Origin of the sequence: Rhodovulum sulfidophilum DSM 1374, from assembly GCF_001633165.1 — a bacterium.
Lineage (GTDB): Bacteria > Pseudomonadota > Alphaproteobacteria > Rhodobacterales > Rhodobacteraceae > Rhodovulum > Rhodovulum sulfidophilum.
This window is the reverse complement of sequence record NZ_CP015418.1, coordinates 4,031,702-4,086,692: the sequence shown is the minus strand read 5'-3', so window position 1 is coordinate 4,086,692 and position 54,991 is coordinate 4,031,702. Positions and strand designations below refer to the sequence as shown.

The following is a 54,991-nucleotide window of genomic DNA, read 5'->3' as shown; positions in this document are numbered from 1 at the left end:
CCCCATCTAGAGATACCCCATCGAAGCCCACGATGGAGGACTCCATGAAGACCATCCTGACCACCGCCAGCGCACTGGCCCTGCTGGCCGCACCCGCGCTTGCCGCGACCGACACCACGGAAGATCAGGCGACCGCCGTGTCGCCTGCCTCCGCCCCGGATTGCTTCGCGCCGATCAATGGCACCAATGCCTTCCAGCGCAGCAACGCGCCGGGCTGCGTCTATTACACCGCCCCCACCGGCAATGACCGTGACCCCGCCGCGTCCGACGATGGCGAAGGTTCCGGCGAAGGCGAGGGCGAGGGCGGCGAAAGCTCCGACACCTGAGCATCGGTGCCCCGCCCCGCGCGGGCGGGCATCCCATGCCCAGACCCGGAGGACACCATGCCCCGCATCCCCAAAATCCCAGACCTTCCTGCAACTTACGGCTTCGGCACCTGGCGCGATGCGCTGCTTGGCCTGTTCATCGGCCTTGCCTTCATCGGCTCGGCCGGGGGCGGGCTCATGCTGGCCCGGATCGCGAAGGCCAGCCTCTGATGGCCGCGATCCTCGCCATTGCCCCGCAGATCGCCGACCGGCTTGCCGCCGAGGCTGCCGCCGCCCGCGCGCAAGCCAATACCGCCCGCGTCGCCGCGAAATCAAGCGTGCGGGACGGCAAGCCGCTGCTCGCCCGCGCCGCCTTCGCCCGGGCCGAGCGGCTGCAGGGCCGTGCCGTCACCCTCGGCGCCCTGGCCGCGCAGGCCCGGGCAGGGGGTGCCGCATGAGCATCATGGATATGAGCGTCTCACGCCCCTTGCTGCGCTGGCATGGCGGCAAATGGCGCATCGCGCCATGGATCGTCGCCCAATTCCCCCCGCATGAGTGCTATGTCGAGCCCTTCGGAGGCGGTGCTTCGGTACTGCTGCGCAAGCCGCGCGCCAAACTCGATGTCTACAATGATCTCGACGGCGCAGTGGTCGCCTTGTTCCGCGTCCTGCGCGATGCCCCCGACGAGTTGATCCGCCGGGTCGAATTGATGCCTTTCGCCCGCGCCGAGTTCGACGCCGCACAGGATTTGTCTCAGGGCCCGAAAGACGAGATCGATCTCAGCCTGCGGCTGCTCCTGCGTTCGCATATGGGCTTTTCCAACGCCGGGGCTTGCGGTCGCGGCGGGCACCAGAAAACCGGATTTCGCGCCCGCGGTCTGCGCACGGGAACGACCCCACCGGAAAACTGGCGATGCTTTCCGCCGGTTCTGCGCGAGGTGGCTGAGCGGCTCCGTGGCGTCGTGATCGAACGCCGGCCGGCGCTAGACGTGATCGCGGCGCAGGACGGGCCGTCGACGCTCTTCTATCTCGATCCGCCCTATCTGCCCGAAACCCGCGATGCCGGGGCCGACTACACCCACGAAATGTCCGAAACCGACCATGACGACCTGCTGGCGATGCTTGGCGCACTGCAGGGCGCGGTGGTCCTGTCGGGCTATGCCTCGCCCCGCTACGACCGTGCGCTTGCGGACTGGCACCGGATCGAGCGGTCGGCTTTTGCTGACGGCGCACGGCCGAGGACCGAGGTTTTGTGGATGAACTTCGATCCCGCACTGCCGCTCTTCGGAGGGCTGAAATGACATCTCTCCTCCGCATCCTGATCGGCTGCGAGACCTCGGGCGTGATGCGCCGGGCCTTCGCCGCGCGCGGGCACGATGTCTGGTCCTGCGACCTGCTTCCGGCCGAGGATGCCACCAACCGGCACATGATCTGCGATATCCGCGAGGTGCTTCACCTCGGCTGGGATCTGCTCGCGGTAATGCATCCGCCCTGCACCCGGCTCTGCAATTCGGGCGTGCGCTGGCTGCATGTGCCGCCGACCAACGCCCCGGCCGAGGCGCACCCGGACGAACGCGCCGCCTGGCCGGACCTGCCCGAGGACACCCGCCGCGCGATCATGTGGCGGTTGCTCGACGAGGGCGCCGCGTTGTTCTCGGCCTGCTGGCGCGCCCCGATCCCGCGTGTGGCGGTCGAGAACCCGGTGATGCACCGGCACGGGCGCGCGCGGCTGCCGGCCGATCTGCCGAAGCCGCAGATCGTCCAGCCCTGGTGGTTCGGCGAGCCGGTCTTCAAGGCGACCGGGCTCTATCTGCGCGGGCTCGCGCCGCTGAGCGCCACCAACCGGCTGACCCCGCCCGCGCCCGGCACCGAGGCGCACAAGCGCTGGAGCGCGGTCCACCGGGCCCCGCCCGGACCCGACCGCTGGAAGATCAGATCCCGCACCTTCGAGGGTCTCGCCGCTGCTGCGGCGGACCAATGGGGCGGGCAAGCAGGAAAGGAGGCCGCGTGATGGCCGAGACCCAATGGCCCCGCGAAATCTGGGCCGCCCAATCCGATCCGGATGATGCAGATGGCAGGCACGTCTTTTCGGTGCATGCGACCATCCCGCGATTTGAGGGCGACAGCGAACGCGATTGCGCGTTTCACCGCTATGTCGACGACGACATCGTCGACAGTGCGGATCGCTATTGCCTGGAAATGCTGACTGCGCTGCGCGCCCGGGCCGAAGCCGCCGAGGCCGAATGCGACCGGCTCCGCGCCGAGGTCGACCAACTGCGGGAGGGCGCAAGGCGGTATCGGTGGCTGCGCAGCCGCGATCTGGAAACGATCCATGCCGGGGGCGTCTTCGCGGGCAAAACGCCTGAAAACATCGCCTTGAACCAGGAGGATCTCGACCGGGCCATTGATATCGCCAGTCACCATGAGGATCGAAGCGATGGCTGAGACCTTCATCCGCAGCTTAGGCCGGTTCAATGCCGAGGTCACCCCGGCCGAGGCCCGGCTGATCATCCGCGATGACTGCAAGGACGTGATCCGGCTCTTCGGCCGCGACCTGATCCGCAGCGCGTTGCTGGGCGGCAGCTGGGCGCCGGACATCGAGCGCGCGCTGCGCTGGGGGCTCGACCGGATCGAGGCCGAGCTCGGCGAGGATCTGCGCTACCGCGCGGGCGTGATGGCCGCCGTCAAGCTCTGCTGGCGGCTGCGCCTGGCCAACGATCCGCGCCGCGCGGAGCGGCTTCTGCTGGGCGATCCGGAGGCCGGGCAACCGCCAGCCGAGCCCCGGATCTGCCCCGCCTGCGGCGAGCTGGTGACCGAGGGGCAGGGATGCGGCGGCGGTATCTGCCGGGCCTCGGACGCCTTTCCGAAGCCGGTCGAAGACCCCGCCGACAAGGCTTTCCGCGACGCCATCGCCGAGTTGGTCGATTGCGCCATGAAGGAAGGAAAACCCGATGTCTGACATCCACCAGCTACCGCCCCTCGATCTGCACATGCCAGCGCAGCGTGGATACTGCGACATTGGGGCCGTCGCGGCAGTACGAGCCGAGCCGGGAGGACGCCATGACGGCTGAGAAGCGGGCCCTGAACTACCTGAGGGCCCTTGAGGCCGAAGGGCGGGTTGTCAAACGGGTGGTGATCGAGGGAAGACGAATCGAGTTCGAGCTTGAAACGGAGCAGGAAGTCCTTTCCGAGTTCGATAGGGTGGATATGCGGTATGACGAAGCGAGAGCTTCCTAAATATGTGTACCGGCAGCGAAATGGTCTGTATTTTCAGCGCCGTGGGTGGCCGTCGCAAAAGATCGGGTCGGACTTCGGCAGCCCGGAGTTCTGGGCCGAATACGCTGCTATCCTGAAAGGAGAGGGGCAGGCCAAGGTTCTGCGCAGGAACTTTTCCGCTCTTATCCGCAGTTACCACCAGTCGCCGCGTTACCGGAACCTGAAGCCCCGCACGGCGCTGGACTATGACAAGTTCACGGCGTTCATCGACGAACGGTTCGGCCCGCTGAACCCGGCAAACCTCCGGCGTCGGGATGTGATACGCCTGCGCGATGAGAACGCAGGGAAACCCTATTTCGCGAACTACGCGGTGAAGGTGATCCGCATTCTGATGGAGCATAGCATCGATCTTGGCTGGCGCACCGATAACCCAGCCAAGGGGGTGTCGTTGCTGAAGGCGGATGCGGATCCGCGCCTGCCATGGCCGCAAAGCCTGATCGACGCTTTTCGTGCTGCCGTGCCGCTGGGGGCGCGCGAGCGCCTGCTGATGGAGCTGTGCCTCGGAACCGGCCAGCGCATCGGCGATGTGCTGGAAATGCAATGGGGCGATATCCAGGATGGGGGCATCACGGTCAAACAGAACAAGACCGGCAAGCGGCTTTGGGTGCCTATTGTGCCTTCGCTTCAGGAGGCGCTGGACAGGGCGCCGCGCCGGTCGCTGTTCATGCTGACGAACCAAAGCGGAACCAGCCGCTGGTCCTATCGCGGAGCATCGCAGGCCATTCGCAAGATCCGGGAAGATATCGGGGCGCTGGACTTCGACATCCACAGTTGGCGGTACAATGCCGCGTGCGAACTGGTCGAGGCTGGATGCACTGACGAGCTGGTGGCCGCGGTCACGGGTCAAAGCCCCAAGATGGTCGCGCACTACACGCAGCAGATCCGGCAGCGCGTGCGCGCCATAGAGGCCCAGGCTCGCCGGAAGAAGCCCTCAACGGGCGAGGGCCTTGCCACGAAAAGGCGAACAGAACAAAAACGGAATGTTTAGACGCTTGCTTAGACACCGCTTCGCGCAGGAGCGCGGAGACCCGCTAAGTACTTGAAAGTAAATGGAGGCGAGTAGGAGAATCGAACTCCTGTACACGGATTTGCAATCCGCTGCGTAACCACTCCGCCAACTCGCCAAATCAGCGGCCTAGCGTCTAGCATTCGGAAACTCCCAACACAAGTCTCAAGATTCGCGTTTGGGGCAGGCCCGTACCTGGGCACTTTGCGGTGATACGAGGAGGGTACTTTCGGGTATTCGGCCCGACGTCGTGGTACTCGACGGACCTCGCGTCCCGTCGCCGCCCTGGCCTGCCAACCGGACGCCTCCGATAACTGCCCCGGTGTAAGGTCTCGGAGGGCGGCCGCATTTTCCGCTGCGGGCTAAGCGGGATCGGCCCGGGCCTTGCGTGCCGTTCTGGTCCTTTGAACCGGCGCCCTCGCGCAGGCGGGTGTCATCATGTCGGGCCGGGTCGGCGATGATCTGGCGGCGGGTGATGGCGCTCTGCGGGGCAATGGAAATGTGGCTGGTGTCGCCGAAGGTCGGGAGCGTGCGGTTGACCGGTTTGCTGCCATCCGCGTGGCTTTTCGCTTTGGAATATCCGACCGTCCATCGTGCATTCATGTTCTTCCGCGCCATGTTCGCCAGCGCGATTGTCCAGATTTCCGGTGTGGTCCCGCCCGCCTTGATGGCGTTCTCTGGCCCATTCCCGCGGTCCGGGTTGCGCTGGCCGGGGGCCGCAGAACCGCCTCCAGCCGAGCCGGTCTCCGACCGTGCGCCCGGTCGCTTCTGGAATTATCTGGGCTGCCGACGGGGCGTTCCGGAAATGGTCTGAAATGCTTGAAATCCAGCGTGGCATTCGAGCGGCGCGCGGATCGTCCCCGCGCCGGGAACTTCGTCGGCCGGTCTTTGATGCTTCGGAAATCCAGTTCTTTGTTCTGGAGAGCGTTCCGCCACAGGACCGGCAAAGCACGCGGCCAGTGGATGGCCCAGTGGATCGCGAGGGCCGCCGATCAGCAGGTGTCTGTCGGAGATGCCCATATGCAGAGGCCGGTTCCGGTCGCGTTTCGAGCGCTCGCCGGCCGATGCGGATAGGCCCGCCGCGCCGGTTTACTTGCCCCGCAAGATCCTGCATTTTCGGCCCATGCGCGCTGCGAGACGATAAGATGATCTCCGATCCCGACCCCGATTTCGATCTTGGCGAGTTCCTGCCCTATCTGCTCAACCAGGCCGCCCAGGAAACCAGCGCGGGCTTTCACGCGATCTACCGGGCGGAATACGGGATGCTGCGGACCGAATGGCGGGTCATGGTGCATCTGGGGCGCTATGGCGAGATGTCGGCCTCCGAGATCGGGCGGTTGTCGATGACCCACAAGGCCAAGATCTCGCGCGCGGTGCGGGCGCTGGAAGAAAAGCGCTTTCTGCATCGCAGCCCGGATGCCGACGACCGGCGCGCGGAGATCCTGTCCTTGACGCCCGAGGGGCATGCGGCGCTGGCGCGCCTGTCAGCAAGGGCGCGCGCCTATGGTGCCGATATCGAGGCGCGCTTCACCGACGAAGAGCGCGCATTGCTGAAGTCCTTCCTGAGGCGGCTCGCGACCGAGACGGCCTGACCCGCGCCGATCTGCGGTTTGCATCGTCCGCGCAAAGGACTATTCACGGGAAAACCACTCAATCCGGCAGGGCCCATGTCCGTTTCGATGCTGTCCACCTTCGTCAAGCCGATGCATCCCGAGGGGCGCCGTTTCGTCGCCATCGCTGCGGGGCTGACCGTTCTTTTCTTCCTGATCTGGCCCCCCCTGGGCTGGATCGGGCTCGGCCTGACGGTCTGGGTCTACTATTTCTTCCGCGACCCCGAGCGGGTGACGCCGGCCCGGCCCGGGCTGATGGTCTCGCCCGCCGACGGCATCGTGTCGCTGCTGGAGCCCGCCGTGCCGCCGGCCGAGCTGGGCCTGGGCGATGCGCCGATGACGCGGGTCTCGGTCTTCATGTCGGTCTTCAACTGCCATGTGAACCGGCTGCCCGCGGCGGGCCGGGTGACGGCGGTCGCCTACCGGCCCGGCAAGTTCCTGAACGCCTCGCTCGACAAGGCCTCGGAAGACAACGAGCGCAACGGGCTTGCTGTCGAGCTGGCCGACGGGCGCCGCTATGGCGTGGTGCAGATCGCCGGGCTGGTCGCGCGGCGCATCCTGTGCTGGACTGCCGAGGGCCAGAGCCTCGCCACCGGCGAGCGTTTCGGGCTGATCCGTTTCGGTTCGCGGCTCGATATCTATCTTCCCGAGGGGGTCGAGCCGCTGGTCGCGATCGGCCAGACCATGGTGGCGGGTGAGACCGTCATCGCCGATCTCGGGGCCTGAGCGCGAGGGACAGACGATGAAGAAGTTCATCCGCCGCGATCCGCAGCACCGCGACCAGGTGCCGTTCCTGCAGCTGCTGCCCAATCTGGTGACGTTGTCGGGGATGTGTCTCGGGCTGACCTCGATCCGTTTCTCGATGGACGGGCGCTATGACGGGGCGGCGCTGCTCTTGCTGCTGGCGGCGCTGATGGACGGGCTCGACGGGCTGCTGGCGCGGCGGCTCAATGCGACCTCGAATTTCGGGGCAGAGCTCGATTCGCTGTCGGATTTCCTCTGCTTCGGCGTCGCGCCGGGGCTGCTGATCTATCGGTTCTTTCTCGAACCCTCGAACAATTTCGGCTGGATCTTCGTTCTGGTCTTTGCCGCCGCCTGCTGTCTGCGGCTGGCGCGCTTCAACGTGATGCGCGACGAGAACGCGGCCGAGACCAGCCACCATTTCCTCGGCGTACCCGCGCCCGCGGCCGCGATGCTGGGTCTGTTGCCGCTGTTCGTGTCGCTGGCGGGCGTCGTCGATCTGCGGCCGGTGCCGCATCTGGTGGCGTTCTGGCTGGGCTTTGTCGGCGTGCTGATGATCTCGCGGCTGCGGACCTTCTCGCCGAAGGCGATGCGTATTCCGCGCGCGCTGGTCGGGCTGATGATGTTTGCCACCGTGGTCGCGGTGGGGCTGATGTTCACCCGGATCTGGCTGCTGCTGACGGCGCTCGACCTGATCTATCTGGCCATGCTCGGGCATGCCGCGCTGCAGGCCCGGCGTCCGGGCGCCGAGTAACACGGCAGAACTTGCGCTCAGGCGGGGTCTGACCCGGAAACAGGCGGTTTGCCGCCAAGCCTGCGCGTTTTCTTCCACATGATGCAAGATCCCTGCGGGCGCGGCCGAGCGGCCGTGCATTGCCCTCTTTTCTCCGGGCTTGAAAGTTGATAGAAACGCTCAGGTACGAGGTGTAGCCCACCGTACCGATATAACAGACACTTGTCAGGCCCCAGCTTGTTGCCCGGTCCCCTGCCTCTCAAGACAGTACCCCGCGATGAGACTGCCTTTGTCCAGATACCAGCCCGTTCCGACCCGTCAGGGCCGGAGCCGGGGCGATGCCTGCCGGATCCCGGGACGGTCCTGCGGTCGCACCCGAACGCGGTGGGGCCGGGGCAGGGGCCTTGCTGCAGAAACCGCAACCGAATGGAGGGACAGGATGGAGCGACCGAGCGTGCGCAGGACCGGGATGACGGCAGCCCGGAGGGTCTGGCAATGACCCTTCTCCAGACCATCCGCCACAGCACTGGCGAGACCACCCAGCACGATGCCCGCATCCTGACCGGCGGCGGCAATACCGCGGTGATCGTGCTCGACGGCGTGGCCTATACGCTGCGGATCACCCGCTCGGGCAAGCTGATCCTGACCAAATAGGCGGGGGGCGGCGGCCGGACCTGTCGGTCGCCGCGCCCGCCCGGTCCGATGCCAGGTCCGACAGCGCGCCGCAGCGGGCGCTTCGGGGTGTCATGACGGTCGGGCAGGGCGATGCCGCATCGCAGCATTGTCACTTTACATATTCGTAAGCCGGGCATAACGCTGGGGACATTCGGGCCCCCTATATCGGGGACAAGATCCTTTCCGGAGCCGTCCCGATGCCCCGATGCCCCGCCCCTCTGCAGGGGCCGACGCGGCCGCGGGACTGGCGCCATCCAGTCCGCAGAAGGAGCCGCGTCATGGCCGACACCCCTCACGAAATCGAGCAATCCGTTCCGTTGTTCTGGCCGATGGCCGCGGTCTTGGGCTGGCAGGAGGCCGGGTATCAGGCGATGGCCGACGGGCTTCGCTTCGTGCAGGAAGCCGCCGAGATCTCGGCCCCGCCAGAGCCTTCCTGGGCCACCCCGAACGAGGTCCTGCTCGATCTCGACACCATGCGGTTGCGCGATTTCGGCGGCAGCGGTAGCGGGCTTCCGGTGATCATTGACGCGCCCTATGCGGGCCATTCCGCCACCATCGCCGATTTCGCCCCGGGGCAAAGCCTGGTGGCCACGCTTCTGGCGGCCGGGCTCGGCCGGGTGCTGGTCACCGACTGGAAATCGGCCGGCCCCGAGATGCGCGACTTCGACATCGACAAGTATCTGGCCGAGATCAACGTCGCCATCGACGAGGTCGGCGGGCGCGCGATTCTGGTCGGGCTGTGTCAGGGCGGCTGGATGTCGGCGATGGTCGCCGCCCGCTTTCCTTCCAAGGTGGCGGCGCTGGTGCTGGCGGGGTCGCCCATCGACACCGATGCGGGCGACGGGCCGATCCGCCGGATGGCGCATGAGACGCCGCTTTCGGCCTATCGGGACATGGTGGCCTCCCATCACGGCCGGATGTCGGGCAGCCTGATGCTGACCGGCTGGAAGAACATGCATGCGGAAAAGCAGTATCTGGGCAAGTTCCTCGATCTTTACGCCCATATCGAGGACCGCAACTATATCGAGCGGACCGAGACCTTCGAGCGCTGGTACGAAAACCCGCTGGATCTGCCGGGGCGGTATTACCTTCAGGCCATCGACCTGCTGTTCAAGCAGAACCTCTTCGCCAAGGGCGAATTCCTGGGCCTCGGACGGCGGTTGTCGCTGAAGGACGTGACCTGCCCGGCCTATCTGCTGGCGGGCGACTCCGATGACATCACCACCCGGGAACAGGTCTTTGCCGCCGAGGATCTGCTGGGCACGCCCAAGGCGCAGATCCGCAAGCTGCTCGCCAAGGGCGGGCATATCGGGCTGTTCATGGGGCGGCACACATTGGCGGATGTCTGGCCCGGCATCGCGCAATGGATCGCGGAACAGGGAGGCAAGTGATGGACGGACAGGACCAGCCAGAGGGGGAGAAGCTGCCCCCTACCGACCCGCAGCAGGGGCTGAGCACGGCCGAGGCACAGGCCAGGCTTGGCCGCTTCGGCGCGAATACCCTGGCCGAGGAACACCGAAGCCTGTTCAAACGGATCTTCGGGTATTTCTGGGGGCCGATCCCCTGGCTGATCGAGATCGCGGCGATCCTGTCGCTGATCCTGTCCGACTGGGCCGATTTCGGCGTGATCCTCGCCATGCTTCTGGTCAATGCGGGCGTCGGCTTCTTCGAGGAGAACAAGGCCGACTCGGCCATCGCCCTGCTCAAGCAGAAGCTTGCCCCCGCCGCCCGGGTTCTGCGTGACGGCCGCTGGCAGGAGATCGCGGCCAAGGACCTGGTGCCGGGCGATCTGGTGCGGCTCGAGATCGGCAACATCATCCCGGCCGATCTGCGCCTGACCGAGGGGCAGTATCTCTCGGCCGACGAGGCGGCACTGACCGGCGAGTCGCTGCCGGTCGACAAGGCGGTCGGCGACATCGCCTATTCGGGCTCGGTCGTGCGCCTGGGCGAGATGGTGGGCGAGGTCACCGCGACCGGCATGAACACCTATTTCGGCCGCACCGCGGCGCTGGTGCAGGGCCCCGAGCGCAAGTCGCATTTCCAGCAGGCGGTGATGCGGATCGGGAATTTCCTGATCGTCAGCGCGCTGGTGCTGGTCTCGATCATCCTGGTCGTCTCGATCTGGCGCGAGAACCCGCTTTGGGAGACGGTGCAATTCGCCCTGATCCTGACGGTCGCCGCCATTCCGGTGGCGCTGCCGACGGTGCTGTCGGTGACGATGGCGGTGGGCGCCGAGCGGCTGGCCCGGATGAAGGCCATCGTCTCGCGGCTGGTTTCGATCGAGGAGATGGCGGGCGTCGATGTGCTCTGTTCCGACAAGACCGGCACGCTGACCCTGAACCAGCTGACGGTCGAAACCCCGCGTCCCGCGGCGGGCGCCACCCGGGACGATCTGCTGCTGGCCGCGGCTCTGGCCTGCAACGCCAATGCGCCCGACGCCATCGACCAGGCGGTGCTGGCCGCCGCCGACGGGATCGAGGCGCGGCGCGACTACAAGCTCGGGACCTTCACGCCCTTCGATCCGGTCTCGAAACGGACATTGGCCGAGGCCCGGCGCGGCGACGAGACCTGGCGCTTTGCCAAGGGCGCGCCGCAGGTGATCCTTGATCTTGCCGGGCTCGAAGGGGCCGCGCGGACCGCGCTCGAGGACGAGGTCGACACCCTGGCCGCCCAGGGGTTCCGCGCCATCGGTGCGGCCCGGGCCGAGGGTGAGGGGGCATGGCAGTTCCTCGGGCTGATCCCGATCTTCGATCCGCCCCGTCCCGATGCGGCCGAGACCATCGCGAAGGCCGGCGAGATGGGCGTTACCGTCAAGATGATCACCGGCGATCACGAGGCCATCGCCCGCCAGATCGCGGGGCAGCTCGGGCTCGGGCAGGCGATGTACCCGGCGGGCCAGCTCCTGGAGGGCGATCCGGCCGAGGTCGAGGCGCGGGTGCGCGCGGCCGACGGCTTTGCCCGGGTTCTGCCCGAACACAAGTTCCGCATCGTCGAGGTGCTGCAGCAGGGCGGCAGCATCGTCGCGATGACCGGCGACGGGGTGAATGACGCCCCCGCCCTGAAGCGTGCCGATGCCGGGATCGCGGTCAGCGGGGCGACCGATGCGGCCCGCGCCGCGGCCGATCTGGTGCTGACCGGAACGGGCCTTTCGATCATCACCGAGGCCATCGCCGAGGCCCGCCGCATCTTCGAGCGGATGACGAGCTATGCCACCTTCCGCATCGCCGAGACGATCCGGGTGCTGCTGTTCATGTCGCTGGCGATCCTTGCCTATGACGTCTACCCGGTCACCGCGATCATGATCGTGCTGCTGGCGGTGCTGAACGACTTCCCGATCATGATGATCGCCTTCGACAATGTCGCGGTGTCGCCGAAACCCGTCCGCTGGGACATGCGCCGGGTCATCACCATCGCCTCGACGCTGGGGGTGATGGGCGTGGCCGAGACCTTCCTGCTGTTCTGGTATGTCGACAGCGTCCTGCATCTGCCGCGCGAGACGATCCAGACGCTGATCTTCCTGAAACTGCTCGTTTCGGGGCATATGACGCTTTACGTCACCCGCAACCAGGACTGGTTCTGGACCCGGCCCTGGCCCAACTGGAAGCTTTTCTGCACGACAGAGGCGACCCAGGTGATCGGGACGCTGATCGCGGTCTATGGCGTTCTCGTCACGCCCATCGGCTGGACCGCCGCACTTCTGGTCTGGGCCTATTGCCTGGTCTGGCTGCCCATCGAGGGCGCCATCGCCATGGGCATTCGCCGACTTTACGCGGCCCGTTTGCAGGGCTGAGCCGGCCGGTGAGGGCCGGGACAGACGGCCCTGCCCCTCGCTTTGGTCCTTGCCGGTGAGGGGGCTCAAGCGGGGGCGGCTTGCAGGGGCCCATGCGGCTCCCGGCGGAGACGGCGCCCGGTATCCGGGCGGGACCCGATCGTGGCTGGCGTGGCATTGCCGCATGGCGCGGCATCTTCGGGCTGGACAGGTCGGGGCGAGAGGACTTGTCAAACCGGCCCGGAATTGGTCTGAGCTGGAGGGGACAAACAGGGAAGGAGACGGCTGTGACGGAACGACGTGCAGGCGCGGGATATGTGTCGAAGGCCGGGCTCGAGGTTGCGGCAGATCTGGCGGCCTTCGTCGAGGAGGCGGCGCTGCCCGAGACCGGGATCTCGCCCGACAGGTTCTGGACCGGCTTCGCGGAGCTTCTGCACGACCTGACGCCGAAGAACCGTGCGCTTCTGGAAACGCGCGAGAAGCTGCAGCTTCAGATCGATGCCTGGCATCAGGCCCGCCGCGGCGCGCCGCACGATCACGAGGCCTACAAGGCGTTTCTGGAAGAGATCGGCTATCTGCGGCCCGAGGGCGAGGATTTCGAGATCGAGACCGCGGGGCTCGACCCCGAGATCGCCTCGGTGCCCGGGCCGCAGCTGGTGGTGCCGATCACCAATGCGCGCTATGCGCTGAACGCGGCCAATGCGCGCTGGGGCAGCCTGTACGACGCGCTTTACGGAACCGATGCGATGGGCGGCCCCGCGCCTGCGGGCGGGTATGACCGCGGCCGCGGTGCCCGGGTGGTGGCGCGCGCCCGGGTCTTTCTCGACGAGGCCTTCCCGGTCGCGGGCACCAGCCATGCCGATGCCCGGCGCTACCACGTCCAGGGCGGCGCGCTGTTGATCGATGACCATCCGCTTGAGGATCCGTCGAAATTCGCGGGCTATCGCGGCCATCCGCGTGCTCCCGAAGCGGTTTTGCTGAAGAACAACAACCTGCATGTCGAGCTGGTCTTCGACCGCACCCATCCGGTGGGCGCCCGCGATCAGGCGGGGCTGGCCGATATCCGGCTGGAAAGCGCGGTTTCGGCGATCATGGATTGCGAGGATTCGGTGGCCTGCGTCGATGCCGCCGACAAGATCGTCGCCTATCGCAACTGGCTGGGGCTGATGCGGGGCGAACTGTCCACCGACTTCGTCAAGGGTGGCGAACGCGTGACCCGGGCGCTGTCGCCCGATCTCGACTTTGTCGCCCCCGACGGCACGCCCTGCACGGTCAAGGGCCGGGCGCTGATGCTGGTGCGCAATGTCGGCCATCTGATGACCAATCCCGCGATCCGCGACGGCGCGGGCCAGGAGGTGTTCGAGGGGCTGATGGACGCGGCCATCACCGCGCTGATCGCCATCCACGACCTGAAGAAGACCGAGGGCGCGCGGAACTCGGTCGCGGGCTCGATCTATGTGGTCAAGCCCAAGATGCACGGCCCCGAAGAGGTCGCCTTCGCCGACGAGACCTTCACCCGGGTCGAAGAGCTGTTGGGCCTGCCGCGCTATACCGTCAAGCTCGGCATCATGGACGAGGAGCGCCGGACCTCGGTCAATCTCAAGGACTGCATCCGCGCGGCGAAGCACCGGGTGGCCTTCATCAATACGGGCTTTCTCGACCGCACCGGCGACGAGATCCATACCTCGATGGAGGCCGGGCCCTTCAGCCGCAAGGAGTTCATCAAGCGCAAGTCCTGGATCACCGCCTACGAGAATCTCAATGTCGATATCGGGCTGGAATGCGGCCTGTCCGGCAAGGCCCAGATCGGCAAGGGCATGTGGGCGATGCCCGACAGGATGGCGGCGATGCTGTCGGCCAAGATCGAGCATCCGAAGGCCGGCGCCACCTGCGCCTGGGTGCCGTCGCCCACGGCCGCGACGCTGCATGCTCTGCATTATCACCAGGTCAATGTCTTCGCGGTCCAGGCCGGGCTGAAGGCGGGCGGGCGCCGCGCCCATGTCGACGGCATTCTAGACATTCCGCTTGCGGCCTTCCGCAAATGGAGCCGTGCGCAGATCCTGCGCGAGGTCGAGAACAACGCGCAGGGCATTCTCGGCTATGTCGTGCGCTGGATCGACCAGGGCGTGGGTTGTTCCAAGGTGCCCGACATCAACGATATCGGTCTGATGGAAGATCGCGCCACCTGCCGGATCTCGGCCCAGCATATCGCCAACTGGCTGCATCATGGCGTGGTGAGCGAAGACGAGGTGGCCCAGGTGATGCGCCGCATGGCCGAGGTGGTCGACCGCCAGAATGCGGATGATCCGGCCTATCTGCCGATGGCGCCGGATTTCGACGGCGTGGCCTTCCGCGCCGCCTGCGATCTGGTCTTCGAGGGCCGCAGGCAGCCTTCGGGCTATACCGAGCCGGTGCTGCATGCCCGGCGGCTGGAGCGCAAGGCCGAGCTTGCGGCGGAAGGCTGAGGCCCATCCGCGACGCCGCGCCTGATCGGGCGCGGCCGGTCATGGCCGGAGCTCCTGTTGAACACCGCGTTACCCGCGCAGGTGATCCCCCGCCTGTCGCGGTGGGGCAGAAGATTTCCCGAAATTCAAACGGCACATAGCCGGTCTCGGGCAAAACGCCCAGACGGACGGTGGGAGGCGCCATGGCGCCTCCCTGAACTCGTTAAGAACAGGCTTTGATTCTGGTGGCCCCAGAGGTAACGGCCGAATGTTACAGAAAGATTGCCGGTGCCCGGGTGACGCCGGGTCGAAACGCAGGCCGGGCTGCGCTGTTTCGAACGGCGCTGTCACCGGGCAGGGCCGGGCGGGGTGCGCGCCCCGCCCGAACCGAGAGGGTCAGACCACCCGGTCGACGACGGCCTGCAGCCGGGCCAGCGTGGCGTCGGTGTCGACCAGCTTGTCGAGCCCGAAGAGCCCGATCCGGAAGGTGCGGAAATCGGACCCCTCGCCGACCTGGAGCGGCGTGCCCGAGGCGATCTGCATGCCCTCGGCGCGGAACCGGGCGCCCGACTGGATCTCGGGGTCGTCGGTATAGCAGACCACGACGCCCGGCGCGGCAAAGCCCGGCGCGGCGACCGAGGCGAAGCCGCGCGCGGCCAGCATCTCGCGCACCTTCCGGCCCAGCTCGGCCTGTGCCTGCCTCGCGGCCTCGAAGCCCATCGTCCGGGTCTCGGCCATGGCGTCGCGCAGCCCGATCAGCGCATCGGTCGGCATGGTGGCATGATAGGCATGCCCGCCATCCTCATAGGCCTTCATGATCGCGCGCCATTTCTTCAGGTCCATGGCGAAGGAATTCGAGACGGTATCGGCCAGCCGCTCGGCGGCGCGGGCCGACAGCATCACCATCCCGGCCGAGGGCGAGGCCGACCAGCCTTTCTGCGGGGCCGAGATCAGCACGTCGACGCCGGTTGCCTGCATGTCGACCCAGATGCAGCCTGAGGCGATGCAATCCAGCACCATCAGCGCGCCGACCTCATGCGCGGCCGCCGCCATCGCGGCGATATAGTTGTCGGGCAGGATGATCCCGGCCGAGGTCTCGACATGGGGCGCGAAGACCACATCGGGGCGGGTCTCGCGGATCTTGGCGGTCACGTCCTCGATCGGTGCAGGCGCGAACGGCGCCTTGGCCGCATTGCCGGCGGGGCGGGCCATCAGCACGGTGGTTTCCCCGGCGAAGTCGCCCGCCTCGAAAATCTGGGTCCAGCGATAGGAGAACCAGCCGTTGCGGACGATCAGCGCGCGGCGCCCGGTGGCGAACTGGCGCGCCACGGCCTCCATCGCGAAGGTGCCGCCGCCCGGCACCAGGGCCACTTCGGCCGCGCCATAGACCTCGCGCAGCATCTCCGAGATGTCGCGCATGGCGGTCTGGAACTTGGCCGACATGTGGTTCAGCGAGCGGTCGGTGAAAACGACGGAAAACTCGCTCAGACCGTCGGGATCGACATCGGGACGCAGGCCGGGCATCGGGCAGGACTCCTCTTATAATTTCGGCTCAGACCTAGGCGCTTGACCGTCGGGATGCCAGCGAAAATCGGGCCTTTGCCCCGGCGCTATCGTCCCTCCCGCATCGGCCCGCGCGCGCCGCCGACCCGGCCGCGCCCGGGCCGGATCTCGTCGCGGACATCGCCCGGATGCCGGGCGCTTCGACCTCGGGAAGAGAGCCCTTGCCCGACGGAGCCCACGACCCCGGCGCCCCGCCGAGGCGCGGTCATGGAGGTGATCATGCGGATGGCCCGTGCATTGTCCGGTCGCTGTCGCCCGGCCGCGCGACTTTGCCCCCGTCGAGCCCGTGCTCGGCCCGGTCGCGATGGCCAGATGGATCAGGTCGGTCATGTTGCCCGGGCCGAGCTTGCGCTTGATCTGCGAGCCGGTCTCGTCGGTGATGCAGAGCATCTCGGCGCGCGACCGCAGATCGTTGCCCCAGCCCGGTGGCTGCGCGGGTCCGCGGCTGCCGCAGGGGAGACCAAGACCGCGAGTTTGTGCCAAGGGTGGATCTTGCCCGTTCCAGCATCCGAACCGGTCCGAGCACCTCTTCTATGGGCAAAGTTCTGGGCGGGAAGCCGCACGGCCCCACCTCCAGCGCCTCGACCGCGAAGACGGTCTGTTCGTCCATGGTGAAGACCGGGGGCCGGGCCTCCGGCGCGCGGGCCAGTTACGGCACGATCATGGCAAGCCCGCCAGTCCCGGGGCAGGGCGAGGTCGCACAGGATCCGCCCGGGGGGGGGATGGCCGGTTTCGGCCACCCGGCAGGCAGCGCGGTCGGCGCGCGCCATGTGGATATTGTCATGGCCGAGCCTACGCAGAAGCTGCCCGAGGCCGATAGGTAACCGTTATGAGGCACCGGATGGCCGTCGGCGATCACGCCGCGGGCGTCATCCGGCTGGCTCCGGTTCGGATTGCGGCGAGGTGTTCCGTGTCAATGGCAGGATCGCCGAAAGCCGGGTGCCGCCGCCCGGGCGGCGCCCCAGTTCGAGCGTTCCGCCGAGCGCGCCCACTCGGTCGCGCATCGCCGTGAGCCCGCGGCCCTCGACCGCGCGGGCGGGCAGGCCAACGCCGTCATCCTCGACCGTGAGACACAGGATCTCGGCCTGCCCCGGCAGGTCCTGCGATTGCACCTCGACCCGAAGCCTGTCCGGCTTTCCGTGACGCAGGGCGTTGGTCACGCCCTCCTGCAGGACGCGATAGGCGGTCAGATCGACGATCGTCTCGGTCTCGGGCAGGTGTTCGGGCAGGTCGATCGTCCAGTCGAGATCGCCATGGGTGCTGCGGAAACCGTCGAGCATGTCGCCGAGCGCCTCGGCCAGCGGCAACTGGCTTGCCGTCATCGGGCGGAGCGTGGTCAGCAGGCGGGTATTGGCGGTCTGGATCTGGTCGACGATGGCACTCATGGTCGCGGCGTCGCGCTGCAATGCCGCATCGCCGGTCCGGGCCGCAGCGCGCTGGATGGCGCCGGCCCTGACCTTGAGGTCGAACAGGCCGGGGCCGAATTCGTCATGCAGTTCCATCGCGATGGTCCGGCGTTCGGCATCGCCGATCTCGACGATCTTGCGGGCAAGCGCGGCGCGGTCGGCCTCGCTGGTCGCGAGGCTGCGGGCGAGCGCGTTGAACCCGGCCACCAGCGGCCGGAAATCGGGGGTCGCCACCTGCGGAAGCCGGGTGGTCAGCGCCCCGCCGCGCAGCGCGCCGAGGCCATGGCGCAGCATGTCGAGCGGGGAGAGCGCGCGCCGGATCAGCAGGACCAGCAAGACCCCGGTCAGGCCGAAGCCCAGCCCGAGCGCCCAAAGCAGCGCCGCGGCATCCTCCCAGACCTCGTCGATCTCGTCCTGCGGCGCGGCGGTGATCGAGACGAAGCCGTAATCGGTGCCGTTGGCCAGCACCGACAGCCGGGTTTCGCGCTCGGCGGGCATCACCAGTTCCCGGAACCAGCCCGGCGCGCGGCGGCGCTGGGGGGCGGCGTCATGCGCCTGTCGGCTTTCGGCCCGTGCCACCGGCAGGGCGCCGGATCGCGCATCGGCCAGCGCGATGCGGACATGGCGCGGCTCGACCAGGGTTGCGGACAGCTCGGCCATCACCTGTTCGGGCGGGAGGTTGCGCAGCGCCGCGTTCATCGCCGCGATCACCTGCGCCCGGGCGCCGGCTTCGGCCGCCGCCATCTCGACATCGACCGCTTCCCGGGCCTTGTGGAAAAGCACCAAGGCCGCCAGCGCCAGCGCCGCCAGTTGCATCAGTCCCACGCAGAGAACGATCTGCCAGCTAAGGTGGAGCCTACGCATGATTCGATATCCTCCAGGTTGTGTGAAGGATAGCCCGACCCGGCCCTTGGGTCGATGGGGCAAAGGTCGGGGCGACCGGAGGACGGGCTTGCCGGATCTTTCCGGTCGGAAATGGACGGAATGGCGGATCCGGGCGTGCCGACCAGAAGGCCGAGGGCGGGGCGTTATCCCGGGACATGGTGCCTTCATGGCCGGCGCCGGAGAGGGCGCCCGTGTATCCGATCCCTGGCGTCTGGCATGGCCGTGGCGGTCTTTTTCCTGGCCTTGGCCGGGGAAGAACGCATTGACATCCTGCGGGTCGATTGCCCCGCTCTTATGCGAGTGTCGCGTCTGCCGTGTCACGCCTCGATCTGCCGTCGTCCGATCCGGGACTTGCGGGGGCCGAGCTTGCGCCGCGCGATGACAGCAGGACGGACGGGGTTCGGGGCCGAGCCACGATACGGAGGCGATGATGATGTGGCCCGAGATGGGCGGGACGCCTTCGGCAGGGGGCACGAGTGCGGCAGGCGGTTTTGCTGGTGTCGGCCCGCGTGCCCGCACCGGGTGCGGCGGTCTCTGATCAGGGTGTCGAGGCCAGCACCGCCTTGTGACCAGCGAGACGGGCAACACCGTCAGCCTGTGGACGACCCGTTCGGCGCCGAACGCCATTAGATGATGACCCTTAGATGATGACTGACCGATATCGAGCGGAATGTCGGCCTGGAGATCACCGAGCGCCGCAGGGCTTGGCAGCACGCGTTCGACGTGGTTCGGCGCGCCCGGCCCTGCGACCGGGCGTCATCATGTCCGGCCGAGCCTTGTCAGAAGCGCGCGCGAGGGCCGCCCGGTGACCGTCAGCCCGTTCCGCGCCTGATAGCGCCGGATCGCCTCTTCGGTCTTCGGGCCGATCACCCCGTCTGCCCCCTCGGTATCGTAGCCCGCCGCGGTCAGGCGCCGCTGCAGCGCCTTGCGGTCGTCCAGCGTCATGCCGGCTGCATCGGGCGGGAAGGCCTTCGAAAGCGGCGGCCCGCCTGCCAGCCGGTCGGACAGATGGCCGATGCCGATGCCGTAATTGACGGCGTTGTTGTAGCGCAGGATCACCTCGAAATTCGAAAAAAGCGCAAAGGCGGGACCCTGCCTGCCTGCCGGGGCCAAGATTGCCGTGGCGCCCGCGCGGGGCAGCGGACGGCCATCGGGGCGTGTCACGCCCAGGGCCGACCAGTCGGCCGCGTCCTGCCTGCGTTTGCGCCCGGTCCGGGCAAGGTCGAGCGTGTCGGGCAGGCGCACCTCCATCCCCCAGGGCAGGCCGGGCTGCCAGCCCGAGCGCTGCAGATAGGCCGCCGTCGAGGCCAGCGCGTCGGTCGGGTCGTCGGACCAGATGTCGCGCCGCCCGTCGCCGTCGAAATCGACCGCATAGGCCAGATAGGAGGTCGGGATGAACTGGGTATGGCCCATCGCGCCGGCCCAGCTTCCGGTCATCCGGGCGGGGGTGATGTCGCCCCGGTCGAGGATCTTCAGCGCCGCGATCAGCTGGCCCTCGAAGAACCGGCCGCGGCGGCCGTCATAGGCCAGCGTCGCCAGCGCCGAGACCACCGGAATGTCGCCCCGGCGCGCGCCATACCGGCTTTCCAGCCCCCAGATCGCGGCCACGACCGGCGCCGCGACACCGTAGCGGGCCTCGATCCCGGAAAAGCGCCGGGCATGGCGGGCCAGCATCGCCCGGCCGGTCGCGACCCGGTCGTCCGAGGCGGCGATGGCCAGATAATCCTCGAGGCTGCGGGTGAATTCGGTCTGGTTGCGGTCCTTCTCGATCACCTGCGGAAGATAGCCCGCGCGCCCGAGCGCCCGGTCGAGCGTGGCGGGGGTGATGCCCGCGGCTGCCGCGCGCGGCCGGAAGCTGCGGCGCCAGGCCTCGAAGCCGGGATTGGCGACCGGCCGGGGCGCCCCCATGTTGCAGGCCGAAACGGCCGAGGCGACAAGACCCATCAGAAGCGGGCGTCTTGCGATGGTCATGGTCCGGGCCTCCCTTTCCGCGCGTTCCGTGATGGGGTCTGGATAGCGGGCCCCGGGCGCCGCGCCTAGGGCGGCCCGGACCGTTCCGCTCGGCCGGGCGGGACCCCGCCGAAGGGCGGGTGCCCTGGCAGGGCGGCGCCGTTGACGCAAATGGCATATGGCTGTCACATGGAGGGTGTAACGGCGTCGCAAACGGCCGCCGATCCTGCGGTCGGTTCTCTTCGATCTGTCAGGAGATACGAGATGACAAAGACGGTTCCCTCCCTTTCCCGCCGTGCCGTGCTGGCGACCGGCGCCGCCACGCTGGCCGCACCTCTGATCGCGCGCCGGGCGCTGGCCTCGTCGGGCGAGGTCAATGTCTTCGCCTGGGGTGACTATTTCCGGACCGGCGAGATCCTCGAAGCCTTCACCAGTGAGACCGGCATCAAGGTCAATGTCTCGACCTATGGTTCGAACGAGGAGGCGACCTCGAAGCTGCGCAGCTCGGGCGGCAAGGGGTTCGACATCCTGTTCCCCTCGGTCGACACCCGGCCCGATTACGACGATGGCAACCTCCTGGCCGAGATCGACGAGACCAGGCTCAAGGTCGAGCGGGTCCAGCCCTCGCTCTGGCGGTCCTCGCTGCAACTGGGGGCCGCGCATCGCGGCAAGCGCTATCTGGTGCCCTTCGACTGGGGCACCGAGGGCATCACCTGGGATGCGAGCGTCCATGATATCGCCCCGGACGCGCTGTCCTATGGTCATCTCTGGGCCGATGGGCTCGACCGTCAGGTCGCGCTGCGGCAGAAATCGGTGCTGACCAGCCTTGCGATCTATCTCGACGCCATCGGCGAGGTGCCCTCGAACCGGGCGATGGACATCTACAGCTCGGAAGCGGAAAACCGTCGCGTCTTCGATGCCTGCATCGCCTTCGTGAAGAAGCACCGCGGCAATATCGGCGCGTTCTGGAACAATGCGACCGAGGCCACCGGGGCCTTTACCGATGGCGGCTGCAGCATCGGCCAGACCTGGGACACCACCGGCATCAGGCTGCATACCGATACCGATCCGAAATGGCGCTATGGCGCGCCGAAGGAGGGCGCGCTGGCCTGGATGGACACCGCCGCCATTCCCTCGGGGGCCGAGAATGTCGATCAGGCCTATGAATTCCTCAACTTCCTGCTGACGCCCGAGATCGGCGGCATGTTCTCGAATGCCACCGGCTACAACTCGGCCGCCGTGGGCGCGGCCGATCACATGACCGAGGCCAAGAAGGCGGCCTTCAACTTCGCCTATCAGGGCGATGCCATCGACAATCTCTGGTGGTGGCCGATGTTCACGCCCTGGATCTCGCCGCTGCGCGAGGAATATACCGAGAAGCTGACCAACGCCTGACCGGCATGCCTGACGCGCGGGGGGCCGGGCCTCCCGCGCCTGCCTTTTTTCCGGACCCGCCCGCCATGACCCCAGCCTCCCGCGGAATGGATATCGCGCTTGCCGGTGCCGCGGTGCGCTTCGGCAGCTTCCAGGCCGTACACCCCACCGACCTGGCCATCGAGGCGGGCGCGTTCTTCTCGATCCTCGGGCCTTCGGGCTGCGGCAAGACCACGATCCTGCGGCTTTTGTCGGGCTTTCTCGACCCGTCCGAGGGCGAGGTCCGGATCGGCGGGCGGCCGATGGCCGGGATCGGCCCGTCAGAGCGGCCGACCGCGCTGATCTTCCAGAACCTCGCCCTGTTCCCGCTGATGAGCGTCTGGGAGAACGTGGCCTTCGGGCTCGAGATGCGGGGCTGGGCCAGGCGCCGCCGCCGTGACCGCGCCTTCGAGCTGCTGGACATGGTCGCGCTGGGCGGGCAGGGCGACAAGCTGCCCTCCGAGCTGTCGGGCGGGCAGCGCCAGAGGGTGGCCATCGCCCGCGCGCTGGCGGTGGAACCGGCGGTGCTGCTGCTGGACGAGCCGCTATCCGCGCTCGATCTCAAGCTGCGCCAGCACATGCGGGCCGAGCTCAAGCAGCTGCAGGTCGCGACCGGCATCACCTTCGTCTACATCACCCATGATCAGGGCGAGGCGCTGACCATGTCCGATCGGGTCGCGGTGATGAACCGGGGCCGGATCGTGCAGGTCGGCAGCGCCGACGACATCTACGACCGCCCCGCGAGCGCCTTCGTTGCCACCTTCGTCGGCGAGATGAACCGGCTGCCGGGCCGGATCGAACAGGCCGGGGGCGCAACCGCCCGGATCGCCACCGCGGGCGGCAGTTTCCTGGCGCAGAACCCGGGCGGGCTTGGCATGGGCGAGGAGGCGGTGCTGTTCCTGCGGCCCGAGCGCATCCATCTGCTGGGCCCGGGCGAGACCGCCGCCAATTCGCTCGGGGGCCGTCTGGCGCGCCGTGACATGGAGGGGGCCTTCTCGACCCTGATCGTCGAGACCCCGGCCGGGGCCCTGACCGTGCAGCGGGTCAATGCAGGTGCCGGAGGCCTGCCCGAGGGGCCGCTTCGTCTCGGGTTCTCCGAGGCTGCGGGCGTGATCCTGCCCGAAGGCGAGACGGCCGATGACGCGGCTTAGGCGCAGCTTCGGCGCGCCGCTGGCCATGCTGCTGGTGGTGCTGGCCGGGACCTGGATCCTAGGGCTGATCGCCGCGCCGCAGGCGATCATGATAGAACGCTCGCTCTGGAAGATGGAGCGTCCTGCCGGCGCGGCCGAGATCTCGGTCGAGATCGACCGGCTCTACAACCGCCTCGACGTGCTGGCGCTGGACCGCGCCGCAGCCGATGGCCCTGGGCGGTTGGCCGCGATCGATGCCGAGCGCGCCGCGCTTTCGGCCCGGATCGCCGCGCTGGAAGAGCAGGAAAGCACCCCGGTCCGGACCTGGACCCTGTCGAATTACGCGCAGATGGGGCGGGCGCATCTGTGGATCTTCGCCAAGACGATCCTGGCCGCGCTGTCGGTGACCGCCATCGCCTTCGCGGTCTGCTATCCGATCGCCTTCGCCATCGCCAAGCTCGAGCCGCCGCGCCGGGCCGCGCTGATCATGCTGGCGCTTGTCATCCCCTATGCCATCAACGAGCTGCTCAGGGTCTTCGCCTGGCAGATGATCCTGAACTATGGCGGACCGCTCAACGCGCTGCTGGGGCTTGCGGGCATCGGCCCGGTGCCCTTTCTCGAAAGCGGCGCCGGCGTCTTCGTGGCGATGGTCTATGCCTATATCCTGTTCATGGTCTTCCCGCTTTATAACGTGCTGGAAACGCTGGACATGAACCAGATCGAGGCCGCCCGCGATCTCGGCGCGAAGAGCTGGCAGATCCACCGCCGGATCGTGCTGCCCCATGCCCGGCCCGGCATCGCGGTCGGCTGCATCATGACCTTCATGCTGTCGGCCGGGTCCTATTCGGTGCCCTATATCATGACCCGGGGCACCGCTCCGCCCTGGTTCGCGCAGCTCGTCTACAACCGCTTCTTCCAGGCGTCGGAATGGAACACCGGCGCGGCCTATGCGGTCAGCCTGCTCGCGGTCTGCACCGGCTTCGTCTTCCTGATGATGCGGCTTCTGAAGGTCCGGCTGAGGGATATCGCGAAATGACCCGGCAGGGCAGCGGCCTCGTTCTGCGGCTTTATATGGGCCTGTTCTTCCTCTACATGTTCCTGCCGCTCGCGATCATGGTGGCGGCGGGCTTCAACGATTATTCGCCGCCCTCGGTCACGGTCTGGAAGGGGGTCACCCTGCGCTGGTTCGCCGAGCTCTGGCAGGATCAACGGATGTGGTCGGGGCTGATGAACTCGCTCCTGATCGCGGGCGCGGTGATCGGGCTGGCCATTCCGATGGGACTGGCCGGGGCGCTGCTGCTGGGGCGGCTCGGCGGCCGGGCGGCGGGGCTTCTCTATACCGCCATGGTCTCGCCGCTGCTGACGCCCGGCATCATCCTCGGGATCTCGACGGCGATCTTCTGGAACGGGCTTGGCGTCGCCGCCGGGCTGTTCACCGCGATCCTCGCCCAGACCACCTTCATCGCCTCCTATACCATGCTGATGTTCATGGCACGGCTGCAGCGCCAGGACGCGGCCCTCGAGGAGGCCGCGCTCGATCTCGGCGCGACGCCGTTCCAGGCCTTCCGCCGGATCACCCTGCCGTTCCTGAAGCCCACGATCCTGACCGCCGCCGTCATCGCCTTCCTGCAGAGCTTCGAGAATTACAACACCACCATGTTCTCGATCGGCGGCCGGCATACGCTGGTGACCGAGATCGGTTCGCGGATGCGCTTCGGCCTCTCGCCCGCGGTCAATGCGCTGGGCATTCTCTTCATCCTCGCCACCATCGCCTTCGCGCTGGCCTGGGGCGCGCTGAAAGAGCGCGAGCGCCGCGCGGCGGCCAGGCTCTGAGACCCCCTTGCCTCCGGTCGGGGTTCCGGTCCATCTCTGGCCCAGGGCAACAGGGCCGGAAGGAGCGGGCATGAAACCAGTGGCCAGCCGCGAGGCGATCGACGGGGTGCAGCAGATGCACCGGGCGCTGCACATGGCGCTGGACGCGCTTGAAAACCGCAATGAGCCCGAGCGTGCCGCCGAGATCCTGCGCCAGATCGATGTCGCCATGGTCGACTGGATCGAGGCCGCGCGCTTCATGCGCTGAGGCGGACCGGCTTGACCGGGCTTCGCCGCAGCTTCTAGACTTCGCCTCGGACTGGCGGAAGGGACTTCCGGCATGCGTTTTCTCCATACCGCCGACCTGCATCTCGGGCGCCAGTTCAACGGCCTCTCGCTGGAGGCCGACCATGCCGCCATTCTCGACCAGATCGCGGCGGCGGCCCTGGCCCATGAGGTCGATGCGCTGGTGATCGCGGGCGATGTCTTCGACCGCGCGGCCCCGCCCGCCAGCGCCGTGCGCCAGTTCAACGCCTTCCTCAGCCGGATCCGGGCCGAGACCGGCGCGGCGGTGGTGATGATCGCGGGGAACCACGATTCCGGCGACCGGATCGAGGCGATGTCGGTTATGACCGACACCGCCCGGGCGCTGATCCGGGGTACGGTCGCGGCTGAGGAACCGCCGCTGATCCTTGGCGATGCCGCGGGTCCGGTCGCGTTTTCGGCGCTGCCCTTTGCCTGGGAATATGCCGCGCGCGAAGCGTTCGGCGACGAGACCCTCACCTCGCCCGAGGACGTGCTGCGCGCCCAGATCGGCGCCGCCCGGGCGGCCCTGCCCGAGGGCGCGCGCTGGGTCGTCGTCGCCCATGGCACCGTCGCGGGCGCCAGTGTCAGCGAGGCCGAGCGGCCGCTGGCCCGGATCGGCGGGGTCGAGACGGTCGGGGCCGAGCTGTTCGACGGCGCCCATTATGTCGCGCTCGGCCATCTGCACCGCCCGCAATCGGCGGGGCGGCCCGAGATCCGCTATGCGGGCGCGCCGCTCGCTTTCGGCTTCGACGAGGCGGGCGAGGAGAAATCCATGAGCCTGGTCGAGATCGACGGCGCCGGAGAGGTGCGGATCGCGCCGATCCCGTTCCGGCCGATCCGGGGCGTGCGGGTGGTCGAGGGGCGCCATGAAGACCTGCTGCGGCTGCCGCCTTCGGAGGATTTTCTGCGCGCTGTCCTGACCGACGAGGCGCCGGTGATCGACGCCATGCGGCGGCTGCGCGCGGTGTTCCCCAATGCCTGCGACCTTTGCTATGCGCGCGAGGCGCGGGCGCCCGAGCTCAAGGCGCTGGGCCCGGTGCCGCGCGGGCTCGACGATCCGATGGCGGTGATCGGCGGGTTCCTGGATCAGGTGCGCGGCGAGCGGGCCGATGCCGAGGAACTGGCCGCGATTGCCGCGACCCTCGACGGGCTGCGCGGCGGCGAGGAGGGGGCATGAGGCCTGTCCGGCTGACCTTGCAGGCCTTCGGCCCGTTTCCCGGCCGCGAGGTGGTCGATTTCCGCGCCGCGGTGGCGGCGGGGCTGTTCGGGATCTACGGCCGGACCGGCTCGGGCAAGTCGACGATCTTCAGCGCGATGACCTTCGCGCTGTTCGGCGAGGCCGCGCGGGCCGAGCAGGACGCGCCCTCGCTCCGTGCCGATCATGCCGATCCGGACATGCCGACCGAGGTCGAGTTCGTGTTCGATCTGGGCGAGCGGCGCTATGTGCTCTTGCGCCGTCCCGATCAGTCGCGGCCCAAGACCCGCGGCAGCGGCGAGACCCGCGACCCGCATGAGGCCTATCTTTTCGACGCGACCGGGCTGCCGCTCGACCGGATCGGGGCCGAGGGGCGCGGCAAGATCCTGGCCGAAAAGAAGGTGGGCGCGGTCTCGGCGGCGGTCACAGAGCTTCTGGGCTATGGGTCGCACCAGTTCCGTCAGATCGTGCTGCTGCCGCAGGGTCGGTTCGAGACCTTCCTGGCCGCACGCACCCGCGAGCGGCTCGAGATCCTGCGCGAGCTTTTCGATGTCTCGATCTACCGCCGCCTCGCCGCGATGATGAAGACCGAGGCCGAGATGCTGGAACGGACCCTGCGCGAGGCGCGTGCGGTCTGCGAGGGACGGCTTGCGGCCGAGGGTTTCGAGGGGATGGAGGCGCTCGAGACCGGTCTTGCCGGGGCCGAGGCGCGGCTGGCCGAGGCCCGGACCGCCGAGACGGCGGCAACGCGCGAGGCGGTGGCGTCCCGTGCGGAGCTGAGCGCGGCAGAACAGACCGAGGCGCGGTTTCTGGCGGCGGCGGCGGCAGACCAGGCGCTGGCCGGGATCCGCGAGGCCGGGCCCGCGATGGCCGAGCTGGCCGCGCAGGTCCGCCGGGCCGATCGCGCGCGGCTGCTGCTCGATCTCGAGGCGCAGGTTGTCGAGGCCGCGCGCGAGGCCGAGTCGGCGTCCGAACGGATGGATGCGGCCGAGGCGCGTCTTGAAACCGTCAAGACCGCCGCGACGCGCGCGGCGGCGCGGCAGGAGGCCGAGACGGCGCGCGGGCCCGAAACCGAGGCGCTGCGCCGCGAGGTCGAGACGCTGAAGCGTCATGCCCAGACGCTTGTGGCGGCGGCCGAGCTGCGGCAGCGCGCGGAAGAGGCGCAGGCCGGGGCCGAGGCGGCACGGGCCGAGCATTCCGCCGCGCAGGGGGCGCTGGCTCAGCGCATGGCGCAGCGCGGCAAGGCGGCCGAGGCGGTGCAGGCGGCACGGCAGACATCGGCCAATCGCGCGCTGCTGTCCGCCCGGCTGCAGGCGCTCGAAACCGAGATGAAGGCCGTGCTGAGCGTCGAGGCCGCGACCCGCGACGTCAGTGAGACCACCGAGGCCGTTGCCCGGCTGGTTCGGGCCCAGGAACACGCCGCGCGCCGGAGTCGCGCCGCGCATGCCGAGATGGAGGCGGCCGAACGTCGTCTGGCGCGGAGCCAGGCCTTGCATCTGGCGGCCGGTCTGCAACCGGGCGCTCCCTGTCCGGTTTGCGGCGCGACCGACCATCCGGCGCCTGCCGCCGGGGCGGGCGAGGCCTCGGCGTCCGAGGCGGCGTTGCGGACGGCGCGGGCGGCATGGGAAGAGGCCGACCGGGCGCAGCGCGAGGCTGATCGGGCGCTTGCTTCGGAACGCGGTGTGCTGGCTGGCCGTCAGGAACGGCTGGCCGGGCTTGACCGGCCCGCAACCGACACGGCGACGCTCAAGACCCGGATCCAAGCCAACCATGAGGCTCTGGCCGCGCTCGGGGCGGAGACCGAGATTGCCGTTGCAGAGGGCCTGCTTGCCCGGCTCGACGCGGCGGTCAGGGCAGCCGAAGACACGCGCGAGCGCTGTCGCGAGGTCATTGCCGAACGCGAGGCGGAGGCGCTGCGCGAAGCCGCGCGGATCGAGGCGATGCTGGCGCCGGTGCCCGAAGCATTGCGCTCGGAGACCGCGCTGACGGCGGCGCTGTCCGCCCGGCAGGCGGTGCTCGAGGCCCGCGATGCGGCGCGGCAGGGCGCGATGAAGACCGCCACCGAGGCCCGCGAGGCGGCATTGGCCGCGCGCGCTGGCCATGAGGCGGCGGTGCGGGCGATGGCCGAGGCGCGCGCCCGGCACGAGGGCGCCCGGCAGGCCTTTGCCAGGCGACTGGGCGAGACCGGGCTTTCCGCCGACGATCTGGCGGCGCTGAAACCCGCCATCGCCCGGCTGGAGGAGGACCGGGCCGCGGTCGAGGCGCATGGTCGCGCGCTGGCGGTGGCGGAAGAACGCGCTCGGGCCACGGCCGAGGCGGTCGAGGGGCGGACGCGGCCCGATCTGCCGGAACTGCGTGAGGTGCTGGCCGCAGCCGAGGTCCGGCATGCGGAGGCGACCGAGCGGCGCGCCGCGGCGGCGCATGCGTCGGACCATCTGGCGTCGCTTCGCGACGACCTGGCCGGAACGCTGCAGCGGCTCGAGGCCGAGGAGGCTGCCTCAGCGCCGCTGCGCCGCCTGTCGGCGCTTTTCGACGGGCGCAATCCCCAGGGGCTCGACCTCGAGACCTATGCCATCGGCGCGATGTTCGACCGGGTGTTGGCGGCGGCGAACCGGCGGCTCGGACCGATGAGCGGCGGGCGCTACCGGCTGGAGCGCGAGGCCGAAGGGGGCGGAGGACGCGGACGGCGCGGGTTGGGGTTGCAGGTCTTCGATCTGTTCACCGGCAAGGCGCGGCCGACGGCGACGCTGTCGGGCGGCGAGACCTTCATCGCCGCGCTTGCCCTGGCGCTGGGGCTTGCGGATGCGGTGGAGAGTGCCAGCGGCAAGGTGCGGCTCGACACGATTTTCATCGATGAAGGCTTCGGCAGTCTCGACACCGAAGACGGCGCCGGGACGCTCGACCGGGTGCTGCAGGCGCTGGGGGCGCTGGTCGGACATGCCCGGGCAGTCGGGCTGATCTCGCATGTGCCGCTGGTTCAGGAGGCGATCCCGAACGGGTTCTATGTGCACAAGGAGCCGGCCGGCAGCCGGATCGAGACCCGTGGTCCGGTCTGAGGGCGGCTGCGGGGCCTGCCTTGCTCAGGCATAGATGTTGTGGTCGTGGAAGCGTTCGGCGATATCGGCGGCAAGGCGGCAGATGTCCAGACAGGGCAGTAGCCGGGGGGCCGTACCGCGGCCGAGGCTGACCATCTCTTCGCGAAACGGCGCGGGGGCGGTGTTGAGCGCGCGCCAGTTTGCAGGCTCGATGCCATCGACCGAGGACACCTGAAAGCCAATTCTGCGCTCGACGGGGCCGACCAGCAAAATCCGGCGAGGCTGGCCCTTGCGCGGCGGGGCTTCGCCCAGAAACCGGGACAGGCAGACCAGCGTCGTTGCCCGGCCGCCGACCGAGAAGAAGCCGAGCACACCGGGGACCGGGTGCATCATCGGCGTGATGGCGGAGGGCGGTTCGATGATGCGTATGACCGCTTCGATCGGCGCGGCATGGGCGATCCCTGCCTGGAAGGTCAGGTAGCGGCGTCGGTCGCGGATCAGCGAGTCGGGCGAGAGGGTGGGTGCCTCGCCCGCATCGGGATCGGAGGGGGCGCCGGGTGCGGAGGCCGGGATGGTGTCCGTCACCGGCTCCGCGCCGATGCCCGAGGGGCGGGCCGGCATTGCGGCGGCGGCCGGTCGCGCCGGGGCGGAGGTATGCGCGGCAGGCTTTGGGCTGACCGGGGCCGACATTTCGGCGATGGCTTGCAGCCCCTTCATCTCGCGCAGCCGCTCGACCCCGATCACATAGGTCTGTGCCCCATCCTCCGCGATGGCCAGTGAGGCGATGGCGCCCGCGCCGCTGCCAAGAAGCGCGGGCGGCGGCTGCATGTCGTCGGTACGGAAGGTCGCGATCCGGCTGATCACGTCGACCGCGAGCCCGATCAGCCGGTCGTCGCCAAAGCCGAAGACCACGATTTCCGGGTCGGGCCGTTCGCGTGTGCCGCCGAGCCCCAGAAGGCCGGTTGCGTCGAGCACGGGGACACGCAACCCGTTGACGGTGACCGACCCGAGGCAGTCGCCTCCGGTCAGCGCATTCCGTTCGACGGTCTGGCGCGGCAGCGTACGGTAGACCTCGACCGCAGGGGCGGCAAAGGTGGCGCCGCCCGCGCGAAATGTCAGATATGCCCGGCCCTCTCCGCCCGACCCGTTGCGGGGCCGCTCGTCGCGGCGAAACCGGGCGGCAACGGGCAGCCCGCCCAGAGCGAACAGCGCGGCCGGGTCGACCGCGTTCACCAGTTGTCCGTCGTGAAAGAAGCCGCCGACGAAGAACGGCGTCTCGGCGCCGCCGGCGGCAAGCGGCTGGACCGCGGTGTCCGGCAGCCTGGCCAGACCGGAGATCGTGTTCACCGCAAGTGCCAGCACGCGGTCGCCCTGGTTCAGGATCGCGGCGATCCCGGGGGGGGCGCCGGTCGGGGCGATGCCCGAGACGCTGCGCGGATCGACCACCGGGATGATATGGCCGCGCAGCCGGATCGCGCCCATCAGTGCGGGATGTGCGACCAGAAGCGGCGAGAGCGCGTCGATCGGAGCGACTTCTGAGAGATGTTCGATGTCGATGCCGATCACCCCGCCATCCACCTCCATCAGGGCATAGGTCGCTTCGCGGCGGGTTTCGGATGCGGTTTGCATCATTGTCCGTCGGGCCCGGCCGCCTGGCCGAGCTCTTCTGCAAGGCGCGCCAGTGTCGCGGCCGCGGCTTCGCCCACCCCGGCATGAGCGACCACCTGGGTCAGACCGCCGATGGCCTCTTCGGCCATGCTGCCGATGGCGCGGATCCGTTCGATCGTCTGTTCGGTGCCATCGGCCGATCGCAGGATGCTGTCATTCGCCCGTTCGATATGGCGTGATATCTCGCGTGCGGCTTCGCCATTGCGTTCGGCAAGTTTGCGCACCTCGTCGGCGACGATGGAAAAGCCCGCGCCATGCTCGCCCGCGCGGGCCGCCTCGATGGCGGCGTTGAAGGCCAGCAGGTTCGTCTGAACCGCGATGTCTCCGACCAGATCGACGATTTCCGTGACTTTGTCGGCGGCCTCCCGGGCGGTGCGCATTTCGCTGAGCGCGCCGTCGAGCAGGCGGTCGCCGTTGCGGGCGCTGTCCTGCAGCTTCTCGTTGGTGCGGGCCAGCAGGTCGGCATCGCCGCGCAGCATGTCATTGACCTCGTGCAGGCTGCCAAGCTCGGCGGTCAAGGCCTGTGCCCGGGCGGCGGTTGCGCGTTCCAGCTCGACCTGGGACGAGATGTCATAGCCGCACATCACCACACGGTCGACCTCGCCGCGGAAATCGGTCAGGGGCGTGTAATGGGCCAGCATGAAGAGATCGCGGTCGAACCGGGCGACATGGCGGTAGCGGCCGGATTGCGCCTCGCCCTTGCGCAGCGCCATCCAGAAGTCGGTATAGGCGGGCGACCGGATGTCGTCGCCATGGCAGAACGAGCTGTGCGATTGTCCGCGGACCTCGCGCAGCGAATGGCCGACGAGCCGCAGGAAGCCCTCATTGGCCTGCAGGATCTTGCCATCGGGGTCGAATTCGACCACTGCCTGATGGTTCAGCGCCGCCTGCCACTTGCCGTCGAGATCAAGCATCAGGCGCTTTGTATCGGTGATGTCGACCGCGATCTGGATGATCCGGTCGGAGTGGCCCTCGGGATCTGCGACGGGGTGGTAGACGGTGTGAAGCCAGACCTCGCGGCCGTCGGCATCGACCCACATGATTTCACCCGAGAAGCCGCCATTGTCGCGAAGATCCTCCCAGAAACGGGCCTCGGTGCCGTCCTTGTCGCGACCTTTTTCAAGAAACAGACCGTGGCTGCTGCCGCGGATATCCTCGATGCGGTGTCCCATGCGGTCGAGCAGCATGCCGTTCGCAGAGAGGATCCGTCCGGCGCTATCGTATTCGGCCACCATCATTGCACGGTCGAGTGCGTCGAGCCTGCCTTCGGCCGCGGTCTCGGCCTTGCGGGCCTCGGTCATGTCATGGCCGACGAACAGCACCGACTGCACCTCGCCCGTCTCGGCGGCGGCCTGCGGCATGTAGCAGGACGACAGCCACACTATGCGCCCATCGGGGCCCTCATGGCGGAAGAGACCCGAGACCGGCTCGCCGCGGGACAGGCGGTTCCAGAAGTCGTCATAGCGGCGCGACCCCGTAAATTCGGCGGGCATCAGGGTCTTGTGGCTTGCGCTGTCGAGATCGGCCCGTGCCAGCCCGAGCAGCTTGCAGAACCCTCCGCTGGCCTCGAGGATCGTGCCGTCGGTACGGAATTCGGCGATGGCGAGGCGGCTGTCGAGCGCGGCGTGCCGCGCCCGCATCCGGTCGAGATCGCGCCTTTCCCTGGTGATGTCCGTGGCGATTTCCTGTGCGCCGGCGAATCCGCCCTCGGCATCGGTGAGCGGCAGAAGATGCGATCGGGTCCAGACGGTGCCGTGGCCGCTGTGGCGATGCGGGATGTCGAGGACCGTGCGTTCGCCGCGGAGCAGTCCGGCCCAGGCCTCGGCCCAGGCTGTTCCGCGGCCGAACTCGGCATCGACCTGGCGGCGCATGTGCTGGCCGATCAGGTCTTCGGACGTCTGTCCCAATAGCGTGCACATCGGTGCCGAAACCTGCTGGATGTGGCCCTCGGCATCGTAGCGGAGGCTGGCGAGGGCGCTGTCGACCTCGGCAGGGGCCTTCTGGGTCGCGGGCGGGGCAGAGCAGGCGGGTTCGCCCACCACCGACAGCCGCAGGCTGCCATCGGCGCAGACCGAGACGACGCTGCGCATCTGCATCGGATGCGAACTGCCCGACCGGCTGGCGGTGAAGCTGCCGGACCAGACCGGGCCGGTTCCGGCGGCGGCGCGATTCCAGAGATCGTCGGAGGTCTGGCCGGGCGACGCGATCAGACTGTCGAAATCATGCACTCCGAGCGCATCCTCGGACAGTTCCAGCAGGAAGATCGTCGGTTCGCTGGCGGAAACCAGGCTTCTGGTTTCCATGTCGAAGCTCAGAACATGGGCCTCGTCGAGGATCTGCGCCCCGAGAGCCTGGGCAAGGGCGGTTTCGAAATCTGCAGTGTCTTGCGAGGCTTCTGCGTTCGAGGTCATCTCTGGTCCTTCGCGATGCGAGGCGCCCGCGACGGTTCTGCTTCGGGGCCGACATCGACCCTCTTAGTACGCGACACTTAAGACGAGGTTTCCGAAATTGTCCGCCGCCCGGCGGAAGCGATCCGCGCCGTCAGGGAAGGGGCTGACCGCAGCCGCGTCGATGGCGCGGCGCTCCGAAGGCGCGGCCTGCGCCGCGGTGGCGTCGGGAATGGAGGCAATAAAAAAACCCGCGCCGCCCGGAGGGCGGCGCAGGCGGATGTCGTCGCGCCTTTCGGCGGCGGAGAAATCAGGCGAGGCTGTTGTCGATGGCCTTGCAGGCCTCGACCAGGCCGCGCACGGCGCCGACCGACTTGTCGAACATCTCCTGCTCGGGCTTGTCGAGCTTGATGTCGACCACGCGCTCGATGCCGCCGGCACCGATCACGGTCGGCACGCCCACGTAAAGGCCCTTGAGCCCGAGGGCGCCGTCCACCCAGGCCGCGCAGGGCAGCAGGCGTTTCTGGTCCTTCAGATAGGCCTCGGCCATCTCGATCGCCGAGGTGGCGGGCGCGTAGAAGGCCGAGCCGGTCTTCAGCAGGCCGACGATCTCGGCGCCGCCGTCACGGGTGCGCTGCACGATGGCGTCGAGCTTGTCCTGGGTGGTCCAGCCCATATGCACCAGATCGGGAAGCGGGATGCCGCCGACGGTCGAATAGCGGGTCAGCGGCACCATGGTGTCGCCATGGCCGCCCAGCACGAAGGCGGTCACGTCCTTCATCGAGACATTGAACTCGAGGCTCAGGAAGTGGCGGAAGCGCGCGCTGTCCAGCACGCCGGCCATGCCGACGACCTTCTCGGGCGGAAGGCCCGAATATTGCTGCAAGGCCCAGACCATCGCGTCGAGCGGGTTGGTGATGCAGATCACGAAGGCGTTCGGGGCATTGTCGCGGATGCCTTCGCCGACCGACTTCATGACCTTGAGGTTGATGCCCAGCAGGTCGTCGCGGCTCATGCCCGGCTTGCGCGGCACGCCGGCGGTCACGATGCAGACATCTGCGCCGGCGATGTCGGCATAGTCATTGGTGCCCTTCAGGCCCGCATCGAAGCCTTCGGAGGGACCGGATTCGGCGATGTCGAGCGCCTTGCCCTGAGGCACCCCATCGGCGATGTCGAAAAGAACGACGTCGCCCAGTTCCTTGATCGCGGCGAGATGGGCGAGCGTGCCGCCGATCTGCCCCGCGCCGATAAGAGCGATCTTGGGTCTGGCCATGTCTGATTGTTCCCCGGTTGGTTGGTTCCGGCGCGATGCGTAGTCCTTTGGCGCCTTCGGCGCAAGGCCGTGGGCCTGTTCGGGCGGTTCCTGAGGGCGCCCCGATCGGATAGACGGGGCCGGAGTTGCTTTATCCGGAGGCCCTGCCGTGATCGATTTCGGCCCGTTCTTCTTCGCCGTGGCGATCCCGGCGATCCTGTTCGCAGGTGTGTCCAAGGGCGGCTTCGGCGGCGGCGTGGCCTTTGCGGGCTCGGCGGTGATGGTGGTGATTCTGGGCCCGGCGGTGGCGCTGGGGGTGACGCTGCCGCTTCTGATGCTGATGGATGTGACCGCGCTCCGGCCCTATTGGCGGCGCTGGGACGGGGCATCGGCGCGGGTGCTGATCCTTGGCGCGGTGCCGGGCATCGCGCTGGCGGCGGCGGTGTTTCACCTGACCGATCCGGACGTGTTCCGGGTGCTGATCGGGTTGGTGGCGCTGGGCTTCGTCGGCTTCCAGCTTGCCGTGCGGCTGAGGCTGATCCCGGCGCGGCAGCGCCCCTTCGGTCGGCGCGCGGGCGCGATCTCGGGTGCTGTGGCCGGCTTCACCAGCTTCGTCAGCCATGCCGGAGGGCCGCCGGTCGCCGTCTACCTGCTGTCGCAGCGGCTGGACAAGACCAGCTTTCAGGCGACCACGGTGCTGGTCTTCTGGGCGATCAACCTGCTGAAATTCGGCCCCTATGCATTTCTCGGCATCTTCACCGCCGATACCTGGCTGGCGGTGCTGCTGCTGGCGCCGGTCGCGGTCCTTGGCGTCTGGCTGGGGGTGCGGGCGCACCGGCTGGTGCCGGAGCGCTGGTTCTTCGGCATCACCTATGCCGCGCTCGCGCTGACCGGGGCCAAGCTTCTGTGGGACGGGCTGAGTTGAGCCGGTCAGAGCGCCTGGCCCGGGGGCTCTGCGACCGGATTATAGGCTTCGCCGCTGGCGATGAGGCAGGTCAGGCCATTGGCGAAGGTGCCGGTCACGGTCCAGGTGCCGGTCCGGGTATTGGCGAAGATCTCGACCACGGCATTGTTCCCGGCCAGCCCCATCGCCTGGCGCGACTCGCCATAGCGGTTGCGAAGCTGGTCCAGAATGCCGTCGCGCGGGCCGCATTGGCGCCCGATCGCCTGGTTCTGGTTCTGCCCTTGGTTCTGCCGCTGATTCTGGCCCTGGTTCTGGGGCAGCGCCAGCTGCGGCAGCAGGATCATCAGGGCGGCAAGGACGGGCAGGATCGCGGGATGGCGGAAGGGGCGGGGGGCGCGCATGGCAGGCTCCTGTGGCGGCTCAATGGGGGAACGGGCAGACCCGAAGGCATGCGCTGCAGATTGCGTGAGCTTCGCAAAGGCGGGCCTAGCGGGGCGCGCGTTGCGGGTTCTGCGTCGTCGCGCAAAAGGGGTTGCGTATTCTGACCCTGCCGTGTTGGTTTCGCGCAACAAAATGACTCCGGAGGAGAATCAATGGACCCGCGTGCCCGCCCCTTCCGTTCGGTGCTGTACATTCCCGGTTCCAAGGACCGCGCGCTCGACAAGGCGCGGGGGCTGCCGGTCGATGCGATCATCTTCGATCTCGAGGATGCCGTCGCCGTCGAGGAAAAGCCCGCGGCCCGGACCCTTCTGGCCGAGACGCTGAAGGCGGGCGGTTATGGCGGCCGGTTCAGGATCGTGCGGGTGAACGGCTTCGACACGCCCTGGGGCCGGGACGATGTCGCGGCCATTGCCGGAGCGGGGGCCGATGCGGTGCTGCTGCCCAAGGTCGAGACCACGGCCCAGCTGGACGATCTGGCCGCCGCGATCCCGGATGTGCCGCTCTGGGCGATGATGGAGACGCCGAAGGGCATCCTGAACGCCGAGGCGCTGGCGGCGCATCCGCGGCTCGAGGGCTTCGTGATGGGCACCAACGATCTGGCCAAGGAGCTGGGCTGCCGGTTCCGGCCCGACCGGCTGGCCCTGACCGCGAGCCTGACCCATTGCCTGCTGGCCGCGCGGGCCCATGGCATCGTCGCGGTCGACGGGGTCTACAACGCCTTCAAGGACGAGGCCGGGCTGAAGGCCGAATGCGAGCAGGGCCGCGATCTGGGCTTTGACGGCAAGACCCTGATCCACCCGGCGCAGATCGCCATCGCCAATGCCGCCTTCGCCCCGACCGAGGCCGAGATCGACCTTGCCCGCCGCCAGATCGCCGCCTTCGAGGAGGCCGAGCGGGCGGGGCAGGGTGTCGCCGTGGTGGATGGCCGCATTGTCGAGAACCTGCATATCGTTACGGCGAGGGAGACGCTGGCCAAGGCGGCCGCGATTGCAGAACTGGAGGCGGTCTGATGTTTCTTCTTATCCTCGGCGTGGCTCTCTGGAGCTTCGCGCATCTGTTCAAGCGGCTGTTCCCGGGCATCCGTGCGATGCTGGACGACAGGCTGGGCATGGCGTCGAAGGCGCTGTTCGCGGTGCCGCTGGTGGTCTCGGTCGTGCTGATGGTGATCGGCTACAAGACCGCGGGGATGCCGTACCGCTTTGCCGGGCCGTCCTGGCTGGTCCATGTGAACAACACGCTGATGCTGGGCGCGGTAGCGCTGTTCGGCGTCGGCAGCTCGAAAAGCCATGCGCGGCAATGGTTTCGCCACCCGATGCTGTACGGCTTCATCACCTGGGCGGTGGCGCATCTGCTGGTGAACTGGGATCTCGCCTCGATCATCCTCTTCGGCGGGCTCGGGGCCTGGGCTGTGGCCGAGATCGTTCTGATCAACCGTTCCGAGAAGGGCGTCACCCGCTATACCGGCGGCACTCTGAAGGGCGATCTGCGGCTCGGGGGGATCGCCATCGCACTCTATGTCGGGATCATCCTCGTGCATTTCTGGGCCGGCGTTCCGCCGCTGCCGATGACGTCGTGATGCAGGCCTACCGGCTCCTGACCGGGGAAGACAGCGCCGCCTTCTGCCACAAGGTGACCGCGGCGCTGGCGCAGGGCTGGGCGCTTTACGGCGCGCCCGCCTATGCGCATGACCCGGCGAGCGGCAAGATGCGCTGCGCCCAGGCGGTGGTGAAGGATGTCGAGGGCGATTACACGCCCGATTTGAAACTGGGAGAGCTCTGAGCCATGGCCAAGACCAATCCGGGTCGTTTCTTCGAGGATTACGCGGTGGGGCAGGTGATCCCGCATGCTGTGCCGCGGACCCTGTCGGGGGGCGAGCGCGCGCTTTATCACGCGCTGTATCCGGCGCGGCACGCGCTTTATTCCTCGGATGCCTTCGCGGCGGCCTGCGGTCTGGGCGCGGCCCCGCTCGACGATCTGATCGCCTTCCACACGGTCTTCGGCAAGACCGTGCCCGACATCTCGCTGAATGCGGTTGCCAATCTCGGTTATGCCGAAGGGCGCTGGCATCGGCCGGTCCGGCCGGGCGACACGCTGCGGTCGGCATCCGAGGTGATCGGGCTCAAGCAGAACTCGAACGGCAAATCGGGCGTGGTCTGGGTCCGGACCCGGGGGCTCGATCAGCGGGGCGAACTGGTGCTCGACTATGTGCGCTGGGTGATGGTGCGCAAGCGCGACCTCGAGGCTCCCGCGCCCGAAACCGTGGTGCCCCGGCTTGCCGGGGTCGTGGCGGCAGGCGATCTGGTGCTGCCCGAGGGGCTCGATTTCACCGGCTACGATTTCACCCTGGCGGGCGAGCCGCACCGGATGGCCGATTACGAGATCGGCGAGGTGATCGACCATGTCGACGGCGTGACCGTCGAGGAGGCCGAGCACATGCAGGCCACCCGGCTCTGGCAGAACACCGCCAAGGTGCATTTCGACGCCACCTTCCGCGAAGACGGTCGACGGCTGATCTATGGCGGCCATGTCATCAGCCTGGCGCGCGCGCTGTCCTTCAACGGGCTGGCCAATGCGCAGATGATCGTCGGGCTGAATGGCGGGGCCCATGCCAATCCGTGCTTCGCGGGCGATACCGTCCGCGCCTGGTCCGAGGTGCTGGACAAGGCCGAGACCTCGGCCCCGGGCGTCGGTGCGATCCGGCTGCGGCTGGTGGCGGTCAAGGCGGGCGGCGTTCCCGGAGAGCTTCGCGGCGCGGATGGCAAGTACCGGCCCGAGGTTCTGCTGGACCTCGATTACTGGGCGTTGATGCCGGTCTAGGGAAGACGGCCGGTTCGTGCTAGGCTGCGAGGGTCTTCGGATCCTCGTTTTGCTTTGCGCGAATGTTGAACAGGCTTGCTTCGATCGGAACCTTTGTCGGCGGCGCCGCGACCATGGGCCTGGCGCTTCTGGGCTTTTACGCCTTCCTGCACGACCCGATGCCCCGGACCGCGGAAGAGGCCGTGGCCCAACTGACCCGGATCGCCGATGGCATGGGCCGGATCGTGGGCGACAGGACCGACACGGCAACCCGCGCGGCCATCGTCAGCGAGGCGGCGCGGGTGGCGGCCGAAGCGGCGCGGCCTCTCGACGATGCGACCGCCGTCATCGCCCATGTTTCCTTCGGCGTCTTCGATCTGCCTGTTCTCGAGACCTGGGAGGTCGAGGCCAGCGACGGCCGCGTCATCCCGCTGACGGTTCTGCGCGGAGGCTCTGGCCATGCCTATCTGGCCTTCGACGGAAAGGATTACCGCCTGGGGGTCGGCAAGTTCCTCAGCTATGAAAGCGGCGCCGATCTCTGCCGGCTGCTGCTGGTGAGGAAGGTCGATGGTGGTGTCTACCGGTTGCGATGGCGCTGCATCCCGGATCACAGGGATCAGCTCTGAAACTGTGATCACGACAAAGCGAGGCGTGATCACAAAAACCTTTTTTTCGCAGTTGCGGCGGAAAAAACAGGATCAATTTGGCGTTCACAGCGTGACTCCGCCCCAAAATCCGGTATCACAGCCCCGACAGCACACCCCCAGCACGAGAGGGACCCCATGGCTGACATCGAACGGGGAAACCGCCCGCTTTCCCCACACCTGCAGATCTATCGCCCGCAGCTCACCTCGGTGACGTCCATTCTGACCCGCGTGACAGGCAATGCGCTGATCCTCGGCGCGGTGCTGATCGTCTGGTGGCTGCTGGCCGCCGGGGCCGGACCCGAGGCCTTTGCCCGCGCCGACTGGGTGCTGACCTCCTGGTTCGGCAATCTGGTGATGTTCGGCTCGCTCTGGGCGCTCTGGTATCACACGCTGGCGGGCATCCGTCACATCATCTGGGACAATGGCTACGGGCTCGAGCTCGAGACCGCCGAGAAACTCGGCTGGATCTGCGTGATCGGCTCGGCGGTGCTGAGCGTCCTGACCGTCCTGATCCTCTGGATCTTCTGAGGGAGGCCCGCATCATGCGCTATCTCACCGACCGCAAGCGCGCCGAGGGGCTCGGCGCCGCCAAGGCAGGCACGCACCACCACTGGTCCATGAATGTCAGCGGCGTCGGGCTGACGCTCTTGGTGCCGTTTTTCGTGTTCTTCATCGGCACGTCGCTCGGCGCCTCGCATGACGAGGTGATCGCCACCTTCTCGCGGCCGTTCCCGGCGGTGGTGGCGCTCTTGACCATTGCGGCCGGCATGCTGCATTTCCGCCGCGGCGCGCAGATGCTGATCGAGGATTACTGTGACGGCATGACCCGCAAGGCGCTGCTGTGGGGGGCAACCTGCCTGAGCTATGCGGTGATGGCGGCGGGCATGTACGCGGTCGTGCGGATCGCGATCTGAGACAACGGAGAGCAGGACACATGGCCGCTTACGAATACGAGACGCATGAATATGACGTGGTTGTCGTGGGGGCCGGCGGGGCCGGTCTGCGCGCCACGCTGGGCATGGCCGAACAGGGCCTGCGCACCGCCTGCGTGACCAAGGTCTTCCCGACCCGGTCGCATACGGTGGCCGCCCAGGGCGGCATCGCCGCGAGCCTCGGCAACATGGGCCCCGACCACTGGCAATGGCACATGTACGACACCGTGAAGGGGTCGGACTGGCTGGGCGATACCGATGCGATGGAATACCTCGCGCGCGAGGCCCCGAAGGCGGTCTACGAGCTGGAACATTACGGCGTGCCCTTCTCGCGCACCGAAGCCGGGCGGATCTACCAGCGCCCGTTCGGCGGCCATACCACCGAATTCGGCGAAGGCCCGCCGGTGCAGCGGACCTGTGCCGCCGCCGACCGGACCGGCCACGCCATCCTGCACACGCTTTACGGCCAGAGCCTCAAGCAGAAGGCCGAGTTCTTCATCGAATACTTCGCCATCGACCTGCTGATGTCCGAGGACGGGCAGTGCCAGGGCGTGCTGGCCTGGAAGCTCGATGACGGCACGATGCATGTCTTCTCGGCCAAGATGGTGGTGCTGGCGACCGGCGGCTATGGCCGGGCCTTCTTCAGCGCGACCTCGGCCCATACCTGCACCGGCGATGGCGGCGGCATGATCGCGCGGGCCGGGCTGCCGCTGCAGGACATGGAGTTCGTGCAGTTCCACCCGACCGGCATCTACGGCGCGGGCTGCCTGATCACCGAGGGCGCGCGCGGCGAGGGCGGGTATCTGACCAACTCGGAAGGCGAGCGGTTCATGGAACGCTACGCGCCGACCTACAAGGATCTGGCCTCGCGCGATGTCGTCTCGCGCTGCATGACCATCGAGATCCGCGAAGGTCGTGGCGTCGGGCCGAACAAGGACCACATCCACCTCAACCTCAGCCACCTGCCGCCCGAGACCCTGGCCGAGCGCCTTCCCGGCATCTCGGAATCGGCGCGGATCTTCGCGGGCGTCGATGTCACCAAGGAGCCGATCCCGGTGCTGCCGACGGTCCATTACAACATGGGCGGCATCCCGACCAACTACTGGGGCGAGGTGCTGAACCCGGTCGAGGGCGATTTCGACCGCGTGGCACCGGGGCTGATGGCCGTGGGCGAGGCGGGCTGCGCCTCGGTCCATGGCGCGAACCGGCTGGGCTCGAACTCGCTGATCGACCTTGTCGTCTTCGGCCGCGCGGCCGCCATCCGCGCGGGCCAGATCGTCGATCCCGAAACCGCCGTGCCGGTGCCGCCCAAGGCCTCGATCGACCAGGCGCTGGAACGGTTCGACGGGCTGCGCCATGCCACGGGCTCGGTCGCGACGGCCGAGTTGCGGCTCGAGATGCAGAAGACGATGCAGGCCGACGCCGCCGTCTTCCGTACCGACAAGTCGCTGGCCGACGGGGTCGCCAAGATGACCGCCGTCGCGGGCAAGCTTGGCGACATCAAGGTCACCGACCGGTCGCTGATCTGGAACTCGGACCTGATGGAAACGCTCGAACTGGCCAACCTGATGCCGAACGCGCTGGCCACGGTGGTCGCGGCCGAGGCCCGCAAGGAAAGCCGCGGGGCGCATGCCCATGAGGACTATCCCGACCGCGACGATGCGAACTGGCGCAAGCACTCGCTGGCCAAGGTCGAGGGGGCCGGGGTCGAGCTGGCCTACCGGCCGGTCCATCTCGACCCGCTGAGCACGACCGACGAGGGCGGCATCGACATGAAGAAGATCGCGCCCAAGGCGCGGGTGTATTGATTGCGGCGGACCGCGTGGCCCCGGGGCTTTCCTGCCTCCGGCCCTGCGGTCTTGCCCGTCTACCCGAAAGGACGCCCCGATGGGCAAGCCGTCGCAGAAGCTGGACATCGAACGCGCCGACCTCCCGCACATGCTTGGTGAGCAGGGTGGCCTGCGCGGGATCGAGCTTGGCGTGGCCAGTGGCGATTTCTCGGCGCGCCTCTGGCAGAGCGGCTGCTTCCGGGAATTGTGGGGGGTCGATGCCTATGCCGATCGCCACGATACCGGCGAATACATCGCGGCGGTGAAGGCGATCGGCCTCGATGCCAACTACCGCCTGATCAGAAGTTTTTTCTCCGAGGCGCTGGACCTGTTCCCGGACGGCTATTTCGATTTTATATATGTTGATGGCTACGCCCATACCGGCGAAGAGGCCGGGCGCACGCTCTATGACTGGTACGCCAAGCTGCGCGTGGGCGGCATGATCGCGGGCAACGACTATCATGAGGAATGGCCGCTGGTGGTGGAGAATGTCGATCGCTTCGCCGCCGATGCAGGACTGGATCTGATGGTGACGCGGCTGACCAAGAATCCCGGTCCGCAGGGCCTTCACCCTTCTTGGGCGGCCTTCCGCAGATCCGGAACGATCGTGGAGTATCCCCCGGAACTCAATTTGCTTTTCAAGCGGCAAAAGCGGCGGGAAAGATTACGTGCTTGGCGACGTCGATGGCGGCAGACGGCGAAGCCTGTCGAGCCAAACCATGCCATCCGTTCTGTGGGCTCGCCCAAATGGGTGTTGAAAGGACTTCGCAGAAAGCTGCGACGCCGCTTGTATCAGGTCGATCACGCTCATCTCGGCGGAATGAACAACTCTAGGAAGGGGGAACGCTGCCTCATTCTCGGTAGTGCTCCGTCGATTTCGAAGCTTGACCTTTCTCAAATAAGACGCTGCGATATTTTTGCCCTCAATAAGGCTTCTATTGCTTGCGACAATATAGAGGCGAGCAAGAAATACTTGATCGTGGCAGATCCGAAAGCCGCGCAGGAGGCAGACCTCCGGCAAAGGTTTTCTTCTTTTGATGCGGTTTTCTTGTCTTCCGATGCAGTTGTAGATGATCCGGAAAATTGTATTAGGTTCGATCTTTATGGCAAGCCGAAGATAGATGATGGCTTTGCGCAGGATGACCTGACCAGACCCCTTTTTGACACTCACACGGTGGCCGGGGTTGCGGTGCAGGTGGCCGTTGCGATGGGGTATAAACGGATATATCTCGCTGGAATAGATCTGACATTCGACTCTGGAGAACCCTATTTTTATCGTGAATCTGCCAGTGAAGCTTACAGGCTGAAGTTCATTTCAGATGTACGGGTATCAAAGATGCGGGCTGCGCTGGCCTTTTTGGCGAAGTGGGCGAGTGAAAAGGACGTTAAGGTTGTGAACCTGTCGCCCATGAAAAGCCTTCCGCTGCTGGAGACTGCTGAGTTTGCCGATATATTCGGGGAGAGTAAGCGTGCCGAGTGACCGCCAGGAATGGCGCCGGGACGGCGGACAGCGGCACTCGGGATCCGCGGTGCAAGGCCCGCATTCCGGAGGGAGTATCTGATGAGTATTGTGGCAAATATGGCAACCTATCCGCCGCGCCGCGCGGGGCTTGCCAAGGCCGTTGCCCAGTTGGCGCCGCAGGTGGATCGGCTCAATCTGGTCCTGAACCAGTATGAGGCGCCTCTGGATGAGTTCGCGGCGTTCCCGAATGTTCACCAGATCATTCCCGATACCGACACCAAGGATACCGGAAAGTTCTACCCGGATGTGTCCGGCGCAGACTATGTGCTGATGGTCGATGACGATATCGACTATCCCCCGGAATTCGTGGAACGGACCCTGGAGCTGTTTGCGCCCTTCGGTCGCGGTCACCTGGCCGGATATCACGGGTCGCTCTATCTCAGCCGCTGGGATCTCATTCGGCGGGGCAAGCTTGTCCGCGCGCTTTCCTATGATCGGAGCCGCATCGCCGATTTCCGGCAGGGGTTCCGGTTCCATTCGAAGCTGCAGAACGCCATTGTCGTCGACCAGATCGCGACCTGTGCGGCCATCATGCACGCCGAGGATTTCCCGTCCTTCGAGTTCATGCGCGACAGCCAGAAATTCGTCGACGTGCGTCTGGCGCGCTGGTGCTTCGAGCGCTCGATCATGCCGATCGCCTTGCCCAAGACCGCGAAATGGCTGGGCAAGGTCGATTACGAGGAAACGATTTTCCACGGGTTCACCCAAACGAACCCGCCGGATGTCACCGAGGAAATCCTGTCCTATGCGTTCAAGGTCAAGGGACGCGGACTGCCTCCGAAACCTTGCGCTTCGCAAACCTGACTGGAAGGTGAAACGATGGTCCAACTCACGCTGCCCAAGAACTCGACTGTCCGCAAGGGCAAGACCTGGCCGAAGCCCGAGGGGGCCAAGAACCTGCGGACCTTCCGGATCTATCGCTGGGACCCGGATACCGGCGAGAACCCGCGCGTCGATACCTATTTCGTTGATCTCGACAGCTGCGGGCCGATGATTCTCGACGCGCTGATCAAGATCAAGAACGAGATCGATCCGACGCTGACCTTCCGCCGCTCCTGCCGCGAGGGGATCTGCGGCTCCTGCGCGATGAATATCGACGGGGTCAACACGCTGGCCTGTACCCGCGGCATGGACGAGATCAAGGGCGACGTGAAGATCTACCCGCTGCCGCATATGCCGGTGGTCAAGGATCTGGTGCCCGACCTCACCCATTTCTACGCCCAGCATGCCAGCGTCATGCCCTGGCTGGAAACGCAATCGAACACGCCCGCCAAGGAATGGCGCCAGTCGATCGAGGACCGCAAGAAGCTCGACGGGCTTTACGAATGCATCATGTGCGCCAGCTGCTCGACGGCCTGTCCGTCCTACTGGTGGAACGGCGACAAGTATCTCGGCCCGGCCGCGCTCCTGCATTCCTACCGCTGGATCATCGACTCGCGCGACGAGGCCACGGGCGAGCGGCTCGATGCGCTGGAAGACCCGTTCAAGCTCTATCGCTGCCACACCATCATGAACTGCACCAAGACCTGCCCCAAGGGGCTGAACCCGGCCAAGGCCATCGCCTCGATCAAGAAGATGATGGTCGAGCGCTCGGTCTGACGCGCGCGCCCGGTGCTGCGCGACATCCTGATCCTCGCCACGGCGGCGGCTGGACTTGTCCTGATCCTGTCGCCGCCGATGCGGCGCTGGCGGTTCTGGCAGGCGATGGTGACGCCGCTTGCCTCGATCATCGGCTCGGGTTTTCTGGTGCTGGGGCCGATCCTGAACCAGAGCCTCGGGGTCTGGTCCCCCGCTGCCATGGCGCTGCTGGCGCTGATCGCCTTCGGCTTCGGCGGCGCGATCCGCTACAGCATTGCCGCAGGCGCCCATGGCTCCCCGCCCGGGCGTCTCGGTGCTCTCGCCGAAACGGCGGCGGGCTGGATGCTGGCCTTTTCCTATGTCATTTCGGTCGCCTATTACCTGAACCTTCTGGGCGCCTTCGCGGTGCGCCTGACCCCTTTCGACACGCCGCTTGCGGCGCGGGTAGTGACCACGGCGGTCTTCCTGCTGATCCTTGCCACCGGCCTCACCAGGGGGTTCAAGGCGCTCGAGGGGCTTGAGAAATACGCGGTGAGCCTCAATCTCGCGGCGATCTGCGGGCTTCTGGTCGGGCTTGGGCTCTTCTTCGGCGACACGGCCACGACCACCGGCCCGGTGCTGACGCCCGCCAGCGTCGAGCCCTGGGCCGCGCTGACGCTGTTCTTCGGGCTGATCGTGACGGTGCAGGGCTTCGAGACCTCGCGCTATCTCGGCGCCGAATATGATGCAGATCTCAGGATCCGCTCGATGCGGGCCGCGCAATATGTCTCGACCGTGATCTATCTCGTCTATGTCACGCTCCTGGTGCTGTGCTTTGCGCCGGGCAAGGGCGCGCTTGACGATACCGCCATCATCGGCATGACGGCGGCGGTTTCGCCGCTGCTGCCTCTGGTGCTGACGGTGGCGGCGCTGGCCGCGCAGTTCAGCGCCTCTGTCGCCGATACCACCGGCGCGGGCGGGCTTGTCGCGGAACGCTCGAAGGGCCTCATCGGCAACCGCGCGGCCTATGCGGTGCTGGTTACGGCGGGGATCGCGCTGACCTGGACGGCGGATATCTTCGCGATCATCGCCTATGCCTCGCGGGCCTTCGCGCTTTACTATGCACTGGAAGCGGGGATCGCGGCGCTGGCCGCGCGCAGGGCAGGGCAGGGCGGCCGCGCCGCGGGCTTTGCGGGCCTTGCCGTGCTGGGCCTTGCCATCGCGCTTCTCGGTCGCCCGGTCGAATGACGCAGCCCAGGGAGTTCCCGATGCCGACAGAGCCCCGTCCCGAACCCGCCGATGCCGCCGAGCGCCGGGCCGCGCCCCCGGTCGTCTGCTACCCGCCCGAATGCCTGCCTGCACCGCCGATGGCGCTTTATGACGGGCTCCGCGCCGGCATGACCCGGGTCGCTCAACTCGAGATCCCCGCCCGCGACGCCCGCGCCTTCCGCGTTCCGGCGGGCCATGTACTGCGGATCTCCTGCATCGAGGGACCGCAGGTCGGCGATCTGAACCTCTGGAACGCCCATGACCTGTCCGAGCGGTTCTATTCCGGCAAGACCCGGGCCCTGCACGGCACCCATGTCACCACCGGCGACCGGCTCTGGTCGGGCTTTCCGCATCTGCGCCCGATGGCCACCGTGATCGCCGACAGCCTCGGCTGGTACGGCTTCGATGCCGACGGCGCGGGCGTCCATGACGTGATCGGCACCCGCTGCGATCCCTATACCAATGCCCGGCTCGGCGGCGCGCCCTTCCATCGCTGCTGCCATTCGAACCTGATCCGGGCGCTCGTCGCCGAAACCGGCCTTGCCCCCGACGCGGCCGAGCCCCTTGTCCATGACGTGCTGAACGTCTTCATGTGCACGGGCTTCACCCGCGACAGCCACCGCTATTTCACCAAGGCAAGCCCGGTCCGTCCGGGCGATCATCTCGATCTCTTTGCCGAGATCGACCTGCTTTGCGCGCTCAGCGCCTGCCCTTGGGGCGATTGCAGCGGCAATTCGACGGACCATGCGCGCTGCCATCCGCTGGGCGTCGAGATCTTCGCTCCGACCCCGGGCGCGCTCGGCGGCTGGACGCCGCCCGAGCCGGCGCCCTACGACCGCTCGCACGGGCTCTGATCTTCTTCTTGGCGCAAATACCCAAGCCGCAACGCCTGCCCCGGCGCGCTGCATCCGATTCAGGACAACGCGCTCAGGAAAACGCCGCCTCCAGCGCGATCTCGACCATCTCGCCGAATCCGCTCTGCCGGTCCTCGCTCGAAAGCGCCGCCCCGGTCAGCAGATGGTCCGAGACCGTCAGCACCGCCAGCGCCCGCGCCCCGTGCCGCGAGGCCAGGATGTAAAGCTCGGCCGCTTCCATCTCGACCGCCAGAACGCCATGCCGGGTCAGCTCGGCATTGAGATCGGGGCGCTCGTCATAGAAGGCATCGGCCGAATAGATGCCGCCGACATGGGGGCTGGCGCCTTTAGCGGCCGCGGCCCGATGCGCCGCCGCCAGAAGCCCGAAATCGGCGCAAGGGGCGAAATTCAGCTCGCGGAAGGTGCCGCGTGAGGGCGTCGAAAGCGTCGAACTGGTCATCGCCAGCACGATGTCGCGCAGCGCGACATGCGCCTGCATCGCGCCGGCCGATCCGATCCGGATCAGCGTCTTCGCGCCATGCTCGCGGATCAGCTCGTTGGCATAGATCGACAGCGAGGGCATCCCCATGCCGCTGCCGTGGATCGTGACCCGGTGGCCGCGCCAGAACCCGGTAAAGCCCAGCATGCCGCGCACCCGGTTGATGCAGACCGGATCGTCCAGAAAGGTCTCGGCCGCCCATTCCGCCCGAAGCGGGTCGCCGGGCAGAAGCACGGTCTCGGCGATCTCGCCGGGTTGCGCGCCGATGTGAAGGCTCATGGGGGCTCCTCCTTCGATGAGACCCCCGTTATAGCCGCTGGCTATTCCGCCGCCACCTGTTCGGGCGAGATCAGCGCGACCACGTCGAACATGATCCGGTTCAGCTCGAAATCCTTCGGCGTATAGACCTTGGCCACCCCCATCGCGCGCAGTCGCCTGGCGTCTTCCTCGGGGATGATGCCGCCCACCACCACCGGAATATGGGTCAGGTCTTCTTCCTTCATCAGCCGCATCAGGCTTTCCATCAGCGGGATATGGCTGCCCGACAGGATCGACAGCCCGACGATGTCGACGCCTTCGGCCCTGGCGGCCGCCACGATTTCCGAGGGCGTGAGCCGGATACCCTCATAGGAGATGTCCATGCCGCAATCGCGGGCGCGGGCCGCGATCTGCTCGGCGCCGTTCGAATGACCGTCGAGCCCGGGCTTGCCGACCAGGAACTTCGGCCGCCGTCCGAGCCGCGCGGCCAGCGCATCGACCTCGGCGCGGATCTCGTCCAGCCCCTCGGTCCGGTTCGAGGGGTTTTTCGAGACTCCGGTGGGGCCGCGATACTGGCCGAAGACCGCGCGCATCACGTCGCCCCATTCGCCGGTCGTGGCCCCGGCCCTGGCTGCTTCGATCGAGGGCGGCATGATGTTCCGGCCCGTTGCCGCCGCCTCGCGGAGCGCGGCCAGAGCGGCCTCGACCGCCGCGCCGTCACGGGTCTCGCGCCAGGCAGCCAGCCGGGCAATCTGGTCGGCCTCGACGCTTGCATCGACCACCATGATCGCGTCCTCGCCCGAGGTCAGCGGCGAGGGCTCGCCCTCGGTCCAGGCGTTCACGCCCACCACCACGGTGGCGCCGGTCTCGACCCCGCCGATACGGTCGGAGTTGCTTTCGACGAGCCGCGATTTCATGTGCTCGATCGCGGCGACCGCACCGCCCATCGCGTCGATCTGCGCCAGTTCGGCCCGGGCATCATGCTTGAGCTTCTCGACCCTGGCGGCGACGGCCGGATTGCCCTCGAACAGGTCCTCGTATTCCAGGAGGTCGGTCTCGTAGGCCAGGATCTGCTGCATCCGGATCGACCATTGCTGGTCGAAGGGCCGTGGCAGCCCCAGCGCCTCGTTCCAGGCCGGAAGCTGCACCGCGCGGGCGCGGGCGCTTTTCGACAGCGTCACCGCCAGCATCTCGATCAGGATCCGGTAGACGTTGTTTTCCGGCTGCTGCTCGGTCAGGCCGAGGCTGTTGACCTGCACCCCGTAACGGAAGCGCCGATATTTGGGGTCCTCGACGCCGTAGCGTTCCTGGCAGATCTCGTCCCAGAGCTCGACGAAGGCGCGCATCTTGCACATCTCGGTGACGAAGCGGATGCCGGCATTCACGAAGAACGAGATCCGTCCGACCATGCCGGGGAAGTCCTCGGGCGCCACCTTCCCGCGCAGATCGTCCAGCACCGCGGTCGCGGTCGCCAGCGCATAGGACAGCTCCTGTTCCGGCGTCGCCCCCGCTTCCTGCAGGTGGTAGGAACAGACGTTCATCGGGTTCCATTTCGGCAGATGCTCGCGGGTATAGGCCGCGACATCGGTGATCATCCGGAGGCTGGGCTTGGGCGGGCAGATATAGGTGCCGCGGCTCAGATATTCCTTGATCAGGTCGTTCTGCACCGTGCCCTGCAGCTTCGAGACATCGGCGCCCTGTTCCTCGGCCACGGCGATATACAGGGCCAGCAGCCAGGGGGCGGGCGCGTTGATGGTCATCGAGGTGTTCATCTGTTCCAGCGGGATCCGGTCGAACAGCGTCCGCATGTCGCCCAGGTGGTCGATCGGCACGCCGACCTTGCCGACCTCGCCGCGCGCCAGCTCGTGATCGCTGTCATAGCCGGTCTGGGTCGGCAGGTCGAAGGCCACCGAAAGCCCGGTCTGCCCCTTGGCGAGGTTGGCGCGGTAAAGCGCGTTCGAGGCCTCGGCGGTGGAATGGCCGGCATAGGTACGGAACAGCCAGGGGCGGTCTTTGGTCGTCTCGGTCATGGCACGGCTCGCGGATCGTGGTGCAATAATATTTCGATATATAGCAGATAAAGGAAAGAATATGGCTATGTCAATTCGCTGCGTCGCGGCATCATGGTGGCGACTGAGACATAAAGTTGCCGAAAATGTGGTGATTTACGTTGAAAAATTGCGCGGCCAGATCTATCTCACCGGGAAGAGCCACGCGATTCTGCGATGCGGCGAAGACCAAGGACCGACATGGAGGCCCCCATGGCACTCGATACCAACCCATCGATCGCGCCCTATGAGGCGCCCGAGAAAGAGCTTTACGAGATCGGCGAGATGCCGCCCCTGGGATATGTTCCGTCGAAGATGTACGCTTGGGCGATCCGGCGCGAGCGCCATGGCGAGCCCGACAAGTCCTTCCAGGCCGAGGTGGTCGAGACGCCCGCCATCGACAGCCACGAGGTGCTGGTCCTGGTGATGGCCGCGGGCGTGAATTATAATGGCATCTGGGCCGGGCTTGGCATTCCCGTCTCTCCCTTCGACGGTCATGGCGCGCCCTACCACATCGCGGGCTCCGATGCCGCGGGCATCGTCTGGGCCGTCGGATCGGCGGTGAAGAACTGGAAGGTGGGCGACGAGGTCGTGATCCACTGCAACCAGGACGATGGCGACGACGAGGAATGCAATGGCGGCGATCCGATGTTCTCGCCCAGCCAGCGGATCTGGGGCTACGAGACCCCCGACGGGTCTTTCGCGCAGTTCACCCGCGTCCAGGCCCAGCAGCTTCTGCCGCGGCCCCGGCATCTGACCTGGGAGGAATCGGCCTGTTACACGCTGACGCTGGCCACCGCCTATCGGATGCTGTTCGGCCACCACCCGCATGAGCTGAAGCCCGGCCAGAACGTGCTGGTCTGGGGCGCCTCGGGCGGGCTCGGATCCTTCGCGATCCAGCTGATCAACACCGCGGGGGCGAACGCCATCGGCGTGATCTCGGACGAGAGCAAGCGCGACTTCGTCATGGATCTGGGCGCCAAGGGGGTCATCAACCGCAAGGACTTCAACTGCTGGGGCCAGCTGCCCAAGGTCAACACGCCGGAATACAAGGCCTGGTTCGGCGAGGTCCGCAAGTTCGGCAAGGCGATCTGGGAGACGACCGGCAAGGGCGTGAATGTCGACATGGTGTTCGAGCATCCCGGCGAGGCGACCTTCCCGGTCTCGACCTTCGTGGTCAAGCGCGGCGGCATGGTGGTGATCTGTGCCGGCACCAGCGGCTTCAACCTGACCATGGATGCGCGTTATGTCTGGATGCACCAGAAGCGCATCCAGGGCAGCCATTTCGCCCATCTCAAGCAGGCCGCGGCGGCGAACCGGCTGATGTGCCAGCGTCGGCTCGATCCCTGCATGTCCGAGGTCTTTCCCTGGGCCGAGATCCCGCAGGCGCATCTGAAGATGCTGCGCAACGAGCACAAGCCCGGCAACATGGCGGTTCTGGTGCAGGCGCCGCGGACCGGCCTGCGGACTTTCGCCGATGTGCTGGAGGCCGGACCCTCGGCTTGATTTCACCCTTTGGTTGTGTTTGATTCCATAGAGCATGCATTGCGTGCTTTATGGACGACTCGCCTTCTGTCACGCGAATCGCTCTGCCGTTTCCCGGAAAACAATAGCTTGGCTTTGCGATCCCTCCCCATTTCCGGGGAGGGTGAATCCGCGAATTTCGCGGTTTTATCTCCCATGCTAGACTTATTTTAACGTTTCATTAACCACTGGGAATGGACAACGACCATGAAGCACGAATGGCTGATCGACATTCTTGGCGACCTCAAGAACTATGCGAGAAAGAACGGACTGACAGAACTGTCCGAGGAGCTTCTCACCTGCCAGGCTCTGGCCGCAGTCGAGATTTCCTCCCTCGAGGCCGGTCGTGCGCGAGGTGCGGTCGGGGAAAGAGCGTCGTCGATGACGGCGTGGGGCGATGCAGATTCATGTGATGCAAGGCGGCTTAGAATTGTTCCTGGACCGTTTGCAACGGGCAACGACGCTTGAGGACCTTTATTGTGTCACCGAAGATCTGCGCGACCGCTATGGCGTGTTGCATATCGTCTATCACTGGGTGAACAGCGTCGGCGAACGCTATGGCGCGGGCACCTACTCGACCGAATGGGTCGACCGCTATCTCGAATGCGATTACCTGATGATCGACCCGGTGATCTTCGGCTGTTACAGCCGGTTTCACCCGGTCGACTGGAAAGAGCTGGACTGGTCCTCGAAACAGGCCCGGGTGTTCCTGCGTGACGCCATGTCCTACGGGCTCGGCAATCAGGGCGTCTCGATTCCGCTGCACGGACCAAAGGGCCAGTTCGCTTTGTTCACCGTCAATGACAGCTGTTCGGACGCGGCCTGGGAGATGTTCAAGCAGATCAATCTGCGCGACCTGATCCTGATCGCGCATGATTTCAACAAGAAGGCGCTGGAATTCGAGCAATGGTCCGATCCGGCGCCGCGCGCCGCGCTTTCGCCGCGTGAACTCAGTGCGATGACGCTTCTGGCCAAGGGCATGAGCCGGGCGCAGGCCGCGCAGGAGCTTTCGATCTCCGAACACACGCTGCGGGTCTATGTCGAAACCGCGCGGCACAAGCTCGGTGCGCTCAACACCACCCATGCGGTGGCCCGCGCCCTGAGCACCGGCCTGATCGTGGTCTGATGTTTAACCTGTTGTTAAGGCGGAAAATTCTCCAGAAAATATGAGGTGGGCGTTCCTCTGCTTAGCGCGTTGGTAACCGAACGCTCCTTAGCCTGACCGTATCAAGTGATCGGCAGAGGGCTCCCAATCATGCTGCGTTACATCTACGGCGTCGACCTTCACAAGTTTCCGCTTCTGCGCGACACCATGTTCCGGGACCGGGCGCGCCAGTTCCACGACCGGCTCGGCTGGGCGGTGACTGTCAATGACAGGGGCGAGGAGCGCGACCAGTATGATGGGCTCAACCCGCTTTACGTCATCTGGGAACAGGCGAATGGCCGGCACGGGGGCTCGATGCGGTTTCTGCCGACCACCGGGCGGACGATGGTCAACGAACATTTCCTTCATGTCACCGGCGGCGTCCGCATCGAAAGCCCGCTGATCTGGGAATGCACCCGGTTCTGTCTGGCGCCCGATGCCGGACGCGAGGTCACGGCCGGGCTGGTCCTGGGGGCGGGCGAGGTGATGGCCCAGTTCGCGGTCGAGCATTTCGTCGCCGTCTTCGATCTGCGGCTGGCGCGGATCTATCGCGTGATGGGGGTCGAACCCGACGTGATCGGTGCCGCTGGCAACGGCCGCAACTGGATCGGGCTCGGCCTGTGGGAGATGCAGGAGGAGGCCTGGCCACGCACCCTGGCCCGGCTCGGCATCGGGCGCGAGACCTCGCTTGGCTGGTTCCGGGCCTCGTTCTCGGCGCCGACGGCCGCCCCGCGCGAGCTTGCCGTGGCCTGATCGCGCTGGCACCTGCCGGGCGCGGCCTGTAGGCTGCGCCCATGACCTTGCCCGAGCTGCGCTTTTCCGACGATCAGGCCGAAGCCCACGACCGCGTGACAGAATTGCTGCGCGGTTTCGGCGTCGATCTGGATGAGGGGTCCCACTCGGCCCGTACCGAAGGCAAGACCGGCGTGCTGGCCATCACCGGCAAGGCCGGGTCGGGCAAGACGCTGCTCCTGGCCGAACTGGTGCGCGCCGCGGTCGAGGCGGGTGTCGAGGTCGTGTCGGGCGATTACGAGAGCAAGCGCCGCAAGGAACGCCGGACGCTGGCGGTGCTGGCGCCGACCAACAAGGCGGCAAGCGTGCTGCGCCAGCGCGGCGTGCCCGCGACCACGATCCACCGCATCATCTACACGCCGGTCTACGACCCCGAATACGAGAAGATCGCCGAATGGCTGACCGGCGAGTGCGACCGTCCCGAGATCGAGGGGCTGACCGAGGCCGCGCTCGACCGGGCGCAGGCCTTCTATGCCTCGGTTGCCTCGGTCCCCGGGGCGCTGGCCGCGGCCGGGCTCAAGGGCAGCGATTTCATCAAGGGCTGGAAGCGGCGCGAAGACCCGCTCGATATCGGTTTCGTCGACGAGGCCTCGATGCTGGACGAACGCCAGTTCGACGATCTGCGCGAGCTTTTTCCCGCGCTGGTCGTGTTCGGCGATCCGGCCCAGCTGGCGCCGGTCAACCAGTCGGGCCAGATGGTGTTCGACCGGCTGGCCGGGCCGCAGACGATGGAACTGCACCGCATCCACCGTCAGGAGACCGACAACCCGATCCTCGATCTGGCCCATGCCCTGGCCGATCCGGAGGTCGATTTCGAGCGCTTCGAGCGGATGGTCGAGGAGGCCGCCGCCCGCGACACCCGCGTCGAGCTTGCCCCCCGGGTCGATTCCGACCTGATGGCGCGTTCGCCGGTGCTGGTCTGGCGCAATGCGACGCGGATCCGGCTGATCCATGCCTTCCGCCATGCCCATGGCGCGCCTGCCGATGCGCTGCTGCCGGGCGAGCCGCTGATCTGCGACGGGATCGAGCTGCCGCTCAAGCACCGCAAGAAGCGGATCGATCTCGAGGCGCGCGGGCTGATCAAGGGCGCACAGGTGATCTATGTGGGCCCGGGCCGCAAGCCCGGCTTTTCGATCATGCATGTGATCGGTGCCGAGGATCCGCGGCTGTCGGTGGCTTCGATCGTCAAGATCGAGATGCCCGAGGAGGAAGAGCCCTTCATCCCCTATGCCGCCACCATGGGCGCGGCCTTCCTGCACGGGGCGGCGGTGACGATCCACAAGGCGCAGGGCTCGCAATGGCCCGCGGTGCAGGTCTTCGCCCCCGATCTTTACGCGGCCTCGCGGGCGGGGCGGGTCGAGGCGGGCCAGCCGCTCTGGAAGCGGTTGGCCTATGTCGCGATCACCCGCGCCGAG

General features: G+C 67.3%; 53 protein-coding genes and 1 tRNA gene (1 of these 54 only partly in view). 44 read left to right on the top strand and 10 right to left on the bottom strand.

What is annotated here, in order from left to right:
- Positions 1-44 precede the first annotated feature (44 nt).
- The 9 genes from A6W98_RS18880 (at position 45) to A6W98_RS18850 (ending at position 4,568) form a co-directional block, all read left to right on the top strand.
- Positions 45-326 carry a hypothetical protein gene (locus tag A6W98_RS18880; RefSeq protein WP_042464281.1) on the top strand — a complete coding sequence of 94 codons (282 nt, stop codon included), beginning with the start codon at positions 45-47 and terminating at the stop codon, positions 324-326.
- A 57-nt stretch (positions 327-383) separates the two neighbouring features.
- Entirely contained in the window at positions 384-536 is a 153-nt protein-coding gene (locus A6W98_RS21345; protein ID WP_155734691.1) for a hypothetical protein, read from the top strand.
- On the top strand, positions 536-763 hold the full coding sequence (locus A6W98_RS18875) for a hypothetical protein (RefSeq protein WP_042464280.1): 228 nt from the start codon (positions 536-538) through the stop codon (positions 761-763). Before A6W98_RS21345 ends, A6W98_RS18875 begins: the two co-directional genes overlap by 1 nt.
- Positions 760-1,605 (top strand): DNA adenine methylase, encoded by an 846-nt coding sequence (locus A6W98_RS18870; protein WP_063490965.1) that lies wholly within the window; start codon positions 760-762, stop codon positions 1,603-1,605. Before A6W98_RS18875 ends, A6W98_RS18870 begins: the two co-directional genes overlap by 4 nt.
- Positions 1,602-2,315, top strand: a complete 714-nt coding sequence (locus A6W98_RS18865) for a hypothetical protein (RefSeq protein ID WP_042464278.1) — start codon at positions 1,602-1,604, stop codon at positions 2,313-2,315. The genes A6W98_RS18870 and A6W98_RS18865 overlap by 4 nt, the downstream gene beginning before the upstream one ends.
- Positions 2,315-2,749: a hypothetical protein gene (locus A6W98_RS18860; RefSeq protein WP_042464276.1), complete on the top strand. Its 435-nt coding sequence runs from the start codon at positions 2,315-2,317 to the stop codon at positions 2,747-2,749. The genes A6W98_RS18865 and A6W98_RS18860 overlap by 1 nt, the downstream gene beginning before the upstream one ends.
- Positions 2,742-3,263: a hypothetical protein gene (locus A6W98_RS18855; RefSeq protein WP_042464275.1), complete on the top strand. Its 522-nt coding sequence runs from the start codon at positions 2,742-2,744 to the stop codon at positions 3,261-3,263. Before A6W98_RS18860 ends, A6W98_RS18855 begins: the two co-directional genes overlap by 8 nt.
- Before the next feature lie 101 nt (positions 3,264-3,364).
- On the top strand, positions 3,365-3,541 hold the full coding sequence (locus A6W98_RS21340; protein ID WP_155734682.1) for a hypothetical protein: 177 nt from the start codon (positions 3,365-3,367) through the stop codon (positions 3,539-3,541).
- Positions 3,519-4,568 (top strand): tyrosine-type recombinase/integrase, encoded by a 1,050-nt coding sequence (locus A6W98_RS18850; RefSeq protein WP_042464273.1) that lies wholly within the window; start codon positions 3,519-3,521, stop codon positions 4,566-4,568. The genes A6W98_RS21340 and A6W98_RS18850 overlap by 23 nt, the downstream gene beginning before the upstream one ends.
- A gap of 62 nt (positions 4,569-4,630) precedes the next feature.
- Here A6W98_RS18850 and A6W98_RS18845 read toward each other — a convergent pair.
- A tRNA-Cys gene (locus A6W98_RS18845) sits at positions 4,631-4,704 on the bottom strand.
- A gap of 339 nt (positions 4,705-5,043) precedes the next feature.
- On the opposite strand from A6W98_RS18845, the gene A6W98_RS18840 reads away from it, so the two are divergent.
- From A6W98_RS18840 to A6W98_RS18810, 8 genes are all read left to right on the top strand, one after another.
- Entirely contained in the window at positions 5,044-5,400 is a 357-nt protein-coding gene (locus tag A6W98_RS18840) for a hypothetical protein (protein ID WP_042464270.1), read from the top strand.
- 331 nt (positions 5,401-5,731) lie between these two features.
- Entirely contained in the window at positions 5,732-6,178 is a 447-nt protein-coding gene (locus tag A6W98_RS18835) for a MarR family winged helix-turn-helix transcriptional regulator (RefSeq protein ID WP_042464268.1), read from the top strand.
- 75 nt (positions 6,179-6,253) lie between these two features.
- Positions 6,254-6,922, top strand: coding sequence for a phosphatidylserine decarboxylase (locus A6W98_RS18830; protein WP_042464266.1), 669 nt, complete (start codon positions 6,254-6,256; stop codon positions 6,920-6,922).
- Positions 6,923-6,938: 16 nt separating this feature from the next.
- Positions 6,939-7,691 (top strand): CDP-alcohol phosphatidyltransferase family protein, encoded by a 753-nt coding sequence (locus A6W98_RS18825; RefSeq protein WP_042464264.1) that lies wholly within the window; start codon positions 6,939-6,941, stop codon positions 7,689-7,691.
- 474 nt (positions 7,692-8,165) lie between these two features.
- Entirely contained in the window at positions 8,166-8,324 is a 159-nt protein-coding gene (hemP, locus tag A6W98_RS20620) for a hemin uptake protein HemP (RefSeq protein ID WP_072071754.1), read from the top strand.
- 299 nt (positions 8,325-8,623) lie between these two features.
- Positions 8,624-9,736: an alpha/beta fold hydrolase gene (locus tag A6W98_RS18820; protein WP_042464260.1), complete on the top strand. Its 1,113-nt coding sequence runs from the start codon at positions 8,624-8,626 to the stop codon at positions 9,734-9,736.
- Positions 9,736-12,135, top strand: a complete 2,400-nt coding sequence (locus tag A6W98_RS18815; RefSeq protein WP_042464258.1) for a plasma-membrane proton-efflux P-type ATPase — start codon at positions 9,736-9,738, stop codon at positions 12,133-12,135. Before A6W98_RS18820 ends, A6W98_RS18815 begins: the two co-directional genes overlap by 1 nt.
- A gap of 266 nt (positions 12,136-12,401) precedes the next feature.
- A complete protein-coding gene (locus tag A6W98_RS18810) occupies positions 12,402-14,579 on the top strand; it encodes a malate synthase G (protein WP_042464256.1) in 2,178 nt (725 codons plus the stop codon).
- A 375-nt stretch (positions 14,580-14,954) separates the two neighbouring features.
- Here the strand turns inward: A6W98_RS18810 and A6W98_RS18805 are convergent, their stop codons facing one another.
- On the bottom strand, positions 14,955-16,082 hold the full coding sequence (locus A6W98_RS18805) for an aminotransferase class V-fold PLP-dependent enzyme (protein ID WP_042464254.1): 1,128 nt from the start codon (positions 16,080-16,082) through the stop codon (positions 14,955-14,957).
- Positions 16,083-16,654: 572 nt separating this feature from the next.
- On the opposite strand from A6W98_RS18805, the gene A6W98_RS18800 reads away from it, so the two are divergent.
- The gene (locus A6W98_RS18800) at positions 16,655-16,945 is read left to right on the top strand and encodes a hypothetical protein (protein WP_063491334.1); all 291 of its coding nucleotides are present in this window, start codon (positions 16,655-16,657) and stop codon (positions 16,943-16,945) included.
- A gap of 45 nt (positions 16,946-16,990) precedes the next feature.
- Here A6W98_RS18800 and A6W98_RS18795 read toward each other — a convergent pair whose 3' ends face one another.
- Complete coding sequence (locus A6W98_RS18795; RefSeq protein ID WP_081252003.1) at positions 16,991-18,391, bottom strand: ATP-binding protein; 1,401 nt, start codon at positions 18,389-18,391, stop codon at positions 16,991-16,993.
- A gap of 780 nt (positions 18,392-19,171) precedes the next feature.
- The gene (locus A6W98_RS18790; RefSeq protein WP_042464248.1) at positions 19,172-20,383 is read right to left on the bottom strand and encodes a lytic murein transglycosylase; all 1,212 of its coding nucleotides are present in this window, start codon (positions 20,381-20,383) and stop codon (positions 19,172-19,174) included.
- 243 nt (positions 20,384-20,626) lie between these two features.
- Here A6W98_RS18790 and A6W98_RS18785 point away from each other — a divergent pair, with 243 nt between their 5' ends.
- The 7 genes from A6W98_RS18785 to A6W98_RS18760 all read left to right on the top strand — a co-directional run bounded on the left by A6W98_RS18785 (position 20,627) and on the right by A6W98_RS18760 (position 29,274).
- A complete protein-coding gene (locus tag A6W98_RS18785) occupies positions 20,627-21,757 on the top strand; it encodes an extracellular solute-binding protein (RefSeq protein ID WP_042464246.1) in 1,131 nt (376 codons plus the stop codon).
- A 65-nt stretch (positions 21,758-21,822) separates the two neighbouring features.
- Entirely contained in the window at positions 21,823-22,926 is a 1,104-nt protein-coding gene (locus A6W98_RS18780) for an ABC transporter ATP-binding protein (protein WP_042464244.1), read from the top strand.
- Entirely contained in the window at positions 22,913-23,941 is a 1,029-nt protein-coding gene (locus A6W98_RS18775) for an ABC transporter permease (RefSeq protein WP_042464242.1), read from the top strand. The genes A6W98_RS18780 and A6W98_RS18775 overlap by 14 nt, the downstream gene beginning before the upstream one ends.
- A complete protein-coding gene (locus A6W98_RS18770) occupies positions 23,938-24,738 on the top strand; it encodes an ABC transporter permease (RefSeq protein ID WP_042464240.1) in 801 nt (266 codons plus the stop codon). Before A6W98_RS18775 ends, A6W98_RS18770 begins: the two co-directional genes overlap by 4 nt.
- A 70-nt stretch (positions 24,739-24,808) precedes the next feature.
- Positions 24,809-24,985 (top strand): hypothetical protein, encoded by a 177-nt coding sequence (locus tag A6W98_RS21335; RefSeq protein WP_155734861.1) that lies wholly within the window; start codon positions 24,809-24,811, stop codon positions 24,983-24,985.
- 72 nt (positions 24,986-25,057) lie between these two features.
- Positions 25,058-26,200, top strand: a complete 1,143-nt coding sequence (locus tag A6W98_RS18765; RefSeq protein WP_042464238.1) for an exonuclease SbcCD subunit D — start codon at positions 25,058-25,060, stop codon at positions 26,198-26,200.
- On the top strand, positions 26,197-29,274 hold the full coding sequence (locus tag A6W98_RS18760; protein WP_042464236.1) for an AAA family ATPase: 3,078 nt from the start codon (positions 26,197-26,199) through the stop codon (positions 29,272-29,274). The genes A6W98_RS18765 and A6W98_RS18760 overlap by 4 nt, the downstream gene beginning before the upstream one ends.
- A 24-nt stretch (positions 29,275-29,298) precedes the next feature.
- Here the strand turns inward: A6W98_RS18760 and A6W98_RS18755 are convergent, their stop codons facing one another.
- The 3 genes from A6W98_RS18755 to mdh all read right to left on the bottom strand — a co-directional run bounded on the left by A6W98_RS18755 (position 29,299) and on the right by mdh (position 34,581).
- Positions 29,299-30,882: a chemotaxis protein CheW gene (locus A6W98_RS18755; protein ID WP_168161843.1), complete on the bottom strand. Its 1,584-nt coding sequence runs from the start codon at positions 30,880-30,882 to the stop codon at positions 29,299-29,301.
- Entirely contained in the window at positions 30,882-33,332 is a 2,451-nt protein-coding gene (locus A6W98_RS18750; RefSeq protein WP_042464233.1) for a PAS domain-containing methyl-accepting chemotaxis protein, read from the bottom strand. The genes A6W98_RS18755 and A6W98_RS18750 overlap by 1 nt, the downstream gene beginning before the upstream one ends.
- Before the next feature lie 286 nt (positions 33,333-33,618).
- Positions 33,619-34,581, bottom strand: coding sequence for a malate dehydrogenase (mdh, locus tag A6W98_RS18745; RefSeq protein WP_042464231.1), 963 nt, complete (start codon positions 34,579-34,581; stop codon positions 33,619-33,621).
- Between the two features lie 148 nt (positions 34,582-34,729).
- Here mdh and A6W98_RS18740 point away from each other — a divergent pair, with 148 nt between their 5' ends.
- Positions 34,730-35,485, top strand: a complete 756-nt coding sequence (locus A6W98_RS18740; protein ID WP_042464229.1) for a sulfite exporter TauE/SafE family protein — start codon at positions 34,730-34,732, stop codon at positions 35,483-35,485.
- A 5-nt stretch (positions 35,486-35,490) separates the two neighbouring features.
- Here the strand turns inward: A6W98_RS18740 and A6W98_RS22060 are convergent, their stop codons facing one another.
- The gene (locus tag A6W98_RS22060; protein ID WP_231098311.1) at positions 35,491-35,865 is read right to left on the bottom strand and encodes a hypothetical protein; all 375 of its coding nucleotides are present in this window, start codon (positions 35,863-35,865) and stop codon (positions 35,491-35,493) included.
- A 192-nt stretch (positions 35,866-36,057) separates the two neighbouring features.
- On the opposite strand from A6W98_RS22060, the gene A6W98_RS18730 reads away from it, so the two are divergent.
- The 13 genes from A6W98_RS18730 to A6W98_RS18670 all read left to right on the top strand — a co-directional run bounded on the left by A6W98_RS18730 (position 36,058) and on the right by A6W98_RS18670 (position 47,311).
- Positions 36,058-36,915: an HpcH/HpaI aldolase/citrate lyase family protein gene (locus tag A6W98_RS18730; protein WP_042464227.1), complete on the top strand. Its 858-nt coding sequence runs from the start codon at positions 36,058-36,060 to the stop codon at positions 36,913-36,915.
- A complete protein-coding gene (locus A6W98_RS18725) occupies positions 36,915-37,481 on the top strand; it encodes an NnrU family protein (RefSeq protein ID WP_042464225.1) in 567 nt (188 codons plus the stop codon). Before A6W98_RS18730 ends, A6W98_RS18725 begins: the two co-directional genes overlap by 1 nt.
- Positions 37,481-37,684 (top strand): DUF1737 domain-containing protein, encoded by a 204-nt coding sequence (locus A6W98_RS18720; protein WP_042464223.1) that lies wholly within the window; start codon positions 37,481-37,483, stop codon positions 37,682-37,684. The genes A6W98_RS18725 and A6W98_RS18720 overlap by 1 nt, the downstream gene beginning before the upstream one ends.
- A gap of 3 nt (positions 37,685-37,687) precedes the next feature.
- On the top strand, positions 37,688-38,722 hold the full coding sequence (locus A6W98_RS18715; RefSeq protein WP_042464221.1) for a MaoC family dehydratase: 1,035 nt from the start codon (positions 37,688-37,690) through the stop codon (positions 38,720-38,722).
- 113 nt (positions 38,723-38,835) lie between these two features.
- A complete protein-coding gene (locus tag A6W98_RS18710; protein WP_155734860.1) occupies positions 38,836-39,327 on the top strand; it encodes a hypothetical protein in 492 nt (163 codons plus the stop codon).
- Positions 39,328-39,483: 156 nt separating this feature from the next.
- The gene (gene sdhC, locus A6W98_RS18705) at positions 39,484-39,876 is read left to right on the top strand and encodes a succinate dehydrogenase, cytochrome b556 subunit (protein ID WP_042464217.1); all 393 of its coding nucleotides are present in this window, start codon (positions 39,484-39,486) and stop codon (positions 39,874-39,876) included.
- A 14-nt stretch (positions 39,877-39,890) separates the two neighbouring features.
- Positions 39,891-40,262 carry a succinate dehydrogenase, hydrophobic membrane anchor protein gene (sdhD, locus tag A6W98_RS18700; RefSeq protein WP_042464216.1) on the top strand — a complete coding sequence of 124 codons (372 nt, stop codon included), beginning with the start codon at positions 39,891-39,893 and terminating at the stop codon, positions 40,260-40,262.
- Between the two features lie 20 nt (positions 40,263-40,282).
- A complete protein-coding gene (gene sdhA / locus A6W98_RS18695) occupies positions 40,283-42,088 on the top strand; it encodes a succinate dehydrogenase flavoprotein subunit (RefSeq protein WP_042464214.1) in 1,806 nt (601 codons plus the stop codon).
- A gap of 79 nt (positions 42,089-42,167) precedes the next feature.
- Positions 42,168-43,589: a class I SAM-dependent methyltransferase gene (locus tag A6W98_RS18690; RefSeq protein ID WP_042464212.1), complete on the top strand. Its 1,422-nt coding sequence runs from the start codon at positions 42,168-42,170 to the stop codon at positions 43,587-43,589.
- An 81-nt stretch (positions 43,590-43,670) separates the two neighbouring features.
- Positions 43,671-44,435, top strand: coding sequence for a hypothetical protein (locus A6W98_RS18685; protein ID WP_155734859.1), 765 nt, complete (start codon positions 43,671-43,673; stop codon positions 44,433-44,435).
- A gap of 15 nt (positions 44,436-44,450) precedes the next feature.
- The gene (locus A6W98_RS18680; protein WP_042464208.1) at positions 44,451-45,230 is read left to right on the top strand and encodes a succinate dehydrogenase iron-sulfur subunit; all 780 of its coding nucleotides are present in this window, start codon (positions 44,451-44,453) and stop codon (positions 45,228-45,230) included.
- A 12-nt stretch (positions 45,231-45,242) separates the two neighbouring features.
- Positions 45,243-46,436, top strand: a complete 1,194-nt coding sequence (locus A6W98_RS18675) for a hypothetical protein (protein WP_042464206.1) — start codon at positions 45,243-45,245, stop codon at positions 46,434-46,436.
- A 20-nt stretch (positions 46,437-46,456) separates the two neighbouring features.
- Complete coding sequence (locus tag A6W98_RS18670; RefSeq protein ID WP_042464205.1) at positions 46,457-47,311, top strand: urea carboxylase-associated family protein; 855 nt, start codon at positions 46,457-46,459, stop codon at positions 47,309-47,311.
- A 73-nt stretch (positions 47,312-47,384) separates the two neighbouring features.
- On the opposite strand, the gene deoD is transcribed toward A6W98_RS18670, so the two are convergent.
- Both deoD and A6W98_RS18660 read right to left on the bottom strand, forming a co-directional pair.
- Positions 47,385-48,089: a purine-nucleoside phosphorylase gene (gene deoD / locus A6W98_RS18665; protein ID WP_042464203.1), complete on the bottom strand. Its 705-nt coding sequence runs from the start codon at positions 48,087-48,089 to the stop codon at positions 47,385-47,387.
- A 41-nt stretch (positions 48,090-48,130) separates the two neighbouring features.
- Entirely contained in the window at positions 48,131-50,098 is a 1,968-nt protein-coding gene (locus A6W98_RS18660; protein ID WP_042464201.1) for a protein meaA, read from the bottom strand.
- Positions 50,099-50,329: 231 nt separating this feature from the next.
- On the opposite strand from A6W98_RS18660, the gene ccrA reads away from it, so the two are divergent.
- The 5 genes from ccrA to A6W98_RS18640 form a co-directional block, all read left to right on the top strand.
- Positions 50,330-51,622 carry a crotonyl-CoA carboxylase/reductase gene (gene ccrA / locus A6W98_RS18655; RefSeq protein ID WP_042465407.1) on the top strand — a complete coding sequence of 431 codons (1,293 nt, stop codon included), beginning with the start codon at positions 50,330-50,332 and terminating at the stop codon, positions 51,620-51,622.
- 225 nt (positions 51,623-51,847) lie between these two features.
- Positions 51,848-52,108 (top strand): hypothetical protein, encoded by a 261-nt coding sequence (locus tag A6W98_RS21575; RefSeq protein ID WP_162106056.1) that lies wholly within the window; start codon positions 51,848-51,850, stop codon positions 52,106-52,108.
- Positions 52,053-52,766 (top strand): helix-turn-helix transcriptional regulator, encoded by a 714-nt coding sequence (locus tag A6W98_RS18650; RefSeq protein ID WP_042465404.1) that lies wholly within the window; start codon positions 52,053-52,055, stop codon positions 52,764-52,766. Before A6W98_RS21575 ends, A6W98_RS18650 begins: the two co-directional genes overlap by 56 nt.
- Positions 52,767-52,895: 129 nt before the next feature.
- Positions 52,896-53,537, top strand: coding sequence for an acyl-homoserine-lactone synthase (locus A6W98_RS18645; protein ID WP_042464199.1), 642 nt, complete (start codon positions 52,896-52,898; stop codon positions 53,535-53,537).
- A gap of 41 nt (positions 53,538-53,578) precedes the next feature.
- A protein-coding gene (locus A6W98_RS18640; protein WP_042464197.1) for an ATP-dependent DNA helicase crosses the window boundary here: on the top strand, positions 53,579-54,991 show its 5' portion. Its footprint extends 120 nt past the window's final position; 1,413 of the gene's 1,533 nt are visible here — the first part of the coding sequence; the start codon lies at positions 53,579-53,581; its stop codon lies beyond the right edge, outside the window.

Bases quoted from the DNA above. Each gene is read 5' to 3' on its own strand.
- ccrA (WP_042465407.1), top strand. From the start codon at position 50,330: ATGGCACTCGATACCAACCCATCGATCGCGCCCTATGAGGCGCCCGAG.
- A6W98_RS18770 (WP_042464240.1), top strand. From the start codon at position 23,938: ATGACCCGGCAGGGCAGCGGCCTCGTTCTGCGGCTTTATATGGGCCTG.
- A6W98_RS18765 (WP_042464238.1), top strand. From the start codon at position 25,058: ATGCGTTTTCTCCATACCGCCGACCTGCATCTCGGGCGCCAGTTCAAC.
- A6W98_RS18730 (WP_042464227.1), top strand. From the start codon at position 36,058: ATGGACCCGCGTGCCCGCCCCTTCCGTTCGGTGCTGTACATTCCCGGT.
- A6W98_RS18660 (WP_042464201.1), bottom strand. From the start codon at position 50,098: ATGACCGAGACGACCAAAGACCGCCCCTGGCTGTTCCGTACCTATGCC.
- A6W98_RS18790 (WP_042464248.1), bottom strand. From the start codon at position 20,383: ATGACCATCGCAAGACGCCCGCTTCTGATGGGTCTTGTCGCCTCGGCC.
- A6W98_RS18865 (WP_042464278.1), top strand. From the start codon at position 1,602: ATGACATCTCTCCTCCGCATCCTGATCGGCTGCGAGACCTCGGGCGTG.
- A6W98_RS18880 (WP_042464281.1), top strand. From the start codon at position 45: ATGAAGACCATCCTGACCACCGCCAGCGCACTGGCCCTGCTGGCCGCA.
- A6W98_RS18680 (WP_042464208.1), top strand. From the start codon at position 44,451: ATGGTCCAACTCACGCTGCCCAAGAACTCGACTGTCCGCAAGGGCAAG.
- A6W98_RS18850 (WP_042464273.1), top strand. From the start codon at position 3,519: ATGACGAAGCGAGAGCTTCCTAAATATGTGTACCGGCAGCGAAATGGT.
- A6W98_RS18755 (WP_168161843.1), bottom strand. From the start codon at position 30,882: ATGCAAACCGCATCCGAAACCCGCCGCGAAGCGACCTATGCCCTGATG.
- A6W98_RS18815 (WP_042464258.1), top strand. From the start codon at position 9,736: ATGGACGGACAGGACCAGCCAGAGGGGGAGAAGCTGCCCCCTACCGAC.
- A6W98_RS18820 (WP_042464260.1), top strand. From the start codon at position 8,624: ATGGCCGACACCCCTCACGAAATCGAGCAATCCGTTCCGTTGTTCTGG.
- A6W98_RS18835 (WP_042464268.1), top strand. From the start codon at position 5,732: ATGATCTCCGATCCCGACCCCGATTTCGATCTTGGCGAGTTCCTGCCC.
- A6W98_RS18760 (WP_042464236.1), top strand. From the start codon at position 26,197: ATGAGGCCTGTCCGGCTGACCTTGCAGGCCTTCGGCCCGTTTCCCGGC.
- A6W98_RS18855 (WP_042464275.1), top strand. From the start codon at position 2,742: ATGGCTGAGACCTTCATCCGCAGCTTAGGCCGGTTCAATGCCGAGGTC.
- deoD (WP_042464203.1), bottom strand. From the start codon at position 48,089: ATGAGCCTTCACATCGGCGCGCAACCCGGCGAGATCGCCGAGACCGTG.
- A6W98_RS18795 (WP_081252003.1), bottom strand. From the start codon at position 18,391: ATGCGTAGGCTCCACCTTAGCTGGCAGATCGTTCTCTGCGTGGGACTG.
- A6W98_RS18785 (WP_042464246.1), top strand. From the start codon at position 20,627: ATGACAAAGACGGTTCCCTCCCTTTCCCGCCGTGCCGTGCTGGCGACC.
- A6W98_RS18860 (WP_042464276.1), top strand. From the start codon at position 2,315: ATGGCCGAGACCCAATGGCCCCGCGAAATCTGGGCCGCCCAATCCGAT.
- A6W98_RS18875 (WP_042464280.1), top strand. From the start codon at position 536: ATGGCCGCGATCCTCGCCATTGCCCCGCAGATCGCCGACCGGCTTGCC.
- sdhA (WP_042464214.1), top strand. From the start codon at position 40,283: ATGGCCGCTTACGAATACGAGACGCATGAATATGACGTGGTTGTCGTG.
- A6W98_RS18840 (WP_042464270.1), top strand. From the start codon at position 5,044: ATGATCTGGCGGCGGGTGATGGCGCTCTGCGGGGCAATGGAAATGTGG.
- A6W98_RS18715 (WP_042464221.1), top strand. From the start codon at position 37,688: ATGGCCAAGACCAATCCGGGTCGTTTCTTCGAGGATTACGCGGTGGGG.
- A6W98_RS22060 (WP_231098311.1), bottom strand. From the start codon at position 35,865: ATGCGCGCCCCCCGCCCCTTCCGCCATCCCGCGATCCTGCCCGTCCTT.
- A6W98_RS18775 (WP_042464242.1), top strand. From the start codon at position 22,913: ATGACGCGGCTTAGGCGCAGCTTCGGCGCGCCGCTGGCCATGCTGCTG.
- sdhC (WP_042464217.1), top strand. From the start codon at position 39,484: ATGGCTGACATCGAACGGGGAAACCGCCCGCTTTCCCCACACCTGCAG.
- A6W98_RS18690 (WP_042464212.1), top strand. From the start codon at position 42,168: ATGGGCAAGCCGTCGCAGAAGCTGGACATCGAACGCGCCGACCTCCCG.
- A6W98_RS21575 (WP_162106056.1), top strand. From the start codon at position 51,848: ATGAAGCACGAATGGCTGATCGACATTCTTGGCGACCTCAAGAACTAT.
- A6W98_RS21340 (WP_155734682.1), top strand. From the start codon at position 3,365: ATGACGGCTGAGAAGCGGGCCCTGAACTACCTGAGGGCCCTTGAGGCC.
- A6W98_RS18870 (WP_063490965.1), top strand. From the start codon at position 760: ATGAGCATCATGGATATGAGCGTCTCACGCCCCTTGCTGCGCTGGCAT.
- A6W98_RS18780 (WP_042464244.1), top strand. From the start codon at position 21,823: ATGACCCCAGCCTCCCGCGGAATGGATATCGCGCTTGCCGGTGCCGCG.
- mdh (WP_042464231.1), bottom strand. From the start codon at position 34,581: ATGGCCAGACCCAAGATCGCTCTTATCGGCGCGGGGCAGATCGGCGGC.
- A6W98_RS18805 (WP_042464254.1), bottom strand. From the start codon at position 16,082: ATGCCCGGCCTGCGTCCCGATGTCGATCCCGACGGTCTGAGCGAGTTT.
- A6W98_RS18650 (WP_042465404.1), top strand. From the start codon at position 52,053: ATGCAAGGCGGCTTAGAATTGTTCCTGGACCGTTTGCAACGGGCAACG.
- A6W98_RS18725 (WP_042464225.1), top strand. From the start codon at position 36,915: ATGTTTCTTCTTATCCTCGGCGTGGCTCTCTGGAGCTTCGCGCATCTG.
- A6W98_RS18750 (WP_042464233.1), bottom strand. From the start codon at position 33,332: ATGACCTCGAACGCAGAAGCCTCGCAAGACACTGCAGATTTCGAAACC.
- A6W98_RS18720 (WP_042464223.1), top strand. From the start codon at position 37,481: ATGCAGGCCTACCGGCTCCTGACCGGGGAAGACAGCGCCGCCTTCTGC.
- sdhD (WP_042464216.1), top strand. From the start codon at position 39,891: ATGCGCTATCTCACCGACCGCAAGCGCGCCGAGGGGCTCGGCGCCGCC.
- hemP (WP_072071754.1), top strand. From the start codon at position 8,166: ATGACCCTTCTCCAGACCATCCGCCACAGCACTGGCGAGACCACCCAG.
- A6W98_RS18830 (WP_042464266.1), top strand. From the start codon at position 6,254: ATGTCCGTTTCGATGCTGTCCACCTTCGTCAAGCCGATGCATCCCGAG.
- A6W98_RS18800 (WP_063491334.1), top strand. From the start codon at position 16,655: ATGGGCAAAGTTCTGGGCGGGAAGCCGCACGGCCCCACCTCCAGCGCC.
- A6W98_RS18825 (WP_042464264.1), top strand. From the start codon at position 6,939: ATGAAGAAGTTCATCCGCCGCGATCCGCAGCACCGCGACCAGGTGCCG.
- A6W98_RS18670 (WP_042464205.1), top strand. From the start codon at position 46,457: ATGCCGACAGAGCCCCGTCCCGAACCCGCCGATGCCGCCGAGCGCCGG.
- A6W98_RS18645 (WP_042464199.1), top strand. From the start codon at position 52,896: ATGCTGCGTTACATCTACGGCGTCGACCTTCACAAGTTTCCGCTTCTG.
- A6W98_RS21335 (WP_155734861.1), top strand. From the start codon at position 24,809: ATGAAACCAGTGGCCAGCCGCGAGGCGATCGACGGGGTGCAGCAGATG.
- A6W98_RS18685 (WP_155734859.1), top strand. From the start codon at position 43,671: ATGAGTATTGTGGCAAATATGGCAACCTATCCGCCGCGCCGCGCGGGG.
- A6W98_RS21345 (WP_155734691.1), top strand. From the start codon at position 384: ATGCCCCGCATCCCCAAAATCCCAGACCTTCCTGCAACTTACGGCTTC.
- A6W98_RS18710 (WP_155734860.1), top strand. From the start codon at position 38,836: ATGGGCCTGGCGCTTCTGGGCTTTTACGCCTTCCTGCACGACCCGATG.